Below are 50905 nucleotides of genomic sequence, written 5' to 3' on the forward strand. Positions count from 1 at the left end.
CCCGTACCGGCCGTGGCGCCGCCCCCCCCCCCCCGGCCCCCCCCCCCCCCCCCCCCCCGCCCGGCGGCCCCCCCCCCCCCCCCCCCCCCCCCCGGGGGGCCGGGGGGGGCGGGGGGGCCCCCCCCCCCCCCCCCCCGCCACCGGATCACTCCACACTCACCCAGTCCAGGGTGCGCCGCACGGCCCGCTTCCAGTCCGCGTACCCCCGCGCCCGGTGCTCCTCGTCCCACTGAGGCTCCCAGCGCCTGGACTCCTGCCAGTGCTCCCGCAGTTCGTCCTGGTCCCGCCAGAACCCGGTGGCCAGCCCGGCGGCGTACGCGGCGCCCAGCGCCGTCGTCTCGGCGACCACCGGACGGCTGACCGGGACGCCCAGCACATCCGCCTGGATCTGCATGCAGAGGTCGTTGGCCGTCACCCCGCCGTCGACCTTGAGCACATCGAGATGGACGCCGGAGTCCTGCTCCATCGCCTCCACCACGTCCCGGCTCTGGTAGCAGATCGCCTCCAGGGTGGCCCGCGCCAGATGGGCGTTGGTGTGGTAGCGGGCCAGACCGACGATGGCGCCCCGGGCGTCCGAGCGCCAGTACGGGGCGAACAGCCCGGAGAAGGCCGGGACGAAGTACATCCCGCCGTTGTCGTCCACCGTCCGGGCGAGCCGCTCGCTCTCGCTCGCCTCGCTGATCACCTTCATCTGGTCCCGCAGCCACTGCACCGCCGAACCGGTCACCGCGATGGAGCCCTCCAGGGCGTAGACCGCCGGGGCCGTACCGAACCGGTAGGCGACGGTGGTCAGCAGGCCGTGCCGCGAGCGGACCGGCGTCGTACCGGTGTTGAGCAGCAGGAAGTTGCCGGTGCCGTAGGTGTTCTTCGCCTCGCCGGGCGCGAAGCACACCTGCCCCACCGTCGCCGCCTGCTGGTCGCCGAGGACCCCGGCGATCGGGACCGCGGCCCGCAACGGGCGGGACGTGCGGGTCCGCCCGTACGCCTCGGCGTCGGAGGACGGCCGGATGGCCGGGAGCATCGCCCGGGGGACACCGAAGATCTCCAGCAGCTCGTCGTCCCAGTCCAGCGTCTCCAGGTCCATCAGCATCGTCCGGCTGGCGTTGGTCACATCGGTGGCGTGGACACCGCCCTCGGGACCGCCGGTGAGGTTCCACAGCACCCACGCGTCCGTGTTCCCGAACACCGCGTGCCCCCGCTCCGCCGCCGCCCGGACGCCGTCGACGTGGTCGAGGATCCACTTGATCTTCCCGCCGGAGAAGTACGTCGCCGGGGGCAGCCCCGCCTTGCGCCGGATCACCTCCCCGTGCCCGGAGTCCTCCAGCGACTTGGCGATCGAGTCGGTACGGGTGTCCTGCCACACGATCGCGTTGCAGTACGGCCGCCCGTTGCGCGGGTCCCACACCACGGTCGTCTCACGCTGGTTGGTGATCCCGAGGGCGTGCAGATCCGTGCCGCTCAGCCCGCCGGTGCGCAGCGCGGTCTGCATCACCGAGTTGGTGCGCTCCCAGATCTCCACCGGGTCGTGCTCCACCCAGCCGGGGCGGGGCATGATCTGCTCGTGCTCCAGCTGGTGCCGGGCCACCTCGTTGCCGCCGTGATCGAAGATCATGAAGCGGCTGCTGGTGGTGCCCTGGTCCACCGCGCCGATGAAGTCCGCCATGGCATGCCGCCTCTCCTGGCCCCGGTCCGCCGTGCGGACCGGGGCTCACTTCTCGGGCAGTACGGGGATCCTGCCCTCCGGCTCCTCCTCGGGCGAGGGCAGGAAGGTGCTGATGAGGACCTTGTAGACGAACGCCCCCACCGGGCCGCCGACCAGCGGGCCGATGATGGGCACCCAGAAGTAGAGCTCCCCGTACTGGTCGCGCCAGGCGCCGCCGTATCCGGTGAGGAAGCTCGCGAGCCGGGGGCCGAGGTCACGGGCCGGGTTGATGGCGTATCCGGCGTTGGTGCCGAACGCCATGCCGATGGCCACCACGATGAGCCCCACGACGAACGGGCCGAGGTTGGCGCCCGGCGGGGTGTTGAGGAGATCGGTCACCGCGAAGATCAGCAGGACGAGGATCGCGGTCCCGATGACCTGGTCGCGGAAGGCCCCCCACTCGTGGATCGGCAGCGCGTGGTTCCCGTTGGCGGGCAGGGTGGAGAACACCGCCTGTGTCTTGATCGTGTGCCCCGGGTCGACCTTGGCCAGCGCCTCCGAGTAGTTCCACCGCACCAGCAGCGCCGCCACGAACGCACCCGCCACCTGGGCGAGCGAGTAGGGGGCGACCTTCTTCCAGGGGAAGCCCTTGAACGCGGCCAGGGAGACCGTCACCGCCGGATTGAGGTGGGCGCCGCTGAGGCGGCCCGCCACGTAGACACCGAGGGTGACGCCGAGCCCCCAGGCCCAGGCGACGCTGTCGTGGTTGCCGAGACCCCCCGGCGGATCGGTGAGCGCGCCGCCCGCCGCGACCTGCGCCACGACCCCGCAACCGAAGAGGATGAGGATCAGGGTGCCGAGGAACTCCGCGGAGAGCTCCCCGGCGAGTCCCGAGTTCCTGAGTCGCCCCATGGGGAACTCGCTTCCTGTCGGTCCGCGGGGATAGGGGTCGTTGATCCGGATTTGAGCCTAAAGGGAGGTATGTGATTCCGCATGCGGTTCACAGCCCTCCCGGACCGGGGGCGCCACCGGGCGGGACACCCGGTGGGGGTATCGTCGGGCCCGTACCGCAGGACTCGTACGACCCAGGATTCGAGGCAGCCGTGGATCGCGGACGGACACGCGCACCGGGAGTGTCCCGGTTGCTCGTGCTCTGCGCCGCCCTGTTCGGGCTGTTCCTCATGCACGGAGCACCGGCCGGCGCTGCGGCGGGCTGCCATGACGCGGGGGCGGCGATCGCCGCCGCGCCGGGTGCGGCGACGGCCGGTGGCCACGCCGCCATGGCCGAGGGGCACAGATCCGAGCGGGTGGCCGTCGCGGCGCCCGCGGCGGACGGCGAGTCCTGCGTCTTCACCCAGTCCCGGGACCGGGTGCTGCCCCTGCTGATGGCGCTGGGGCTGCTGGTGCCGGTCACGGGTGTGACCTCCGGTGCCCGCACCGCCGTACGCGGACCGGCGCGGCGAGGACCGCCGTTCGCCGGCCGGGGGCTGCTGCTCCAGGTGTGCGTCGCGCGGACGTGACAGGGATCCGCCGGTCCACGGCCTTCGGGCCGGACCGGCCGGACCCCCTGCCCTTCCGCGCCACGGATGTGGCGCACCAGTGCACACACCTGGAAAGAGAATCGCGATGTCCGCTTTCGCGCCCTTCACCGCCCGCCGCCGTACGCTCGCGGCGGTCGGCACCGCCGCCGTGCTCGCCCTGGCCCTGACGGCCTGCGGCTCCTCCGACGACTCCTCGGGCGGTTCGTCCATGCCGGGCATGGACCACGGCTCGCCCAAGGCCTCCGCCCCGGCCGCCGCCGGTACGTTCAACGACGCGGACGTGGAGTTCGCGCAGCAGATGATCCCGCACCACCAGCAGGCCATCGAGATGGCGCGGCTGGCCGACGGCCGGGCCGCCGACGCCGAGATCAAGAAGCTGGCCGCCGCGATCGAGGACGCGCAGGACCCCGAGATCAACACGATGAAGGGGTGGCTGACCTCCTGGGGCAAGCCGCTGCCCGACGCCTCGATGGGTGACATGCCCGGGATGGACCACGGCTCGGACGGCGCGGGCATGCCCGGAATGATGTCCGACAAGGAGATGGGCGGCCTCGAGGCGGCCGAGGGCAAGGACTTCGACAAGAAGTTCGCCCGGCTCATGATCGGCCACCACGAGGGCGCGGTCACCATGGCCGAGAAGGAGAAGAAGGACGGCAGGAACGCCGACGCGAAGAAGCTCGCGGAGGCCGTCGTCACGGCCCAGACCGCCGAGATCGAGCAGATGAACAAGATCCTCGACCGGCTCTGACCCCGAACGGGGCGCGGGTTCCCGTACGCCCTTCGTACGGGAACCCACGCCCCTCGGGCGCTCAGACGGAGTCCGCCGGAGCGGCGAGCAGCTCGGCCACCTCCTCGGGGGTGGTCTCCCGCAGCTCCTCGTCGACCAGCAGCCACCGGGTGACGGAGACCGCTTCGAGGAACGGCAGATCGTGGCTGGCGATGAGCAGCGCGCCCTCGTAGGACTCCAGGGCGCTGGTCAGCTGCCGCACGCTGGCGATGTCGAGATTGTTGGTCGGCTCGTCCATCATCAGGAGCTGCGGGGCCGGTGCGGCGAGCATCGTGGCCGCGAGCGCGGCACGGAACCGCTCACCGCCCGAGAGGGTGCCCGCCGGCTGCTCGGCGCGCTTTCCCTGGAAGAGGAAGCGGGCGAGCTGGGAACGGATCTGGTTGTCGGTGACCCCGGGGGCCAGCCGGGCCGTGTTCGCCGCGACGCTCAGCTCCGGGTCCAGCACATCGAGCCGCTGCGGGAGGAACCGCGTCGGGACGAAGGTCCTGGCCTCGCCTGACAACGGGGCCAGCTCACCGGTGAGCGTGCGCAGCAGTGTCGTCTTCCCCGCGCCGTTGCGGCCGACCAGCGCGATCCGCTCCGGGCCGTTGACCTGGAGGGTTCCTTCGCGCAACCGGCCGAACCGCGGCCGCAGTTCCTCCAGGGTCAGTACGGTCCGCCCGGCGGGCACCGCCGTGTGCGGCAGCCTCACCCGGATCTCGGCGTCGTCGCGGATCGCGTCCGCGGCCTCCTCGCGCCGCTCGCGCGCCTCGTTGAGCCGGTCCTCGTGGAGACCGCGGAGCTTGCCCGCCGACTCCTGGGCGGACCGCTTGCGGCGGCCGGCCAGGATCTTCGGCAGGCCACCGTCCAACTCGGCCTTCTTTCCGGTCCGTTGACGCCGGGCCAGCTTCGTCCGGGTCTCCTCCAGTTCGCGCTTCTGGCGGCGTACGTCGGCCTCGGCGGCGCGCAGCGTCCGCCCGGCCGCCTCCTGCTCGGTGGCCACGGCCTCCTGGTACGCGGACCAGCCGCCGCCGTACCAGTTCACCGAGCCGGCGCGCAGTTCGGCGATGCGGTCCACGCGTTCCAGCAGTTCGCGGTCGTGGCTGACCACGATCAGTACGCCCGAGTGCCAGGAGTCGACGGCTTCGTACAGCCGTCGGCGCGCGAACAGGTCCAGGTTGTTGGTGGGTTCGTCCAGGAGCAGGACGTCGGGGCGTTCCAGCAGCAGTGCCGCGAGACGCAGCAGCACGGTCTCCCCGCCGGACAACTCGCCGACGGTGCGGTCGAGTCCGATGTCGCCGAGGCCGAGCGAGCCCAGGGTCGCCAGGGCCCGTTCCTCCACGTCCCAGTCGTCGCCGATCGTCTCGAAGTGCTTCTCGTCGACGTCTCCGGACTCGATGGCGCGCAGCGCCTCGCGCCGTTCGGCGATGCCGAGCGCGTGGTCCACCCGCAGGGTGGTGTCGAGGGTGATGTTCTGCGGCAGGTGGGCGAGGCTGCCGCCGATGGTCACCGTGCCCTCGGTCGGGCGCAGTTCGCCGGTGAGCAGTCGCATCAGGGTGGACTTGCCCGCGCCGTTGTTGCCGACGAGCCCGATCCGGCCGCGGCCGACGCTCAGCGAGAGCCCGTCGAAGACCGTGGTGCCGTCCGGCCACCGGAAGGTCAGGGCCGAGCAGGTGAGGGAGGCGCTGGGGGCGGTGGGTGTCGCCATGGATTTCCTCGCAGTCGTGATCGCAATGAAGGGGGGATTCGTATGCGAGCACCACGCGGCGACCGAGCAGCGGAGAAGGATGCGGCTGTCCTGGAAACGAGGGACGGCTCATGCATCGAGGTCGCATCCACGCGGGGGTCACGGGCAGTGCGGAAACACTGCGACGACGTGACAGGCATACGGCGAAAGCCGTACGGCGTGGTGTTCGCGGACCTCAGATGCGCAACGTCCACCTCTATCGGAGACAACAGGACACGAAAACCATAGCGGCAGAGGGGAGTGGTTGGCAATGCTCCCCGCCCGTCGGGGCGCCGGACGGGCGAAGCGCGGAAAGTCGCCTCCCTCTCCCCGTGGTGCGAGTCACATCCCGCCCCCGACCGCCGTGCCGCATGCCGCGGATCCCTTTGCCCGCACGGGTCGTCACCGGGTCGGTGTGAGGTGGATTACCGGAAATGAAGTGACTTGATCTTGTTGGGCAATTGCATGCGGAAAAAGGGTCTTGTCCCCTTCGGATTCTCTCGTCTACGGTCTCCGTCAATCCGGACGGAACGCCGAATCCTGCCGCTGTCCGGAGCATTCCGACCACTTGTGCACGGCAGGAGCGGGGAACCCAGGTACACCGCCGGTCCGGACGTCCGGACGGCTCGGGGTGAAGCCGCGCCGACGCGCGGCCGGGCAGCTCCAGCCCGAACCCGACAGCTCACCTCGCAGGCGACGGAGAGGAACCACCATGTCCTTCACCGGTACGCGCCACCGTCGCGCCGCCACCCCGTTGACCAGGGGATTCATAGCCGTGGGTACGGGAGCGGCCGCCCTGCTCCTGCCACTGCTCGGAGCCCAGGCCGCTTCGGCGGCGCCGACCCCGGCCGCCGCCACCGCACCCGCCGCGCGGACCGCGGCGTACACCGACGACCTGGACGGCTGGATCAAGGAGTCGCTGGCCGTCATGGCCGAGCACGGCATCCCCGGCAGCTACGAGGGCATCCACCGCAACGTCATGCGCGAGTCGTCCGGCAACCCGCTCGCCGTCAACAACTGGGACTCCAACGCCGCCGCAGGGACCCCTTCCAAGGGCCTGCTCCAGATCATCGATCCGACGTTCCTCGCCTACCACGTGCCCGGCACGTCGACGGACAGCTTCGACCCCGTCGCCAACATCACCGCCGCGTGCAACTACGCCGCCGACCGGTACGGCTCCATCGACAACGTCAACGGGGCCTACTGAACCGTCACTCCGGGGCGGACCCGGCCGCCTGTTCCGGAGCGGTGTGGGGCGGAACGGGCACCGTGGCCGCCGCCCCGTTCCGTACCGCCTGCACGGCCGCGTCGTGCAGGCGGCGGCTGTCCTCCTCCGAACAGCACGCTACGGGGCTGCCCACCATGGTGAACCAGTCGATCGCCCCCGAGTACTGCACGGTGATCTGGGCCGTGTCCTCGGCCCAGGTCGTGTGCACGGTCAGGTCCCCGGACAGGACACCGACCTCCTCCGTCAGCACGCCGCCGTGCCCGGAGAACACACCACACGTAGTCCATGACGCCCAAGCCATGCATCCAGGCTGGCACCGAGGCGGCGAATGCGCGACCCATGGGCCACACGTACGCGCCCGATGCCGACCGGGGGGAAAATTTCCCAGGGTCCGGCCTTCGGTTCCCGCACTCCCCGATCCTTCGGCGTCCTCTGCTCAGTTAGCGCAAAATCGTCGAAATTGATCACTGGAACAACGAATTCCGAAGGTGAACGCCTCTTGACCTGCGGAACACGTCGGGATTGCATAGCGCGCTGGGAGCGACGAAACCACTCACCACGTCCTCGTCTGGAGGCGATACCGCTCCCGCGCTCAAACACCGCACTTTTGATCGGAACCGCACGATGACCGACACGCTCAGCGCACCTCAGGCGCTCGCCCCGGCGACCGGCCCCACCCCCCAGAAGCTCAAGCGCTCCATCGGCGTCGTGGGCGGCACACTGCTCACGCTGTCCTGCGTGACCCCCGCCTCGACCCTCTTCGTGGTCGTGCCGGACCTCTTCTCCAGCCTCGGCACGTACACCGCCCTGACCATCGCCATCGGCTCGCTGCTCTGCATCGCGGTCGCCTTCTGCTACTCGGAACTGGGCACCCTCATCCCCAGCGCCGGCGGCGAGTACGCCATGGTGTCGACCATGGCGGGACGGCTCGCCGGATGGCTCGTCTTCGTACTGTCGCTGCTCGTCGTGATGATCGTGCCCCCGGTGATCTCCATGGGGACGGCGGACTACCTGGCGCCCATCGTGCACATCCCCGCCCCCCTCGCGGGCGCCGGGGTCATGCTGCTCGCCACCCTCGCCGGCCTGCTGGACCTGCGCGCCAACGCGTGGATCACCGGAATCTTCCTGGTCCTCGAAGTGATCGCGGCGGGCGTCGTCGCCGTACTGGGCTTCGCCCACACCGAGCGCGGCGCGTCGTCGCTGGTGCACGGCACGGTCGCCTCGGCCGGCGGTTCCCACTCCACCGTCACCGCGATGATGGTGGTCTCCGGGCTCGCCATCGCGCTCTTCATCACCCAGGGCTTCTCCACCGCGGTCTACCTCTCCGAGGAGCTGGAGAACCCGCGCCGCAACGTGGCCCGCACCGTGCTCGCCACCCTGGCCATCTCCACCGCCGTCATCCTGATCCCGGTCATCGCCATCACCATGGGCGCCCCGGACCTGGCTGCCCTGACCTCCGGCGACCTCAGCACCATGGTCACCGCCTGGTCCAACTCGGCGGTCGGCACCTTCGTCAGCCTCTGTGTCGCCCTCGCGATCATCAACGCGGGCATCGTCATGGTCATCCAGAACTCCCGGGTGCTCTTCGCCTCGGCCCGTGACAAGGCGTGGCCGGCACCGGTCAACAACGCCCTGTCCCGGCTCGGCCGGTTCGGCTCGCCGTGGGTCGCGACCCTCCTCGTCGGCGTCCCCGGCGCGGCGCTCTGCTTCGTCAACCTCGACACCCTGTACGGCGTCACCGGCGTCTCCGTCACCGCCATGTACCTGCTGGTCGCCGTCGCGGCCCTGCTCTGCCGCCGCGGCGCGCACCGCGAGGCGCAGGCCTGGCGGATGCCGCTCTGGCCCGCCGTCCCCGTACTGCTGATCGCCGTGCTGGCGTACATCCTGACCCAGCAGGAGGTCGAGTACCTGCTGTGGACCGGCGGCATCACCGCGGTCGCCACGCTCTACTGGGCGTTCTACCTGCGGCCCCGCCGTGAGACCCGCTGGCTGGTCAGCATTCCGGAGGACGCCCGGTCCTGACCGGGGGCGCGTTCCGTGCGGTGCCCGGCCCGTCGGTGGAGATCCTCCACCGGCGGGCCGGCCCCGTTCGCGCCCGTCGCCCGACCGGGCGCAGCACCGTCCCGGCGACGGGCGGACCCGCCGCCCCTTGCCCACAGTGGGACGAGGAAGGTCGTCGGAGCACGGGGAGCGGTGGCGCCATGGGTGTCGAACGGGTCGGAGTCGTCGTGCACCAGGGCCGCCCCGAGGCCGTCGTCGCCGCGGGCGTCGTACGCGACTGGTGCGCCCGCGAAGGGGTTCCGTGCACGGACATCGACGTGTGGCGGGGCGACGGACGGCGGCGCGGCGGGCGCGAGGAGGCCGACGTCGCGGGCAACCCCGACCTGATCGTGACGCTCGGCGGCGACGGCACGTTCCTGCGCGGCGCCAGGATCGCCGCCAAGCACGACGGTGCCGTGCTCGGGATCGACCTGGGCCGCGTCGGCTTCCTCACCGAGGTGCCGGCCCATGACGTCGTGCGCGCGCTCGACGCCGTCCACCGGGGCCGGGCGGAGTTCGAGGAGCGCATGACGCTGACCATGCGGGCCTCCCGGGTGCTCGAAGTGCCCCCGGACATCGACGCCCTGATGGGCTACGGGCGGCGCCCGATGCTGCCGCCGCCCCAGCTCGCCCCGGACGCGGAGGCCGCGGCGGAGGACTGGGGCGTGGCGCTGGACGTCACCGCCCTCAACGATGTCGTCGTGGAGAAGCTCGCCCGCGACCGCCAGGTGAGCCTCGGCGTCTACATCGGCGGCCGGCTCCTCGCCTCGTACTCGGCCGACGCGGTCGTGATGGCGACGCCCACCGGCTCGACCGCGTACAGCTTCGCCGCCGGCGGGCCGGTGGTCTCGCCCCGGATGGACGCGGTCCTCTTCACCCCCGTGGCGGCGCACATGACCTTCGACCGCACCGTGGTCGCCGCCGCCGACGAACCGATCGCCGTACGGGTCCTGCCGCACTCCGGGCAGGCCGCGGTGACCATCGACGGCCAGCTGCGCGGCGTACTGGACGCCGGGGACTGGCTCGGCGTCTACGCGGCACCGCGCCGCCTGCGGATCGTCCGGCTCGGCCCGCACGACTTCTACGGGCGGCTGCGTACCAGGATGCGCCTCACGGACGCCCCCGCCACGGCCGCGGACGGTGAGAGCGCGCCGCTCTTCCGCCACGACGGCCCGGTCCCGCACGACCTCGCACACCTCCACCTCGCCCCGTGAGCCACCTGGTCCGACGGCCCCTGCCACCGGGCCGGCCGGCGCCGATATAGTCGGCCGCTGCGGGAGAGCGGCCATGGGGAGGAACGGGGTGTCGCGCTCCGGACCCTCGCCGATGCCCACTGCCCCGTCCCGTCCCCGGCCGAGCCGCCGACGGTGCCCCGGAAAGGCTCGCCACCCACGGAAGGGGCCACGCGATGCCGGCCGTCCTCGTTCTGCTGCTCTCCGGCACCTGGCTGCTGTCCGGTGCCCTGGTGACCGGGACCGATCCGCTGATCGTCGCCGTGGGCCGCACCGCGGTGTGCTGCGCGGTGCTCACCGCCGTCGCCGCCTCCCGCGCGGACGGCCGGGCCGATCTGCGCAGGGCCGCCGCCCGGCCGGGCACCGTATGGCTGCTGGGCCTGCTCGGCTTCGCCGGATATGCGGCGGGCACCCTGCTGGCCATCTCCCGGATCGGGACCTCGCTGGCCAATGTCGTCGTCGCACTGCTGCCGTGCGCCACGGTGGCGGTCGGCGCGCTGTTCTTCGGCGAACGCTCCGGGGCCCGTCGGACGGCCGGAGCGGTGCTCGCCTGCGCGGCCGCGGTCGGGTACGCGGCGCTCGGCACCGGGGCGGGCGACGCGGACGCGCTCGGACTGCTGCTGGTCGCGGCGGCGACCGTGGCCTTCGCGGTGTACGGCTTCCTCTACCGGAGGCGGATGCCGGGGCTGCCGCCGCTCACCGTGTTGCCCGTCCTGCTCGCGGCCGCCACCTGCCTGCTGCTGCCGATGGCCCTGCCCGCGCTGGTCTCGCACCCGCCCACGCCCGCCGCGATCGGCGGCATCGTGCTCCTGGGCGGGGCCGTGTACGCCCCCGCCTACCTCGTGCAGCACCGGCTCATCCTGCTGCGCGGGCCGGTCTTCACGGCGGCCGTGCAACTGGCCGTCCCGTTCACGGTGCGGCTCGGTGACTGGGCCCTGGGCACCGGGGCCGTGCCCTCCGCGGCGGAACTGCTGCTGCTCGCGGTGTGCTGCGGCGGCATCGCGCTCGTCACCGTGGAGCCCGGTCGGCAGCGGCTCGCCGGCGCGGAGGCGGAATGACGTCGGGGCCGAGGTGGCGGCCCGTCGCCGGACGACCGTCCGTCCGGCGACGGGCCGGGTGTCTCCGGACTCAGAAGGTGACGTCCGAGCAGGCGTAGAACGCGTTGCCGGTGTCGGCGATCGTCCAGACGCCGAGGATCAGGTGCTTGCCCGTCTTCTGCGGCAGCACCCCGGAGTGGGTCACGGTGGACCCGGGCAGACGCCCGCCGAAGGGCACGGTCAGGAACGGCTGGGGATCCAGGTCGGCCCTGGTCAGCGGCTTGGTGGGGTCGTAGCCGTCCTTGGTGATGTAGTAGCGGAAGTCGGTCGTGGCGTGCCGCGCCTCGATCCGCCAGCGGAACGTGTAGCTCTGCCCCGCCGTGACCTGTGTGGCGGGCCATGTGCCGCCGCGCGGGTCGTCGAGCTCGGAGAACCGGCCGATGCCGCCGGCGCAGATGGTGCCGTCGACCGGCCCGCGGGCGGGGAAGCCCTTGGGTCCTTCCACGCTCGGCGGCTCCCACTGGACCTGGCCGCAGTTGCGTACGGTGCCGAGGCCGCAGAGCTGCTGACGGCTGATGGGGGCGTCGGTGTAGCCGTGGGCCTGGGCGCTGCCGGTCGTGGCGAGCAAGGAAGCTCCGGCCATTCCGAGACCCAGGACGAATGAAGTGATCCTTCTGCGCATGCTTCGCTCCTGAGGGAGGTGTGGGGGCGCTGCGAGACGAGTGAGGGAAGAGGCGTCCCACCCTCACTAGGTCTAGACCAACTCCGAGACTAGTCAGAGGAATTGGTCATGTCCATACCATTGGCGCCCGATCGTGCGAGGGGGCCCGTGTGGTGCTGGAGTTCGTCCGCCCGGCGGATGTCAAGGACCTCGAACAGGTCAACGTCGATCGGATCTGGACACGCGGACGAGTGGCGTCACCCCCTGTCCGTGGGCCGATCGACGCCCTTTCGTGGACCTTTTCGCCGTCCAGCCGTTCCGGCTGCGGGAGTTGGTGAATCCCTGCCGACAACTCCGGGGAATTCCCCAGGCAATGGACTAATCGCCCCTGGTCAATCGGGTCGGTGGGGGCGACTACCGGACATCCGTGATCACGGTCGTCGGGGAAGTGGGCGGTGGAGGCGGATGCCGGCTCTCCTGAGTGCTGAGGCCGCGTCAGGCGGCCCTCGCTGCAGCAGGGTTGGTCACGAATGCGCTTCCGGGAAACGGCCCGGGGGGTGAGGGTGGCAATTTCCGATATGAAAAGTAATTAATATGCATGGCAATTTGGGGTGGCTTGTGGGGCGCTCTTGATTTTGTCGCGCCCATCGCAAAGTGGCGCCATGCGGCTTGAATTCGACGGTTGAGTCAGCTCATCAGGGAAAAATTACTAGGGCGAACCCCGGTGACGACGCCCAGGCTCGCGGAGCCCATGAAGGCGCTCCTCCCGCACTTCGATCCAATTTCCCGCGCGTGACAAGTGGCGAACATTCGTCCGGTCGCGTGCATTCGCAGGTATCCGATCAGATTTTCATTCATGGCTCGCGCACTCTTCCGTGCGCCGCGCCGTGCTGCTTCCTTCCGAAAAGGTGCTGAGAGTGGAAAGTCGCGAACCGCTGCCCGGCGGTGGCCCGGAGGTGACTTACGGTCGGGCCCGGGGGCACGATACTCCGGAGTTCTCCGTACGCGCGGTACTGCGCGTGTCGGCGTACCCGCTCCTCCTGGTGAGTACGGTCTCGGTGGGTGCCGCGGCACTCCAGCTCGACTGGGACCCCGGCCTGGTGAGCCCACTCTTCCTGGTCGGGGTGATCGTCTACCTGACCGCACTCGAACGCCTGATTCCGTACCAGCGGTCCTGGCACCCGGACGCCCGCGAATGGCGTTGGTACGGGGCCTACTTCCTGCTGACGATGGTGTCCAGCGCGGTCGCGCAGTATCTGGTCACCGCGATGGTCGCGATGCTCTCGCCGAGCGAGCCCGCGCTCAATCTCTGGGCGGAGATCCCGGCAGCACTGCTGACCGGCTCGCTGGCCAGCTACCTGGTGCACCGGCTGGGGCACACCAATGCCACGCTCTGGCGGCTGCACGGTGTGCACCACGTGCCGGAGAAGGTGAACGTCGCGAACAACGGTGTCAACCACGTCCTCGACATCGTCCTCGCCCAGGGCGTCGTGCAGCTGGCGCTCTCGCTCATCGGGTTCTCCCGCGAATCCGTGCTGGTCGTCGGCCTGTTCGTGGCCGCCCAGGGATATTTCGTCCACGCCAACATCAATGTGCGCATCGGCCCGCTCAACCATGTGCTCGCCAGCCCGGAGCAGCACCGGCTGCACCACAGCACCGACCTGTCCGAAGCCGGCCACTACGGCTCGGACCTGTCGATCTGGGACCACTTCTTCGGAAGCTACACCTGGCGGCCCGGCCGTGAACCGGTCGCGGTCGGCCTGGGTGATCCCACGTCCTTCCCGCCCACCGGGGAGATCGTGTCCAGCCTTCTCCACCCCCTGCGCCGTGCGAAGACGCCCGGAACCGGCCCCGCCTGAACTTGCATGTCCACGCCGTGCCGCGTGGCGTCACGACCTAGGAGTACGACCTTGCCCGACGTGAACAGCGCCTCTGTGAGCGACAAGGTAGCGATCATCGGCATTGGGTGCCGACTGCCCGGCGGTGCGTCGGACCATCGCTCTTACTGGCAGAACCTCATGGCGGGCAAGGACTGCATCACCCCGACGCCCGCCGACCGCTACGACGTCGGCAGCCTCGGCAGCAGACGAAAGGACAAGCCGGGCCGGCTGGTCGGCGGTCGCGGTGGATACATCGACGGATTCGACGAGTTCGACCCCGCCTTCTTCGGGATCAGCCCGCGCGAGGCCGACCACATGGACCCGCAGCAGCGGAAGCTCCTCGAAGTCGCCTGGGAGGCCCTGGAGGACGGCGGCCAGCGGCCCGCGGAGCTCGCCGGCAGCAACACGGCCGTCTTCGTCGGGGCGTTCACGCTGGACTACAAGATCCTGCAATTCTCCGACCTGGGCTTCTCGTCGCTCGCCGCGCACACCGCCACCGGCACGATGATGACGATGGTCTCGAACCGCCTCTCTTACTGCTTCGACTTCCGCGGGCCCAGTCTCTCGATCGACACCGCGTGCAGTTCCTCGCTGGTGGCGGTGCACCTCGCGTGCCAGAGCCTCAACAACCGGGAGACCGACCTCGCGCTGGCCGGCGGGGTGCTGCTGCACATGGCCCCGCAGTACACCATCGCCGAGACCAAGGGCGGCTTCCTCTCGCCCGACGGGCGCTCGCGCGCCTTCGACGCAAGGGCCAACGGCTACGTCCGGGCCGAGGGGGTCGGCCTGGTCGCACTCAAGCGGCTCGACGACGCCCTGCGCGACGGCGACCCGATCCACGCCGTGGTCCTCGGCGCGGGCGTCAACCAGGACGGCCGGACCAACGGCATCACCGTGCCCAACGCGGACGCCCAGGTCTCCCTCATCCGGCGTGTCTGCGGCGAGGCCGGGATCACCCCCGGCGACCTCCAGTACGTCGAGGCGCACGGCACCTCCACGCCCGTCGGCGACCCGATCGAGGCGAACGCGCTGAGCCGGGCCCTGTCCGTCGGCCGCCGCCCCGACGCGCCCTGCTACGTGGGCTCCGTCAAGACGAACATCGGGCACACCGAGTCGGCGGCGGGCATCGCCGGACTGATCAAGACCGTGCTGTGCCTCAAGCACCGCATGATCCCGCCGCACATCAACCTGGAACAGCTCAACACCGCCATCGACCAGGCCGCCTCCCCGTTCCGCATCCCGACCGAGCCGACCCCCTGGCCCGCGCACGAGGGACCGGCCCGGGCCGGGGTGAACTCCTTCGGCTTCGGCGGCACCAACGCCCACGTCGTAGTGGAGCAGGCACCGGACCGCACCACGGCCGGGCCCGCACCCGAGGAGCGCGCCTGGAACATCCTGCCGCTGACGGCCCGGGTCCCGGAGGCGCTGCCCGAACTGGCGGCCGGAATCCGCCGCGAGCTGGCGGGCACCGACGGCCCCGCGGTCGAACTGCCCGACCTCGGACACACCCTGGCCCACCGCCGCCAGCACCTGGAGTCACGGCTCTCGGTCGTGTACTCCTCGCGGGCCGGACTCGACGAGGCGCTCGCCGCCCACGTCCGGGGCGAGCCGCACCCTGCCGTCGTCGAGGGCAAGCAGCTGGAGGCCGACCAGCGCGGCCTGGTCTGGGTCTTCACCGGCATGGGGCCGCAGTGGTGGGGCATGGGCCGTCAGCTGCTCGACGGCGACGCCGTGTTCCGCGAGGCCGTCACCCGCTGCGACGAAGCCATCCGGGCGCTCGCGGGCTGGTCCCTGATCGAGGAGATGCGGGCCGACGAGGCGGAATCGCGGATGGCCGAGACCTGGCTCGCGCAGACCGCCAACTTCGCCGTCCAGGTGGGCCTCGCCGCCATGTGGCGCCACTACGGCGTACGGCCCGACGCCGTCGTCGGCCACAGCACCGGGGAGGTGGCCGCCTTCTACGAAGCGGGCGTCTACACCCTGGAGGACGCGGTCAAGGTGGTGATCCACCGCAGCCGGCTCCAGCAGAAGCTGACCGGCACCGGCACCATGCTCGCCGTCAGCCTGCCCGAGGCGGAGGCACAGGCCAGGGTCGCCCCCTTCGGAGACCGCGTCTCGGTCGCCGCCGTCAACAGCCCCTCCGCGGTCACCCTGGCCGGGGACCGGGACGCGCTGGCCGAACTGGCCGACCAGCTCCGGGCCGAGCAGGTCTTCGCCAAGTTCCTCACGGTCCAGGTCCCCTACCACAGCGCCGGGATGGAGGCGATCAAGGACGAACTGCTGGCCTCGCTGGAGGGCATCGACCCCCGGCCGGCAACGGTCCCGCTGTACCTGACCGGTCAGGAAGGCACGGCCCACGGCACCGAACTCGACGGACACTACTGGTGGAAGAACGTCCGAGACCGCGTCCGCTTCCGCTCGGCCGTCGACCGGCTCGCCGACGACGGTTTCGGCCTCTTCCTGGAGATCGGCCCGCACCCGGTGCTCGGCCACTCCATCCGCGAATGCCTCGACGACCGGGCCACGGCCGCACGGACCCTTCCGTCGATCCGGCGCCAGGAGAACGAGGCCGAGCGTTTCGCCACCTCGCTCGCGGAACTGCACACCCTCGGCATCCCCCTCGACTGGAACGCCCTGCACCCCACGGGCAGCCCGGTCGTCCTGCCCCGCTACCCCTGGCGGCGCGACCGCTACTGGACGGAGCCCGCCCCCGTCGCCCAGGTCCGCCTCGGCCACATCGACCACCCCCTGCTGGGCCGCCGCACCACGGACACCGAACCGACCTGGCACGCCACCCTGGACACCGAGCGGCTGCCGTACCTAGACGACCACCGCATCCAGTCCACCGTGGTCTTCCCGGCCGCTGGATACCTGGAGATGGCCACGCAGGCGGTCCGCTCCCTCACCGGCGGCACCCACGCCGTCCTGACGGACATCGAGTTCCGCAAGGCGCTGTTCCTGCCCGAGGGCGAGGACCGGGGCGTGACACTGACCCTCTCCTCGCAGAACGCCGCCTTCACCATCGCGTCGGCCACCGGGGAGGAGAGCGGCCGCGCGGTGCACGCCACCGGTGTGGTCCGCTCCGGACAGCCCCGCCCGGCCGGCCCCCGCGCCGACACCGGGGCGCTCCGGGCACGTACCCGGCGCCGGCTCGACGGCGCGGACTGCTACACGGCCCTCGCCGAGCAGGGCTACCACTACGGCCCGGCGTTCCGGGCCATCGACGAAGTGTGGATCGGCCACGGGGAAGTCCTCGCCCGGCTCCGGCCCCCCGCCGTGATCGGTGACGACGCCGCCGGACACCACATCCACCCGGTGCTCCTCGACGCTTGCTTCCAGTCCCTGCTGGCCACCCAACTGCCCGAAGCGGGAGCCCCCGCCGGTCCGGACCCGCAGGGCACCGGAATCCGCCTCCCCCTGTCGATCGAGGAGCTGTGCCTCGCCCCGGTCGGCGACCGCCCGATCTGGGTGCACGCGCGCGTGACCCGCGACAACGGGGACGAGCTCGTCGGCGACATGGAGCTCTACACCGAGGACGGCGAGCCGCTCGGCGGCATCCACGGCTTCCGCGCCGCCGACGTGGAGAAGGCGTCCACGACGGTCGGCCTCGGCACGATCGACGCCTGGCTGGCCGAGACCGTATGGACCGACAGCCCCTCCACCGACGACACCACCACCACCCCCCTGCCCACCGCCGGCTCCTGGCTACTGTTCGCGGATCGCCAGGGCGTGGCCGACACCCTGGGCGCCCTGCTCACCGAGCGAGGCCAGCGCTGCCACCTGGTTCGCCCGGGGGAGCGCTACAGAAGAAGCGACGACGGCCGTGTGTTCACCATCGACCCCGGGGCCGACGCCGACCTGGACCGCCTCTTCACCGAACTCGGCGCGGACGGCCCCGTCGGCACCATCGTCCACCTCTGGAGCCTCGACCTGCCGCAGCTCGCCGAAGCCGCCCCGCAGGACCTGGTACGCCACGACGGCAACGGCTCCTACTCGCTGATCGCGCTCGCCCGCGCCCTGCTGCGCCGCGAGGCGACCGGTCGGCTGCACATCGTCACCCGGGGCGCGCAGCACACCGGACCGGGCGACACCGTGGAGCCACTGGGAGCACCCGCCTGGGGCGTGGGCCGGGTCCTCCGGCACCAGGAACTGCTCTCCCACCCCGGGAAGCTGATCGACCTGGGCCCGGCCCCCCGGAGCGAGGAGGGCCGGCTGGCCGAGGCCGGTACGCTGCTCCGCGAGTTCCTCACCGACGACGAGGAGGAAGTCGCGCTGCGCGGCGGGGCACGCCTCACCAGCCGGATCCGCCAGGCGCGGGAGCTCACCCGGCCGCTGCCCCTGAGCCTGCGCACCGACGCGAACTACCTGGTCACCGGCGCCTTCGGCGCACTCGGCCGACTGCTCTGCCGCACCCTCGTACGGCGCGGTGCGCGCAGCCTGATCCTGATCGGGCGCACCACGCTGCCCGAGCGCTCCTCCTGGCGGACCCTCGACCCCGACACCGCCGTGGGGCGTGCCACCGCCTTCGTCAAGGAGCTGGAGGCACTCGGGGCCCGGGTCGTCCTGGCACCGCTCGACATCACCGACGAAGCAGCGCTCACCGCCTGGCTCGACGCCCACCGCCGCACCGACCCGCTCCCGGTGCGCGGGGTGTTCCACCTCGCCGGGCAGGTCCGCGACACCCTCGTCGAGGACATGGACCGCCGGACGTTCGCCGCCGCCCACGACCCCAAGGTCGTCGGCGCCCATCTGCTCCACCGCCATCTGCGGGACGAACCGCTGGACCACTTCGTCCTGTTCGCCTCCATCGCCTCACTGCTGACCACGGCCGGCCAGACCAACTACGCCGCCGGCAACGCGTTCCTGGACGCGCTGGCACAGCACCGCCGGACCCTCGGACTGCCGGGACTGAGCGTGGACTGGGGGCCGTGGGCCACCGGCATGATCGAGGAGCTGGGGCTCGTCGACCACTACCTCCACAACCGAGGGATGAGCTCCCTCGCACCGGACGTCGGCATGGCCGTACTGGAACGCGTCATCGGACAGGACCGCGCCCAGCTGCTCGTCGCCACGGTCGTCGACTGGCCGGTCTTCCTCGCCTGGTACGCGACACCGCCCGCACTGGTCTCCGAGCTGGCCGAGGCGGCCCCCGCCGGGGCGGCCGGCGGACCCGGCGAGGGCGTCCTCGACGCCTTCCGCCACGCCGACCCCGCCGAGCGGGTGACCCTGGTGACCGGACGGTTCATCGAGCTGACCGCGGCCGTGCTGCGGACGAGCCCCGAACGGATCGACCCGCTGGCCGGGCTGAACGCACTCGGACTGGACTCGCTCCTGGCCATGGAGCTGCGCGCCCGGCTCAGCTCCGAGCTCGGTGTCGCCCCGCCCGTGGTGGCCCTGCTGAGCGGTACCCCCGTGGCCGATCTGATCAACCAACTCCACGACGCACTGGCCGAGTTGGTCGCCCACCAGGCCGGAGGCGCCGACCAGGACGCCGTCGAGGTGTTCGAGGACGAGCTCCGTCACCCGCTGACGCAGAACCAGAAGGCCCTGTGGTTCCTCCGGCAGCTCAACCCCGAGGGCTACGCCTACAACATCGGCGGTGCCGTCGAGGTCCGGGTCGCCCTCGATCCCGACCTCATGTTCGAGGCTGTGCGCTGCATGGTGGCACGGCACCCCGCGCTGCGGACCAACTTCCTCACGGTCGACGGCGTCCCGCTCCAGCAGATCTCGCCGGAGGCCGACGCCGACGTGGCCTTCTTCGACGTGCGGGACCAGGAATGGGAGGAGATCCACCGCACCATCGTCGCCGAGTACCGCAAGCCGTACGACCTGGAACGCGACCCGCTCTTCCGCTTCCGGCTCTTCAAGCGCGGTGAGGACCGCTGGGTGATCATGAAGGCGGTGCACCACATCGTCTCCGACGCGATCTCCACCTTCACCTTCATCGAGGAGCTCCTCGCGGTCTACGAAGGGCTGCGCCAGGGGCAGGCCCCCTCGCTGCCGCCGGTCACCGCCCGCTACCTGGACTTCCTCAACGCGCAGAACCGCTTCCTGGCCGGACCCGCCGCACCGCGCATGTTCGACTACTGGCGCACCCATCTGCCGGCCGAGGTCCCCACCCTGGAACTCCCCGTCGACAAGCCCCGCCCCGCCGTGCAGACGCACAACGGCGCCTCGGAGTTCTTCGTCCTCGACACCGGACTCACCGCCCGGGTGCACACCCTGGCCCGTGAGCACGACGTGACCCCGTTCATGGTGCTCCTCAGCGCCTACTACGTGCTGCTCCAGCGCTACTCGGGCCAGGACCAGGTGATCGTCGGAAGCCCGGTGACGGGCCGCACCGAGCAGGAGTTCGCCTCCGTCTACGGCTACTTCGTCAACCCGCTGCCGCTCCACGCCGACCTGTCCGACGACCCCTCCGTCGGCCGGCTGCTGCAGGAGGTCCGGGCGACCGTGCTGGGCGGCCTGGACAACCAGGAGTACCCGTTCGTCCTGCTGGTCGACAAGCTGGGACTCCAGCACGACCCCAGCCGCTCCGCGGTATTCCAGGCCATGTTCATCCTGCTCACCCACAAGGTCGCCACCGAGAAGTACGGCTACCGCCTGGAGTACATCGAACTCCCCGAGGAAGAGGGCCAGTTCGATGTGACCCTGTCCGTGTACGAGGACGAGGCCGACCACCGCTTCCACTGCGTCCTGAAGTACAACACCGACCTGTTCCTGCCCGAGACCATGCGGCGGATGGCGCGCCACTACACCGCGCTGCTCGACAGCATGACCGGATCCCCGGCGGAGCTGCCGGTCTCCCGGCTGTCGATGCTGGGCGGCGAGGAACGCGAGCGGCTGATCGGCGAGTGGAGCGGTGCCGGGCAGCTCGCCCTGCCGTCGGCCCGGAAGGGCAGTGCGGACGGATTCCGCCCCGTGCACCAGCTGATCGCCGAGACCGCCGCCCGCCGCCCCGACGCCGTGGCGATCACCGCCCCGGCACCCCGGGGCGCGGCCCGACGGATGACGTACGCGGAGCTGGACCGCAGGTCCGAGGCGTCAGCCCGGCGGCTGCGCGGGCTCGGGGTCGGTGCCGGATCGGTCGTGGCGCTCTGCCTCGACAAGTCGCCCGAGCTCCTCGTCGAGCTCCTCGCGATCCTCAGGGCCGGCGGCGCCTACCTTCCGATCCCGGCCGACCACCCGGCCGACCGCGTCGCCCACGCGGTGCGGACCGCGGAAGCGGTCCTGGTGCTCACCGCCGACGACGCCGGCCGCGACCGGCTGGCGGGGCTCCCGGCCCGGACGCTGACCCTGCGGGAGCTGCACGAGGCGGCCCCGGCGGACGGCCCCGGCGGCCCGGTGGACCCCGACGCACCCGCGTACGTCATCCACACCTCCGGCTCGACCGGCCTCCCCAAGGCCGTGCGGGTCAGCCACCGCAACCTCGCCTCGGCGTACGGGGCCTGGCTCCAGGAGTACCGGCTGGACCGCGACGTCCGCGTCCACCTCCAGATGGCCGCCCCGTCGTTCGACGTCTTCACCGGGGACGTGGTGCGCGCGCTGTGCTCCGGCGGCAACCTGGTCCTCGTCGACCGCGACCTGCTCTTCGACACCGAGCGCCTGTACGCCACGATGCGCGAGGAGCGCGTCGACTGCGCGGAGTTCGTGCCCGCCGTCGTACGCGGTCTCATGGAGCATTGCGAACGCCGTTCGCTGCGGCTGGACTTCATGCGCCTGCTGGTCGTCGGCTCCGACGTGTGGAAGGTGGCGGAGTACCGCAGGCTCCACGAACTGTGCGGTCCCGGCACCCGCCTGATCAACTCCTACGGTGTCACCGAGGCGACCATCGACAGCGCCTGCTTCGAAGGGCCGCTCGACGACCTGGAGCCCGGCCGGATGGTGCCGATCGGGCGGCCGCTCAGCAACAGCACGCTCCATGTGCTCGACGCGCACGGCGAACCGGTCCCGCCCGGCGTCCCCGGCGAGCTGTGGATCGGCGGCGAAGGCGTGGCCCTCGGCTACGCGGGCGACCCCGAGCTGACCGACAGCCGCTTCGTCACCCGCACCCTGAGCCGGGAACCGGGCGCGAGCCCCGTACGCCTCTACCGCAGCGGCGACGCGGCGCGGTGGGACGCGGACGGGCGGATCCACCTGCTCGGCCGGGCCGACGACCAGATCAAGCTGCGCGGACACCGGATCGAGCTGGGCGAGATCGAGGCACACCTCGCGCAGCGGCCCGAACTGGCCCGCGCGGTCGTCACCGTACGCCCCGACGCCCGCGGCGAGGACGTGCTCTGCGCCTACTGCGTACCGGTCGAGGGCGAGACCCCGGACCGGCGCGCGCTCCGGCGCCACCTCGCGGACCGGCTCCCCGGCTACATGGTCCCGGCACACTTCGTCACCGTGCCGCGGCTGCCGCTCACCGCCAACGGCAAGGTCGACCCCACCGCCCTGCCGATGCCCCGGTTCGACCTGGAGGACCAGCCCGAGGAGAAGCCGCGCACACCCTTCGAGGTGAGCATGGCCCGGCACTGGAAGGAACTCCTCGTCCTCGAACGGGTCGGCCTCACCCATGAGTTCTTCGAATCCGGCGGCAGCTCCATCAAGCTGATCGAACTGATCCACCGGCTCCGCAAGGAGTACGGCGTCGGCATCCCCGTCAGCCTGCTCTACCGCGTGACGACCCTGCACGGAATGGCCGCCTCCGTGGAGCGCCTCGCCACCGGATCCGTCTTCGAGGACCTGCCCTACCTCGGCTTCAACAGCGACCAGGAACGGACCGTGTTCTGCTTCCCGCCGGCCGGTGGCCACGGCCTCGTCTACCGGGAGTTCTCCACGAGAATGCCGGAGTACCGGCTGATCGCGTTCAACTACGTCCCCGGCACGGACAAGGTCGCCCGCTACGCCGACCTGGTGGAGGCGGACCAGCCCACCGGCAGGTGCCTGCTCCTCGGCTACTCGCTCGGCGGCAACCTCGCCTTCGAGGTGGCCAAGGAGCTGGAAGACCGGGGTCGCGACGTCGCCCATGTGGTCGTCCTGGACTCGCACCGCATCCTCGAAGCGTACGTACCCGGACCGGAGCACCTCGAGTTCTTCGAGGCGGAACTCTCCGAGCACCTGCGCAAGCACACCGGATCGGATGCCGTGGCCCGCGAAACCATGGACCACGCCACCGAGTACCTGGCCTTCTGCGGACGCACCCCGAACCTGGGAACGGTGTCCGCGACGGTCAGTGTGATCACCGACCAGGAGAAGACGGCACTGTACGCGGCGGACGAGACCGGCACCTGGCACGGCAGTTCCACCACGGGCACGGCCGTACTGCGCGGCTCCGGCGTCCACGCCGACATGCTCGACCCCAAGCACGTGGCGCGCAACGCCGACCTGGTGCGCGACATCCTCCGGGAGGGCGGCGCGGATGCCCGCTGAGGTGGAGGACGAGTGGAGCACCCGGGACCGGGCGGCGGACGGAAGGCCCCGGGTCATCGTGATCGGCGCCGGCGTCGCGGGCATGTCCACCGGGTGCTACGCCCAGATGAACGGGATGAACTCCCGCATCTTCGAGAAGCACGTACTGCCCGGCGGCTGCTGCACCGCCTGGTCGCGCGAGGGCTACATCTTCGACTACTGCATCGAATGGCTGATCGGTACCGCCGAGGGCAACGAGGCCAACCAGGTGTGGCGCGAGCTGGGGGCGCTCGACGGCAAGACCATCACCAACTTCGAGATGTTCAACCGGGTCGTCGACGAGACCGGACGCTCCGTGACGTTCTACAACGACCCGGACCGCCTCGAACGTCACCTGATGGAGCTCTCGCCCGATGACGCCCGGCTGATCCGGACCTTCTGCCGGGACCTGCGCCGGTTCACCCGCATCGAGCTCTACCCCTTCCTCACGGCCCCCGCGCTGCGGACCGTACGGGAGCGGGCGGCGCTGATGCGGACCGTCCTGCCCGCGTTCCGGCTCTTCTGGCGCACGGCGGCGACCCCGATGCACACCTTCGCCGACCGGTTCCAGGACCCGCTGCTCCGCCGGGCGTTCCGCAACATCTTCTTCCAGGACCCGGAGGGCTTCCCGCTCCTGCCGTACCTGTTCAACATGGCGGGCGCCCACCACCTCAACGCCGGCTTCCCCCAAGGGGGTTCACTGGGCCTGTCCCGGTCCATCGAGGAGCGCTACACCTCGCTCGGCGGCCGGATCGACTACCGGGCGCGCGTCGAGCGCGTCCTCGTCGAGGACGGCCGCGCCATCGGGATCGAGCTGCGCAACGGCCGGCGCTACTTCGCCGACCACGTCGTCTCCGCCTGCGACGGCCACACCACGATCCACGGGCTGCTGGAGGGCCGGTTCACCGGCCCCCGGATCGACAAGCTCTACGACGAACTGCTCGACCGCCCCGGAACCCTGTTCCCCGCCGTGGTCTCCGCCTTCGTCGGCATCCGGGGCGAACTGGACGGCGACCGGGCCCACAGCACCACCTACCTGCTCCAGCCCGAGGACGCCGAGCGGCTGCCCGGTGCCCTGCAGAACAGCATCGTCGTCCAGCTCCGCTCCCACTACTCCGACGGCTTCGCCCCACCGGGAAAGTCGGTGATCCACTGCACCTACTTCAGCGACTTCGGGTACTGGAAGGCACTGCGTTCCGCGGACCGCAAGGCGTACCGCGCGAAGAAGCAACAGGTCGCACGGTTCGTCGAGGAGTTCCTGGAACGCACGATGCCGGGGATGGGCGAGCGCGTCGACCTGGTCGACGTCGCCTCCCCGGCCACGACCCGGCGCTACACCGGCAACCACGACGGTTCCATCCTGGCCTGGAAGGCGTTCTCCGAGGCCGACGACATCTCGGCCAAGCTGGTCGGCAAGGACCGCATGCGCCTGCCCGGGCTGAGCGGATTCTCGATGGCCGGACAGTGGGTCGGCATGGGCGGTCTGATCCGCGCCGCATCCACCGGACGCTTCGTCGTCCAGTACCTCTGCGACGAACTGGGGGTCGGGTTCACCGCGTCCGAGAGCCGGGGCACCGAGCCCTGGCACCCCGGGAAGCTGGGCCGACTGCCTCAGCTCGACAAATGGTCCATGCGTGGTGACACCCGAACATGAAAACCGAGGAGAGCACGAACGTGCCGCGTTCCGAACGACAGTCGATGATCATCATCGGCGCAGGTCTGGGGGGTCTTTCCACCGGCTGCTACGCCCGGATGAACGGGTACCGGACCCATGTGCTGGAGATGCACGAGCTGCCCGGCGGCTGCTGCACGGCCTGGGACCGCGGCGACTTCCGGCTGGACCCCTGCGTCAGCTGGCTGCTGGGCAGCGGCCCCGGCAACGAGATGCACCAGATCTGGCTGGAGCTCGGCGCGCTCCAGGGCAAGGAGATCCGGCACTTCGACGTGTTCAACGTCGTCCGCGGCACGTGCGGGCGGGCGGTGTACTTCTACTCCGACCCGGACCGGCTCCAGGCCCACCTCACCGAGCTCTCACCCGCGGACTCCGCGCTGATCAAGAACTTCTGCAAGCAGCTGCGGGCCTTCAGGCGCTGTCTCGCCGTCTATCCGTTCCTCAGGCCGGTCGGGCTGATGCCCCCGATGGAGCGCTGGCGCATGCTGGCCTCCTTCATCCCGTACTTCAACGTCGTACGCAAATCCATCAGCGTCCTGATGACCGACTACTCGGCGCGGTTCAAGGACCCCCTGCTGCGTGAGGCGTTCAACTTCATCCTGTACGAGAAGCACCCGGCCTTTCCCGTCCTGCCGTTCCACTTCCAGCTCGCCTCGCACGCAAACCTCTCCGCCGGCGTCCCCGAAGGCGGCTCGCTGGGACTGGCCGAGTCGATCGAGCAGCGCTACCGGCGGCTCGGCGGCGAGGTCACGTACAACGTCAAGGTCGAGGAGATCCTGGTCGAGGACGACCGGGCGGTCGGGGTGCGGCTCAGCGACGGACGCGAACTGCGTGCCGACATCATCGTGTCGGCCTGCGACGGGCGCACCACGATGATGGACCTGCTGAAGGGCCGATACCTCAACGAGGACTACCACCGCCTCTACACCCGCACCATCGAACAGCCCGGCATGGTGTTCCCCGGGTACTTCACGCTCTTCCTCGGCCTGCGCCGCGAGTTCCCCGACGCCGACCCCTGCACCACCTATCTCCTCGACGAGAAGGAGGCGGCGGGACTCACCGGCATACGGCATCCCAGCATCAACGTCCAGTTCCGCAACCGGCACTACCCGGAACTCTCCCCGGCCGGGACGAGCGTCGCCTACGTCACCTACTTCTGCGACATCGCCCCCTGGCGGGCCCTGGACGAGGGCCCGGAGCAGGCGACCCGCAAGCGGGGCGGCCAGGAACTGCACACCCTTCCGGTTCGCCACGGCAAGGGCTACTACGCGGCCAAGCGCCGGGCCCGCGAGACGCTCGTGGCCTTCCTGGAGCGACAGCACCCGGGGATCTCGGAAGCGATCGCCGTACGCGACGTTTCCAGCCCGCTCACCCAGGTCCGCTACACCGGCAACTACGACGGCACGGTGCTCGGCTGGCAGCCCTTCGTCGAGAGCGGGGAAACGCTGGAGACCCTCATCAAGAAGCACGGCCCCGGCCTGCCGGGTCTGCGCAACTTCTACCAGTCCGGCGTCTGGGCCACCACCGGCGGTCTGATCCGCGCGGCGGCGGCCGGCCGGCACGTCATGCAGTTCATCTGCCGCGACGACGGACGCGCCTTCACCGCGTCCGTCGACGACAACGGTCCACCGCCGACCCACCGGATCATCGAGGTGGGTCCCCGGCCGGTGCCACGGCCCGTCACAGAGGGCCGACCGGCCCTCGTCGAGCGAAGGGGAACGGGATGAAGGCCAGGAAATGGGTGGTTCGCGAGCACGTCGAGGGCGTGCCCGACGTAGCGAGGATCTACGGACAGGTCGAGGAGGAGCTGGACACCAGACTGGCTCCGGACGAGATGCTCCTGCGGACGCGCTACGTGTCGGTGGATCCCTATCTCCAGGGCATCGCGCTTGACACTCCGCTCGGCGGGCACATGGGAGCCGACTCGATCATGGAAGTGCTGGACGCGGGCCCGGACGCGCTCCACCGGCCCGGGGACCTGGTCCAGGGATTCGGCGGCTGGCGCACCCATCTCGTCAGCAACGGGGCGGCCACGCCCTGGCAGACCGGGACGTTCCCGATGGTCTTCCCCGCCTTCCGCCGTCTGGACCCGGACTGGTACGACGACGTGCTGCCGTTGCCGACCGCGCTCAGTGCCATGGGCGGACCGGGGATGACCGCGTGGGGCACCCTGACCAAGTTCCTGTCGGTCAGCCCCGGGGACACCGTCGTGGTCAGCGGCGCCTCCGGCCCGGTCGGCTCGCTCGTCGGCCAACTGGCCAAGCGGGCCGGTGCCCGGGTGGTCGGCACCACCTCGTCGACGGCGAAGGCGGACTACCTCGACGAGCTGGGCTTCGACGCGGTCGTCCTCTACCGCCACGGCGACCACCCCGACGCGGTCCGGGACGCCCTGCAGTGGGCCGCCCCGGACGGCGTCGACAAGTACTTCGACAACCTGGGCGGCACCGTCACCGACGCCGTGTTCTCCATGCTCAACGTGGACAGCCAGGTCGCCGTCTGCTGGCAGTGGTCCACCCAGGTGGGCCGTGAGGCCACCGGCCCGCGGCTGCTGCCGTACATCATGTTCCCGCGCGCCCATGTGCGGGGGATCTTCTCGCTGGAGTGGTTCACCGAGGAGAACTGGCGCTCGCTCCACCACGAGCTGGGCGGCCTGATCCGGCAGGGCGAGGTGCGCTGCGGGCACACCCTCCACCAGGGCTTCGAAAGCATCCCGGACGCCTACCGGAGCCTCTACCAGGGCACGGGCGCCGGCCGGGGCAAAGTCCTGGTCGAGCTCTGAACCCGCCACCGCACCACCACGCCCGAACCACCCCCGTACAGCAGTCCGTCGTATCCGTGCAGACCAGGAGGCCCCGTGTCCTGCCCCGCCGACGCCCGCGTCCGCCCCGGCCCGTCCGCCCCGCCGATGCACCGGCTGAGGTTCGAACCGGTCGGACCGCCCCGGACCGTCGCACTGCCGGACGGCGGCGAGGCGTGGCTGGTGACCCGCTACGCCGACGTCCGCAAGGTGCTGACCGACAGCAGGTTCGGCCGCGCCGCGCTGCACGCACCGGACGCCCCGTCCCGATCCGGCGAATCCGGCCTGGTGAGCAGCCTCGACCTGATCTTCAACCAGGACGGGGAGGACCACCTCCGGCTCCGTCGCACCATGCGCCGTGCCTTCACACCGCGCGCCGTCGCCCGCTGGCGGCCCTGGATCGAGACGATCGTCGAGCAGTGCCTGGACGATCTGGAGGCCGGTGAGCGCCCTGCCGACCTGGTGTCCGGCTTCACCCTGCCGCTTCCCGTCGCGGTGATCAGCCGGCTGATGGGGCTCGACGACGAGGCCCGGGACCGGCTGCGCCACTGGAGCCGGTACGCCTTCTCCGACGGGTCCCACCCCGAGGAGGAAATGGCCGCCGTACTCGCCGAGTTCTCCGCCTTCGGCGCGGAGCTGCTGGCCCGGCGGCGGAAGGAGCCGGGCGAGGACCTGACCAGTGTGCTGGTCATGGCCGCCGACGAGGAGGAGGGCGGCGTTCCGGAGGGCCAACTCATCGATCTAGTCTGCGGGTTGGTGGTGGGTGGCCATGACAGCACCATGACGATGCTCAGCAACTCGCTGCTCTACCTGCTCGGTGAGCGACAGGACGTCTGGCCCAAGCTCGGGGCGGACGAGGAGGCCACCGGGGCCGTGGCGGAGCGGCTGCTGCATCTGATCCCGCTCGGCGACGACCAGGGGTCGCCGCGCCACGCCGTCGTCGACACGGAGGTGGGCGGGGTGGTGATTCCGGCCGGGGCGGTGGTGCTCGCCGACTGCCAGGCGGCCAACCGCGACCCCGAGGTGTTCGCCCCCCGGCCGCTGGACGACCTCTTCGCCCCGCTCCCGGCGCCCACCCTGTCGTTCGGGGCCGGTGTGCACTACTGCATGGGGGCCTGGCTGGCCCGGCTGGAGCTCCAGCTCGCCCTGCACCGGCTCGCCGCCCGCCTGCCGGGGCTGCGGTTGGCGCAGCCGGCCGACACCGTCGAATGGCACCTCGGCTCCACCTCCCGCAGCCCCCGGCGGCTCAAGGCCACCTGGTAGGGACACGGACCGCGGGGCGGGCGTCAGGCACCGGGCTTCGGCCACTCCTGGGCGCCCGCCCACGCGGCGTAGGAGGTCCAGGGCACGTCCGGGAAGCGTTTCCGCAGTGCCGGGATGTCGATCCCGTAGCCACCGTTCTCGAAGAAGCGGTACATGGCGAACATGTCGGGGTTGACGTCCCGGAGGTCCTCCAGCGGTGACTGGAGGAAGGTGACCGTGCCGCCCGCCGCCCGCCCGATCTCCTCGGCCATCCGGACCGGGGTCGGATCGTCGCCCGCCACCTCGATCCGCTCGCCGATCCAGCGCTCCGGGTCGGCGACGACCGCGGCCACGACCCGGCCCAGGTCCTGCCGGGCCACCTGCTGGAGCGGGGTGTCCCCGGGGAGTGGCATGGTGAGCAGACCGGCGGCCACCTGGTCCCTGCCGCCCAGGGCGTTGTCGTAGAAGTAGGCGGGAGCGACCACCGTCGCGGGCAGGCCCGAGGCGGCGAGCAGCTTCTCGGTCTTCGCCTTGGTCTCGAAGTGCGGTACGCCCGTGTCGCGGTCCGCGCTCGCGACGGACGCCATCACCAGGTGCGGCAGAGCGGCGTCCGCCGCGGCCCGAACGATCGCCGCTCCCTGGGCGACCTCGGCGTCCAGCCCGTCCTGGAACGGGGTGGTGACGGCGAACGCGGCCGACGCGCCCCGGAAGGCGGCGGCCAGCGACGCCGGGTCGGACAGGTCTCCCGGTACGAGCTCGGCCCCCGCCTCGGCCAGCGCCCGGGCCCGTGCGCCGGCGGGGTCGCGCACCACGGCACGTACCGGCCGTCCCGCCTCCAGCAGGGCGGCGGCGACCGCGCCGCCCTGGCCACCGGTCGCACCGAGCACGGCTACGGGCATGAGGTCTCCTTGATCGAGTGGCATGCGTCCATGCTGACCGCAGTCCGCCGCGTCCGCCACTGTGCGGCGGTCCGTTCCGCGGGGGTGTCACACGGCCCGGGGGAGTCTGCGCGCGGCGTAGGTGCCCGCGCCCGCCGCCAGCAGCATCACGCACCCGGCGAAGATCAGTCCGGCCGGCCGGAGCCCGAGCCCGGTGGCCAGGGCGCCGACCCCGATCACCGGTACGGAGATCCCGGCGTAGGCGACGACGAAGAACGCCGAGATGGTGCCGCCGCGGTGCCGGGCCGGGGCGGCGTCGCTGACCAGGGCGAGGGCGGCCCGGAAGGCCAGCCCCTGGCCGGTGCCGCCGGTCAGGGCGCCCAGGACCAGCAGCGGCAGCGAGGCTGCGAGCAGCGACGCCGCGACCAGCAGCAGGCCGGCGAAGAGGACGCCGCAGCCGGCCGGGAGCGCGCGCCGAGCGCCGATCCTGCGGGTCAGGGACTGACCGGCGGTGGAGGCGAGGAACACGGAGAAGACCACGGCACCCGCCACGGCCAGGTTGTGCACCTCCAGGGTGTGCGCGACGAAGCTCGGCGCGACCGCGGTGAACAGGCCGAGCAGCGCGAAACCCGCGAAGGCCGCCAGCGAGGCGGGCAGGAAGACCCCCTTGACCTCGGGAGGAACGGAGAGCCCCTGCGGCCGGGGCGGCGGGCGGTGCCGGGGCCGGTCGACGGTCTCCGGCAGCAGCCAGGTGATCCCGCAGGCGATCGCCACCAGCCCGAGGTGGACCAAGAACGGCAGGGTCAGCGGCCAGGGCGAGTACTGCGCGAGCACCCCGGAGAGCAACGGGCCGAAGCCCAGGCCTCCCATGTTCGCCGCGGTGGCGGCGAAGCCCGCGCGGGCCCGGCGCCCGGGGCCGGCCAGTTCGATGACGGCGGCCGTCGCCGCGCCGCTCAGCAGCCCGGCCGAGCAGCCGGAGAGCAGCCGTCCGGCGAAGAGGAGCGGCAGCCCGTGCTCCAGCAGGAAGCATCCGGAGCTCGCCGCGGACAGGCCCATGGCGCACAGGAGCACCGGGCGGCGCCCGACGACGTCGGAGCGGTTTCCCGCGAGGAGGAGAACCGTGATGACCGCGACGGCGTACACGGCGAACACCACGGTCACCATCAGCTCGGAGAACCCGATGCGCTGCTGGTAGAGGCCGTAGAGCGGGGTGGGCAGGGTGGTCCCGGCCATCCCGATGGCGAAGACCGCAGCCGCCGCCGGATAGCCGGGGCGCCACCGGCCCCGGGCGCTCGACGCGGACTCGCGGACGCTCACCTGTCCCACCTCACGGCCGGGGCGGGCGGCGCCGTGGATCCGGCGCCGCCCGGTCCGGGGTCAGTCCCAGAGCTGCTGCGTCGTGACCCGTCCGGTGAGAGCGGGCGCGCCGTCGGTGTAGACGAGCGTGATCCGCGTGAACCGCTGCACGTCGGGACGGGCCCGGGAGGACTCCGGGCCGTCCAGCCGCACGATGACGGGGTACGTGTGGAACGTGCCCGCCGCGCAGTACGGCTGACAGTCGTTCACGTTGTCGAGCGCCGTGCCCAGGGCGGAGGACGGTCCCCAGTGCGACCAGTGGATGTTGGTGAGGCGGTTGTTGCCGTCCCCGCAGGCGAGCAGGAAGTCTCCCGGACGCACCTGCGGGTTCGAGGAGCAGTCGATGGCCACTACACGGGCCGTCTCGTGCGAGGGGGCCGCCGCCACGGATGGGGGAGCGGCGGCGGAAGCGGATGCCGGAAGGGAAATCGCCGCGGCGAGCGCTGCGGTGGCGCACAGCGTGAAAGCGGTCCTGAGCTGGTGTTTTTGCATGTCGGCTCCTCGGCTGCCTGGCGCCGGGCCGACGCCGCCCGAGGCGGTCGTCGGGCGCGTCGCCCTTCTTCCAGCCGTTGTTCCTGCATCGACAATATGGCCACACCCAGTGATACACCACCCGTACGGGTGAGAACAGTGTAAAAATGGTGCGAAAGGTATTCGAGTTGTCGCCCGACGTTCGCCGCCGGGCGGCGGTCGGCGAACGTCGGGCGACGGGCGGTCCGAGGTCAGGCGGTGGGGGCCGGACGGTGGGTGACCGTCTCCCATTCCGTGCGGGTCGGGCCGTCGAACGAGGGCGTGAAGCCGGGGTGTTGGTCCAGCCAGTGCGCCAGCCGGGCGCGTACCTCCTCGGTGCCGTACGCCTGATCGGCGGTCAGGACGAGATGGCGGACCTGGGCCCGCGCCCGCATGACCAGCGGGTCCTCCAGCGCGCAGGCGGCCAGGGCGGCGCGTTCGCGGGCGGCCGGGGTGGCGGGGCCGGACGGAGTGCGAGCCGGATCGGCGAGCCGGTCGGCCTCGGCCCGGTCCGCCGCGACCTGGCGGTCGAACCACGGGCGCAGCGTCCGTCGGGTCCAGCGGTGGTGAGCGGCGGTGAACGAGGCCGGGTTGCCCGCCCCGTCGGCGTGGCGGGCCACCCACTGCGCCGCCCACAGCGCCATGGACACGCCCTGTCCCATCGTGGGATTGGTGTACGCGACCGAGTCCCCGACGCCCGCCAGGCCGGTGACCACGGGGCCGTCGGCGTCGGTCAGTGAGGTCCAGCGGTTGTGCAGGCCGCCCATGGCGAGGACCCCGGAGACCGGCTCGGGCGTCAGCGCCAGCCAGGCCGCGATGGCCGGGAACGTGCGGGCGGCCCGCTCGAACACCTCGGGGTCGCGCAGCGCGGTACGGGTCGGGTCGGCGGTGGAGACCGTCAGGGAGGCGGCGAAGACACCGTTGTCCGACGGGAAGACCCCGCCGACCGCGAAGGGCGTGACCGACCCGGCCCGGACGCGTCCGGGGTCGCGCGGGCCGTCCGGGCGCAGCCGGTACCAGCGGCAGAAGTACGCGATGCCCACGCGGTGGTTCTCCACGACCGCGTCCCGGCACCCCGCCCCGGCGAGCCACCCGGGCACCGGCGACCGCCGCCCGGCGGCGTCGAGCACCAGCTCGGCCGGATACTCCCGAACCCCGGACCGTACCCCCGTGGCCTGCGGGACCTTGCCCCTCCGGTCGAGGAGCAGCCCCTCGGCCGCCTCCCCGAGCCGTACATCGATACCCGGCTCGCGGTCCACCGCGTCGTGCAGGGCGGCCTCCAGGACGATCCGCCGGGACCGCAGCGTCACCAGGTCGTCGTCGCCGGGGCGGGCGGGCGGACGCGTGTCGAACCAGTCGAGCTCGTTGTGCTCGCGGGCCCCTCGCCGCAGTGCCGTGCGGTAGACGTCCGGGGCCTCCGCGCGCAGCACGGTCCGTACCGGCGCCAGGAGTCCGTGCGGCTGGACCGCGTGCGGAACACCGGGGCGGTTCCAGTGGAAGAAGTCCCTGTCGAGATCGTGTCCCGGCCGATGGCCGTCCCGTTCGAACAGCGTGACCCGATGGCCCCGGCGTCCCAGGAACAGTGCGGCGGCCAGGCCGCCCATGCCGCCGCCGACAATCGCAACCCGTGTCAATGCGGTCCTCTCCACGCCGTGTTGCGGACTCACCTTATCCCCGGGGCGTGCGGCGTGAAGTCGCCGGTCCCTCAGGTCCGTTCGATCAGCCGTTCGGCCGCCGACCGTGCCATGTGCAGCGCTTTGGCCCGGTCCGATCCCCGCTGGCCGAGCACCACCCGGGTGCTCAATCCGTCGAGCAGGGCGAGGAGTTCGTCGGCACGCGCCGCCGGATCGAGGTCCGCGGCGAAGCGGCCCTGCCGTACGCCCTGGGCGAGGAGTGTTTCGAGGTCCTCCTGCCAGCCCCGGTCGATCTCGGCCTGGGCCTGCCGCAGCGGTTCGTTCGACGCGGTGCGTGCCCACAGTTCGATCCAGAGCGTCCAGCGCGGATCGCGCGGTCCGCGCGGGAGGTACAGCTCAAGGAAGAGGTCGAGCTTGCGCCCGGCGCCCGCCCGGCCGGCCAGCAGCGTCCGGCGCTCCTCGGCGAGGGTGTTCTCGCTCCAGCTCAGCACCTCCAGGAGCAGCCGGTCCTTGCTCCCGAAGTAGTAGAGGATGTGGCCGCCGCTGGTGCCGAGCCGCTTGGCCAGCGCCGACATGGTGAGGGAGGCCAGGCCGTCCTCGGCGATGGCCGTCATCGCCTCCTCCAGCATCCGCTCCCGGGCCAGGTGCCCGTCGCGCCGTCGCGCCGTCACTGCCACGCCACCCTCCGTCACTGCTCCGCGATGAATCCCGCTGTCGACCTTAGGCCATCGGTTTTCCCACAGGTCTTGACGGGCGCCCGGAACGCATCTTGAATGCCGTTCTAATTCCTAGAACGGCATTCAAAGTCTTGATCCGGTGCTCCCGGACCACGCACGGATGAGGGGCAGGTCGCATGGCACAACAGGAGACAGCCGCGAGAGCACCGGGTGGGGGAGTCGCCGTCGACCAGGCGTTCCAGGTCGAGACGCACGGCATCGAGCCGGTCCCCGACGCGGACCGCCACGGCAGCGCGAAGGACCTGTTCTGGCTCTGGTTCGGCTCCAATCTGACCTTCACCTACGTCATCAACGGTGCCCTGGCCGTCGCCTTCGGGCTCTCCTTCTGGCAGGCGACGGGGGTCGTCGTCATCGGCGGTCTGGCGTTCTTCGCCATCAGCGCCGCCGGGCTGAGTGGGGTGCGCACCGGCACCGCCACCCTGGTCGTCTCCCGTGCCCCCTTCGGGATCCGCGGCAACTGGCCGGCCGGGATGCTCAACTGGGTGGTCAGCATCGGCTACACCATCCTCAACACCGTCGTCGGCACGCTCGCCCTGGAGGCGTTCCTCGCCGATCTGGGGTGGGCCTCGGGGAACACCGGCCGGGCCCTCGCCCTGCTGACCACGCTGGCGCTCACCTTCGTCGTCGCGCTCTGGGGGCACGCCACCGTCCAGCTCGCCGAGCGCTGGATCGCGTACGTCCTCGCCGCCGGGTTCGCCGTGATGCTGGTGCTCCTGCTGCCGGGTGCCCACACAGGAGGCGCGGCGGGCCACCCGGGCGCCTCCGGGTGGAGCCTGGCCTTCGTCGTGATGCTGGCCGGGCCGTTCTCGTACGTGCCGATGCCGGCCGACTACACGCGCTACCTGCCGAGGACCACCTCGATGCGGTCACTGACCTGGTACGGAGCGCTCGGCGGCTTCGTCTCCTCGGTCGCCCTGGGCGTGGCCGGGGTGGCCGCGGCCACGCAGACGGACATGACCGACGCCGTGGCGGGTGCGGAGAAGCTGCTGCCCGGCTGGTTCCAGTCGGTCTTCCTGGCCCTGGTGCTCGGCGGCTCGGTCACCAACTCGATCGTCACGCTCTACTCGTCGAGCCTGAACCTCCAGGTGCTCGGAGTGCCCTGGAGCCGATCCCGGGCCATCGTCATCAGCGCCGCCGTGACCGCGGGCGGCTCGCTGTGCGCGCTCTTCCTCACCGACTTCACCAGCTCGCTGCTGTCCTTCCTGTCCCTGCTCATCATCGTGTTCGCGCCCTGGGGCGGTGTGTTCCTCGCGGACATGCTGATGCGCCGCTGCCGCTACGACGCGGACGCCCTGCACACCGGCCGGGACGGCGCCTACTGGTACCGCTCCGGCTACCACCCCGCCGGAATGGCCGCACTGCTCACCGGGATGCTCTTCGCCGCTCTTACCTGCGACTCCGAGCTGTGGACCGGGCCGCTGGTCGCCCCGCTCGGCGGCGCCGACCTGACGCTGCTCGGCTCCGTGGTCTCCGGACTCGTCTACTGGGCGCTCGCCCGGCGGACCGTTGTACCCCACCACGGAACCGCCTGACCGGAGCGGCACACCGGCCCGCACCGGTTCGCATCACCTGCACAACTCGCACCACTCGCACCACGAGGAGTCACCCCAGATGCCCAGCCCCGCCCAGCTCGTCCTGCGCAACGCCCGCATCCACACCGTCGACCCGGAGCTTCCCGAGGCGCAGGCCATGGCGGTGGTCGACGGCCGTATCGCCTGGCTCGGCCCCGACGAGGAGGCGCCGGCGTGGACGGGCCCGGACACCCGGCTGATCGACGCCGGCGGAAGGCTCGTGCTCCCCGGCTTCATCGACGCCCACAACCATGTCCGGCTCGGCTCCGACGACGCCTGCGTCCAGCTCTCCGGCGCCGGCACCCTCGACGAGGTGCACGCCCGCATCCGCGCCTGGCACACGGCCCACCCCGACGCGGAGTGGATCGAGGCGGAGGCCTTCGACTACTCGGCCGTCCCGGACGGCCGGATGCCCACCGCCGCCGACCTCGACCCGGCCACCGGCGACGTACCGGCCTTCGTGCTCAGCTACGACGTGCACACCGCCTGGGTGAACACGGCGGGCCTGCGCCGCCTCGGCATCGACAGGGACCACACCGACCTTCCCTTCGGCCGGGCCGCCACCGACCCGGCCACCGGTGAACCCACCGGCTTCATCAAGGACTTCGCGGTCAAGGGCCTCTCCCGCGACGGCCACCGGGCGCTGCGGGAGCTGGGCCTGCCGTGGGCCTCCCCGGACCGGCAGTACGGGCGGCTCGCCACGTCCCTCGACGCCGCCATCGGCTTCGGGATCACCACGGTCGTCGAGCCGCAGAACTCGCTGGACGACCTGCCGCTCTTCGAACGCGCCCGTGCCGAGGGCCGGCTCCGGTCCCGTATCGTCGCCGCGCTCTTCCACCCGAGCGGCACCACCGACGCCGACCTCGACGACTTCGCGGCCGCCGCCGAACGCTACGCCGACGACCGGATCCGGGTCGCCCCGCTCAAGCTGTACATCGACGACGTGGTGGAGCCGCGGACCGCGGCCCTGCTGGAGCCGTACGCGGGCTGCCGCCACCACCGGGGCGACACCTTCTACCCGCCCGAGGAGTTCGCCGGGCTGCTGGCCAAGCTGGACGCCCGCGGCTTCCAGTGCTTCGTCCACGCCACGGGGGACCGGGGCATCCGCACCGTGCTGGACGCCGTGGCGCACGCCCGCGCGGTGAACGGGGAACGGGACGCCCGTCACCAGATCGTCCACGTCGAATGCCTCGACCCGGAGGACACCCCCCGCTTCGCCGAGCTGGGCGTGGTCGCCTGCATGCAGCCCCGGCACAGCGCGCCGGAGGTCGCGGGCCCGGGCAAGGACTGGGCGGAGAACGTCGGCGCCGAGCGCTGGCACAAGGCATGGCCGATGCGCAGCCTGCACCGCGCCGGTGCGGTGCTCGCCCTGTCCAGCGACTGGAACGTCGCCGAGATGGACCCGATGATCGGAATCCACACCGCCGTCACCCGGCGCCCGCTCGACGGGGGAGAGCCCTGGATGCCGCAGGAGACGATCAGCGTGGAGACCGCCGTGCACGGCTACACCATGGGTTCGGCGTACGCCAACTTCCTGGAGGCCGAGCGCGGTTCGCTGACGGTCGGCAAGGCCGCCGACTTCGTGGTGCTCTCCCGCGACATCCTCCGCGTCGCTCCCGAGGAGATTCCCGGCACGGTGGCGGAGACCGTCGTGGTCGGCGGTGTCGTCGAGCACTCCGTGTGACCGGCCCGGGGCGTCCCGGGCGCGTTCACAGCGGGCCCGGGGCGTCACCGCGGAGGCGGGCGTGCAGATGCTGGTCGTGCCATCCGTCCGCGTGCAGCAGCGCGCCGCGCATGACGCCCTCCGGGGCGAATCCGGCCTTCGACGCCACCCGGCAGGAGGCCGGATTGGCCGTCGAGTGGCACAGCCGGAGGCGGTGCAGCCCCAGTTCGTCCAGGGCCCACCGGCCGACCCGCTCGACCGCCCCGACCGCCGCGCCGCGACCGCGTGCCGCCGGCAGCAGCCAGTAGATGATCTCGGCGCTGCCGCCCCTGAGGTCGACGTCGTTCAGCCCGACGAGACCCGTGGCCGTGCCGCCCGGCCGGGCCAGGGCCCAGATCGCGCCCGTCTCGGCCCGCCAGCGCTCCCGCATCCGCGTGATCCGGTCATCGGCCTCCCGCGCCGATGCCACGGTGAAGAGGTTCCACCGGCGAATGGCCGGGTCCTGGCCCGCCGCCATCAGCGCTTCGGCGTCCTCGGGACGCCAGGGGCGCAGCTCCGACCCGTCGGGAAGGCCGAGCACGGGTTGCACGGCACACTCCATCCGGCCCGCGGGGACGACCGGGGGTATGGGTGTTTCGATGATCATCCGGGCATCGTGCCACAGCGCCCCGGGCGGGTGACGGCCACGGGTGCGGCCGTCCGGCGACATGCGAAGGGCGCCCCGGCGAGCAACCGCTCGCCGGGGCGCCCTCGTCGGCGCGGGGCCCGGGATCAGACCGCCGGGGCGGGGAACGTCGGGTACTCCACGCCGGAGACGTGCTGGACCACGCGGATCACCTGGCACGAGTAGCCGAACTCGTTGTCGTACCAGAGGTAGAGGATCGCGTTGTCGCCGTCGACCTTGGTGGCACCGGCGTCGACGATCGAGGCGTGACGCGAGCCGATGAAGTCGCTCGACACGGCGTCGGGGGCGGTGACGAAGTCGATCTGGCGCTTCAGCGGCGAGGTCAGCGACACGTTGCGGAGGTAGTCGAGGACCTCCTCGCGGCTCGCCTCGCGGCCGAGCCGCAGGCTGAGGATCGCGATCGAGACGTCCGGCACCGGGACCCGGATCGAGCTGCCGGTGATCGGCGCCTTCAGCTCGGGCAGCGCCTTGGCGACCGCGGAGGCGGCACCGGTCTCGGTGATGACCATGTTCAGCGGCGCGGAACGGCCGCGGCGGTCGGCCTTGTGGTAGTTGTCCAGCAGGTTCTGGTCGTTGGTGAACGAGTGGACGGTCTCCACGTGGCCGCGGAGCACGCCGTACTCGTCGGCCATCGCCTTCAGCGGCGGCACGATCGCGTTGGTGGTGCAGGAGGCGCAGGACAGGATCCGCTCGTCCGGCTTGATCGTGTCGTGGTTGACGCCGTGCACGATGTTGGGCACGTCGCCCTTGCCCGGGGCGGTCAGGACGACCTTGTCGATACCGGGGCGCAGGTGGTGGGAGAGCCCCTCGCGGTCGCGCCACTTACCGGTGTTGTCGATGAGGATGGCGTCCTTGATGCCGTACGCCGTGTAGTCGATCTCGGAGGGGTCGTTGGCGTAGATCACCTTGATCTCGTTGCCGTTGGCGACGATGGTGTTCTTCGTCTCGTCGACGGTGATCGTGCCCTGGAACTGGCCGTGGATCGAGTCGCGGCGCAGCAGCGAGGCACGCTTCACGATGTCCTGGTCACCGCCGCCGCGGACGACGATGGCGCGCAGCCGCAGTCCGTTGCCGGAGCCGGCCTTCTCGATGAGCAGCCGGGCGACGAGGCGGCCGATGCGGCCGAAACCGTACAGGACGACGTCGCGTCCCTCGCCGCGCTCCAGCTTGTTGGCGCCCGTGGCCCCGGCGACGGCCTCGGCGGTGAACTCCTCCACCGACAGGCCGCGCTCGTCGGCGGCGTAGGTCGCGGCGAGCATCCCGATGTCGATCTGGGAGGGACCGAGGTCGAGCGTGGTGAGGGCCTGGAGGAACGGCAGCGTGTCGGTGACCGACAGCTCCTCGCCGGCGATCTGGCGGGCGAACCGGTGGGTCTTCAGGATGCTGACCACCGACTTGTTGACCAAGGACCGGCTGTGCAGCAGAACCGTTACGTCCCGCTCGCGGTGCAGTTTCCCGATGACCGGGATCATCGACTCCGCGATCTCCTCGCGGTTCTTCCAGCTGGTGAACGAGTCGTCATTGACAGTCACAGGTTTATCTTTCGAGCTAGGCGGCGCTCATATGGTAACCCGATGGTCCTGCGGGCATCCAAGGGGGCCGTGCGGGGATGGCCGGGATATGCCGTATGCCCCGAGGGGCCCGTTTCCTCGGACACCTTGGGCCCGCCCCGCGCGACCCGGGGCCCTCGTCGGATGGAACGCCCGGACGCGCCTCCGGCGGGGCGGCCGGATCCGCCCCCGGACGCGACGGGGCGGGGCCGGGCGGACGCCCCGTACGGCGGCCGGCCCGGTTGCGCGGGCGGCGTCCGCGACGGCGGCGCGCCGGGGAGGCGGCCCGCAGGGTCTCAGCCGGTACGCGGCCCGGTGACGTGCCGGATCCACACGTTGGGCTCGACGTAGACGGCGTGGCCGCGCGCGGTGTCGCAGTGGACCGGTGCCAGTGCGCCGGGTACGTCGACGGCACCGTCCTGGTCGAACGGCAGCCCGGTCCACCGCCGCCACTCGGCCAGTGAACCGGCCACCGTCATCGAGGCGGGCGCGACCTTCTCGACGGTGCCGCCCGCCTTGACGTGCACCCGCACCCACGGGTCGGCGGGCAGCCCGTCGTCCCGGCGGCGACGGAGGTATTCGGCCATGGGCACGCGCGGTTCCAGGTGTTTGGCCGTGGGGCGGACCGGTGCCAGCAGGGCGTCATGGCCCTGTCGGCCGACCGCCTCCCGCAGCGCCGCCAGCAGCCGGTAGGACAGGCCCCGGCCGAGGTGGCCGACGTCCAGGGTGATCTCCAGCGCGCTGGCCGCCGTCGGCGTGCGCCCGGCCTGCCGGTCCTGGAACGCCCAGACCAGTACCCGGTCCCAGCCCTGGTCGGGCATCTCCTCGCGGCCGTCGAGCCCGGCGGCGAACGGCACGGCGAACCCGCGCGCCACGATCCGGTCCCCGTCCGTCGCGACCACGCAGTACTCCGGGAACTCCACGGGCACCCGGCTCAGCAGGGCGTTCGCCACCGGCTCGTGATGGGTGAACACGGGCCAGGAGTCGTTGATCTCGTAGAGCCGCGAGGTCAGTGCGGGGCGCTCGGCCAGCCGGGTGATCCGGATGCCGTCGTCCGTCGTGGCCGTCGCGGTCCCGGTCGCTGTCTCTTTCTCTGTCACGGGGCAGGACCCTGCCATGGGCCGTGCCCCGCGCCAAGCGAAATATCCCAGGTCAGGTCAAGTCAGGTGCGGTCGCCCTGGAGCCACTGGAGGATCTCCGGGGTCACCGGATCGGTGATGTCGGCGAACCCGTCGTGCTTCTGGAGGTACTTGGCCACGTACGGGCAGACGGGCACGATGCGCATGCCGCTGTTCCGTACGTCCTCGAGGGCCGCCGTCACGAGCACCGATGCCAGGCCGCGGCCGGCGAAGGCGTCGTCGATCTCGGTGTGGTAGAAGACGCGCTGCTTGTCCCGGTCGCGGTAGACGGTGAAGCCCGCGGGCTCCCCGTCGACCTGGATGGTGTACCGGTGCCGTGCGTCGACACGCTCGACGACGGGGGCGGGGGATTCCTGGGTCATGGTGGTCCGTTCCTTGGACGCGGGGTGGGGGACGAGAAGCTGATCATCAGGGTAGCCCCGACCCTCGCCCGGGTGTTCGGGTACGTGCTCACAGCCGGTGTGCACGGGTCACGCGGGCGCGTCGTCCCCGCCTCCGGTACCGCTCTCCAGGATGGAGACGATGGAGAACAGCGAGAAGCAGATGGCGCCCAGGCCGACGAGGACACGGGCCGCGACGATCACGGCGGGATCGGCCGACTCGAAGAGGAACGCGGAGAGGAACAGGCAGAGCAGCGCGGTGCCGACCGGAATCAGCGGGACCCGGTTCGCCAGCGGGGCCTCGCGCCGCCAGACGAGCGCGAGCAGCAGCACCTTGCTGAGGATGCTCCAGCAGATCAGCCCCAACCCGATCAGGACGTAGGCGGCGGCCAACTGGGAGGGCCGGGTGTGTACGGCGAGGACGATCAGTGCCCAGACGATGCCGATGGCACCCAGGGCGGCGGCCGAGGCGGGCCACAGCACGCGCTCCCGACGGGTGTAGGTGTTCTGGATCTGCCGCAGAATGCTGGCCACGAGCCCGATGAGGCACGTGCAGACGAGCGCCAGACCGGCCATCACGTGCCCGGCGGTGAACCGCCCCGCCGCATGGCCGCCGCCCCCGCCGGCCAGCAGGGTGAGGGCCCAGGCCCAGGTGACCAGGGACGCGAGGACCGGAAGCGCGGACAGGGCCAGGACGGCGGGCCGCCCGAACGGTGCCGGCGAACGCGGCGCGGATCCCTCCGGAAGCGCCGAGTTCTCGGTGATCAGCACGAATCGGGTAGAGGCCGTGGCCACACACGACACGCACGCGCAGATCATTCCGACTCCGAAGATCACGTGTCCGGCGACGAAGTCGGGAGGCGGCCGCGGACTCTCGGTGAGCAGGGAGAGCCCGTATCCCACGGTGACCCCGCTGACCGCGAACCCGAAGACCGGGTAGAGCAGCCGGTCCAGAGCCGTGTACCGGCAGATGAGCTGCCTGATGATGGTCGCCGCGGTGGCGAACAGGCACAGGCAGATGGCCGCCAGAAAAATGAGGACCGGACCCGCGACGTGTGCGGCCGGTCCGGACGCGTGGGCGAGTACATATCCGCCGAGCGCGGCCGACACCGCGCCCATCAGCAGAGGGATGGCTCGGAACAGGACACTGACCTTGTAGTTCATCAGGCCTCCCGGCGACGGGCATCCCCACCATCCTCATGCGGGCCGCGCCGTGCTGCCACCGGGCACGTGAGGAGTGCTTCCCCGGGCGGACGCCTCTGGGCTCCGCCACCACGGGCCGGCATACGGGTCACGACCGGCCCGTATCCGCCCGGCCGTGCCGACCTGGCACCTGGGAGCTGCGCACCGTACCGCGTCGGAGGCAGGCTTGAAGGAGCGGGGCCGGAGCGGGTTCCGTGAACCGGCCCGTCCGTGGGCGAAGGCCCCGGGGCCCGTACACGAGGAGCAGGACGATGAGCGGTGCGAAGGTGGAACGCAGGCACAGCGTCTTCCCCGACTTCAACGACTGGTTCAGCAGGGAGTTTCCCGGGCTGCCCGGCTGGCGTCCCGACGCGGCGGCCCACTCGATTCCGGTGGAGGTCACCCGTGGCGACGGCGCGTACGTACTGCGGGCAGAGCTTCCCGGAATGGACCCGGAGAAGGACATCACGATCACGGTCGACGACGACCTGGTCACCGTGAGCGCCGAGCACGGCGGGAGCACCCGGGGGACGGAGCATTCGGAGTTCCGCTACGGGTCGTTCCGCCGGACCGTGCGTCTCCCCGACCCGGTGCCCGCCGAGGGCGTCGAGGCCTCCTACGCGGACGGCATCCTCACCGTCCGTGTTCCGATGCCCGAGCGGCGGGTCCGGGAAGCACGGACCATCCCGGTGAAGCGGGCCGGTACCAGCGGCGGGGGCGACCGGCCGTGAGCCGGGGGAACGGCCCGGACGCCGGCGGCCGGACCGGACGTGTGTGAGGGCCCGCCCGGAGGTGTGTGATGACCGTCCACGAGCAGCCGATCCGCCGTTCCGGCCCATCGGGCCGGGACGTCCACGGGCGCATCGCCGTGGTGGTGGTCCTGGTCGTCGCGCTGGTCTGCGGAGCGGTCACCGCCGGGCTCCTGTGGACCACCGGGGTACGGGCCGACCGGGCGTACACCGGGCGCCTGCACCGTGTGACGGCGACGACCACCGGACCGGCCGAGCCCTCCGTGCCCCAGGCGGGGCAGGACGGGTGGCCGGGGGCAGCCGCCCCCGCCGTGTGGGCCTACCCGAAGGGCGTCCACCGGTCCGGAACGGTCGAAGTCCCGCCCCGGACGCCCCAGGGGCACACGGTTCCGGTCTGGGTGGACGCCGCGGGTGCCCCGGCCCGGCCGCCGGACAACGGGACGGAACGCGTGCTGACCTCGTTCTGCGGCGGTGTCGCGGCGGCCGGCACCGCCGGGGCGGTCGCGGCCGGTGTCCTCCTCGTGATGCGGCGACGCACCGAGGCCCGTACCTTCGCGGCGCTCGACCGCGAATGGGCCCGGGTGGAACCCGTCTGGTCCGGCCGGCCCCGGAGCGGGACCGACAACGACTGAGCCGGGCCGGTCCCGGGGCACGGGCGTCACGTACCGGCGTCGGTGCCGTCCTCGTGGCGGAGCCGGTCGACGACGCCCACCACCCCGTCGGCGCTGTTGCAGAGCCTGAGGAGGACCGGGACGAGCCCGGGGCGACGCACGGTTCCGCTGAGGGTGACCAGGCCGTCGTCGACGTCCACGGAGAGGTCCGAGGGGCTCAGGCCGAGCGTGCGGGTGATCACGTCCTCGATGATCTCCTCCTGGATCGCCCGGTCCCTGCGGAGGAACAGCTGGATGAGATCGCTCCGGCTCAGTACGCCCACGAGCCGCCCGGAGTCGTCGGTCACGGGCAGCCGCTTCACCCGCTCCCGGTCCATCACACGAGCGGCCCGCACCACGCTCCACCCGGGCCGGGCGACCACCGCGGGGCTCGACATGAGGGCCCCGGCGGTCCCACGCCCGGAGCCGACGGCACGCCGACGCACGAGATCGGCCTCGGAGACGACACCCAGCGGGCGGTTCGCGTCGTCCACCACGCAGACCGCGGTGATGTCGAACTCGTCCAGGAGCCGGGCGATCTCCTTGAAGCCTGTCTCCGGTACGACGCTGACGACCGCCGGTGTCATCAGCTCGGCGACGCTTCGGTGCCTCATGGCCGGTTCCCTCCCGTGCTCGGTGCCCTGCTGCCACCTCTCAGGATCGCCGGTACCCGCCCCGTCCGGCGAGGGCCGTCCGGCCCCCGGCCCATGGAACCGCCCCGGCCGGCGGGTCGCGCGCTACCGCCCGCCGCCGGAATCCACGGACCGGGGCCGCGCACCGTCGGCTCGCGGCGCGGGCACGCCCTGCTGGTCGTACGTCCACACCGCCAGCTGCGTTCGGGACGTGAACCCCAGCTTGCCGAGGATGCGCTCGACATGGTTCTCCGCGGTGCGCTGCGCGATTGTCAGCCGCACCGCGATCTCCTTGTTCGTGAGCCCCGCGGCGACCAGCTCGGCGACCTGACTCTCCCGCCGCGTCAGCCCCGGCGCCCCGGCCGGATCGTCCAGTACGTACGCCATCGCCTCGTCCACCGTGGCCCGCGCCCCGCGCCGGAACTCCCGCTCGAAGACCGCCCCGGACAACGCCTCCCGCACCCCCGCGTCGAACCGCAGATGCTGCCCGCGCATGAACGGTGCCGCACCGAGCCGCCCGCCCAGCGACCCCCACAACTGATGCAGCACACCCAGCAGCCGGGCCGCGGCCCGCGGCGCGTCTCGCATGCTCCACGCGATCACCTCCACGCACATGGCCACGTCCCACCAGTCCTCGAAAGGCCGCAGCAGGCCGATGGCGGCCCGGGCATGCCCGATCGCGTCCCCGGGCGCACCCGCGCGCCGCGCCAGCAGGGCACGGGCGAGCAGCGCCATCCCGTGCAGCCACGACTCGCCCCGCGCCCGCGCGGCGTCCTCGACCTCGCCGCACGCCTCGGCGGCCGTCACGACGTCACCCCCGTAGGCGTGCGCGATGGCGAACTTGACCCGGCACTCAAGTGCCGCGTCGAGACATCCCCGCACACGGAATTCGGCGTACGCCCGGACGAACAGCCCGGCGGCGCCCGCGAAGTCCTCGCGCCAGACGGCGAGGATCCCGTGGTGGTGCCGGACCCATGCCGACTCCCACCGATGACCGCCGAGCCGTGCCGCCTCCTCGCACGCGGCGAGCGCGTCTGCCACCTCGTCGTCCGGAGCGCCCTGCAGGATGCCCAGATAGGTGTCGGTGACCAGCGCCCGGACCCGGACCTCCTCCGTGTCCGGGCCGCCCTGCGCCCGGTCGGCGGCGAGCAGCAGCGACAGCCAGCGGCGCCCCTCGGACAGCAGCCCCGCCGTGAGCCAGTAGTGCCGGGGCGACACGGCCAGCGCCAGACCGGCCCGCGCCCGACCGGGCCGCTCCAGGCAGAACTCCAGGGCCGCGCGCAGGTTCGGATGGTCCGTCCGTAGCCGTGTGAACCAGTCGACCTGCCGGGGACCGAACCACTCCTGCCCGGCCCGCGCGGTCAACTCCGCGTAGTGGTCCAGGTGGCGGGCGCGGAGCGCGTCGAGCGAGCCCGACGCGACCAGCCGCTCGTGCCCGTACTCCCGTACCGTTTCCAGCATGTGATAGGTGGAACGCCCTTTATTTCTACGACAGTTGACGATCGACTTCGCCACCAGTGCGTCGAGGGTGTCGAGCAGGAAGGCGGCCGGCAACCGGTCGTCCGCGCAGACCCGCGCCAGCCCTTCGAGGTCGAAGCCGCCCCGGAACACCGAGGCCCGCGCCCACAGCAGCCGCTCGTGCTCCGTGCACAGCTCGTGGCTCCAGTCGATCAGCGCGCGCAGGGTGCGCTGCCGGTCGACGGCGACGCGGCTGCCCCCGGTCAGCAGCGCGAACCGGTCCGTGAGCCGTTCCAGGATCTCCTGCGGCGTCAGGCTCCGGACCCGCGCCGCGGCCAGCTCGATCGCGAAGGGGAGCCCGTCCAGACGGCGCACCAGCTCCGCGACGGCGTCGGCGTCGGCCTCCGTCACCGTGAAGCCGGGCAGCACGGCGGCGGCCCGCTCGGCGAACAGCGCGACCGCCGGACTGCCGCTCGGAGTACGTACCCGGCGCCCCGCCCCCGCGGCGTCACCGGCCTCCGGCACCGGCAGCGGCTCCACCGGAAACACCTGCTCGCCCACGATTCCGAGCGGCTGCCGGCTCGTCGCCAGCACACGCAGTCCGGGGGCGGCCCGCAGCAGCGTGTCGACGAGCCGGGCACAGGCGTCGACCAGATGCTCGCAGTTGTCCAGGACGAGCAGGACGCGCCGCTCGCCCAGCCGGTCCACCAGCGCGGCCGTCGTCCCGGCCCCCGGACGCACCGGACGGGCCGCGTCGAGGGCGCCCAGGACACTTGCCGCCAGCAGCTCGGGATCCCGCAGATCGGCCAGCTCGGCGACGTGCACCCCGTCGGGGAACGACCCCGTCACATCCGAGGCCACCCGCAGCGCCACCCGCGTCTTGCCCACACCACCGACCCCGGTGAGCGTCACCAGACGGGTGCCGGAGAGCAACCCCGCGATCCGCGAGCACTCCGCCCGCCGCCCGATCAGCGACGTCAACTCGCCTGCCCCCGCCCTCATGGGCGGCCATCATACGGACGTGCGACGACCGGGACCGGCCGATCAGCGGGCACAGTTGAGTAGTTCTCCCGTATCCCCGCACGCACACCGGTCCGACACTCGACGACGTGGAATCGGACGATCATGCGAGGTGTACGTTGACGGCGGACGCGGCAACGGGGAACGGCGAACAGGGAAGGCGCCTGGGGGAGCGCGTGTGGACCTATCAGGGAGCGGTGTCCAGACGGGTCCTGAGCGTGTTCGTCGTGCTTGTCATCGTGTTCGTCGTGATGTGCTTCGTCGCCCGCGACCACGACATCGAGGGTTCCTTCCTCCTCGCCATGTGGGTGGTCCCCACGGTGGCCGCCGGGTGCGCCGCGCTCTGCGTCCGGCACACCCGGATCCGGCTCCGCGAGTACGAGCACGGCTTCGAGTTCCGCCGCCCCGGACGCCGGACGCTGCGCCGCACCTGGGACGAGATCGCCTCCGTCGAGTCGACCAGGGTGTCCGTCCGCATCAACTTCAGCCACTCCCACGACGTGGTCAAGACCGTCCTGCGCCCGTACGAGGGCGGCCTGGTCCGGCTGAAGGACCTGGACTACGTCAAGGTCCGCCAGGAGTCCGGCTTCTGGCGCCTGGCCACCCTGGGCCCGGTCGACAACGCCGGGCCGTTCACCACGCGCGCCACGAGGGAAGTAGCCGCAGCCGTCGCGGCACGGCACCTTGAAGAGTTGCGAGAGGGCGGCGAGTTCCGCTGGGGCGCCCTGACGTTCACTCGTGAAGGCCTGACCCTTGAGCCCTTCCCGGGCCCGCTGGAGTGGTCCCGCATCGCCTTCGTGTCCGGAGGCCCGGGCGACGGCGTCCGTCTCGACGTGCGCGGCCTGGCCGAACACGTCGGCAGCCGGGCCCTGAAGCCGCGCGCCACCAAGGCCGGCTACAGCACCGAAGGCGACCATCTGAAGGTCTTCGCGCCCCTCCACCGCCCCGGATCGGACTACGCGGCACTGGACATCGTCCTCGCCAACGGTGCCGCCCTGACCGACTCACAGCAGCAGGACTCCGACCGGTGACCGGCCCGGCGGAGAACACTCCTCGCGACCTCGGTCTGGTGATCGGCCGCCATCCGGTGAACCACCGGAAGCGATGGGTGAACGCGGGCTGGGCACTGCTCGTGGCCGTTGTGTCCGGCTGGCTCGGCACCTGGGGCCTGTCCGCGACCGGCGAAGGCACACCCGGCGGCAACAAGGCGGTCGGCCTCTTCCTCGGGCTCTCCCTGGGCGCGGTGATCGTCGCGGCGACCCAGATCGTCCGGGCCCTGCACGGCCAGCCGGGCGAGTACTTCGAGACACACGAGGAGGGCCTGGTCCACGGAACCCGTCGAGGCACCACGGGCTGGTCCTGGCACCGCGTCACCTCGCTCCATGTGGACGGCGACGCGCTGAACGGCCTTGCGACCCGGCTCGGCAACGGCTACCGCATAGAGATCGGCCTCGACGACGGCACCCGGCTGCGCACCGACGGACTCGCCGAACGCGCCGGCGACCTGGGACGGGTCCTGCTGGCACGGTGCCCGCACGTCGCCCTGAAGCCGAGGATCCCCTGGTACGGCCGAGCCGGCGCCTGGCCGCTGGTGGCGGCCGCGGCGTGCGTGGCGGCGATCCCCGCGATGATCCTCTACATCGTGGCCCACCCGGACGAGGAACACCGGATCACCACCGGGGAGGGCATGACCATGCTGCATACCGAACCCGGCATCAGCGAAGCGGGCTACGCCTTTCTGTCCGTCGGCATGCTGGTGTGCGCGATCACCGCGATCTCCCTCGTCATCGCCTACGTGCGCGGCAGGGCCTACCGCTGAACCGCCCTGGTGCAAGGCACGGAGGCCACCGGGCGGAACCGCGGAGGGGGCATCGGGGCCCTGTCCGCCATGCTTCCCGTCCGTTGCGTGCACGAGGAGGCGGTTGTCCAGCTCCGACGGGCTTGGCCGATGTACTTGTCGGACCGGCCCACTTGCGTGATTCGTATCCTTCCCACAGGTCAGAGGCACGGCGGACTATCTGCAGTTCGCCGGAAGAGTAGGAGCACCCCCGCACGCGCGGGGACCACTCCCCGGCGGCCGGGCCGGGCAGAACGAGATCGGGACCACCCCCGCACGCGCGGGGACCACCGTCTCACCAGGATCGACTTCGCCACCCGTTCTTTAGGCTCCTCTCCGTTGTCGGTTGAGACCGCCTTGGAAAGAGGCCCATGGACGTCCTGGAGCACTGGAGTGTCGACTTCTACGATTTCACCGTTCCACCTGAACCCAGCGACGATCCCGCTGTCTTGAAGTTCGGGAACCTGCACGCGAGAGCCGCCCGCAACGGCGCACGGCACGGCACCCCCGTGATCCTCTCGCCGTCGGGTCGACCGGACCACAGGATCAATCGCTTCTTCAGGGAAGGGAAGATGGCAGCCTCCCAGGCCGGGACGTGGAAGCGGTACGCCTACACGTTGATCGTCTGGCTCGACTTCCTGGCCGCCATCGACCGCTCATGGGACAGCGCGACGGTACGGGACGTCGAAGCGTTCAAGGACTGGAGACTCACAGATCTGCGCAACGAAGAGCGGATCAGGTCGACATCCTTCGACACCGACCGGGCTGGCCTCAACTCCTTCTATTCATGGGCGAGCAAGCGCTACGGGATCTTCAACCCCGTCCCGACCGTGCACGCCGGCGCCGCGGATGAGAGCGACGCCGCATTCGGGCGTGGATACGCTCGCAAGCGACGGGATCCGCTCCGCCCTGGCGGATCGACACGGCGCCAGGTGAAGTGGCTGCTGCGATCGGCCTTGGAACAGTGGCGGAACATCGGGCTGTGCGGCTACGGGTTCGACGGGGTGCGCGGGGCAGGCTGGCGGGGCTTCAGCGAGGACCGGGACTGCGCCTTCGTCGACGGGCTGTACGGGACCGGGCTGCGCGTCCGTGAGTGGGCCAGCGTCCTGGACGTCGAGCTCCCGGCATCGGGGAGCGAGCGGATGGGGGAAGCGTGGCTGGCGGCGAAGTGTGTCAAGGGGGCTGAGGAGGGGCGGACGTACTGGATACCGAGGCGGGTGCTGCAGTCGGTGGAGGGTTACGCGGATCCACTTGAGGGGTCGCGGGCCGAGGCGATCCGCCGTGCCCAGCGTGCGGGCCGTTACGAGCGACTGCGTGGGGTGCGCATCGTCACGGGCCACACTCCTCGGACCGGAGAACTGCACGTCGAGGGGGTTGACGGGTCCGCGACGCTGGCGCTGGACGTGCTGGCCCCGGACGAGCGGCGGCTTCTCTTCCGCCGTACGCCCCGCGGTCTGGAGCCGCTGTGGCTGTGGCTGTCGGTGAGCGGGCTGCCAAAGAAGGTCTACAGCTGGGAGGACACGTTCGACGCGGCGAACAAGCGCATCGCAGATGCGTGGGTGCGAGCAGCCGACCCGGACGGCAGCCTCAATGAGGAGGAGCGAGATCGGATCCACGGCGAGTGCCCCCTGTGGGCCACGCCCCACATGTGCCGGCACAGCTTTGCCCTGAAATGGTTCTGCATCCTCTCTCTGGTGGAAGAACGCCGTCTCGAAGGTTTCTCCGCCGAGGAAATCGAGGACTTCCGCGACCAGCTCGGCGACATCTGGCTTCAGATGTCGATTCTGCTGGGCCACAAGCACCCGGACACGTCCCGGGAGCACTACCTGGAGCCCTTCACCTGCTTGCAGCTGTCCTATCTGATGGCGATGCTCGACGCCGACGAGCAGGCTGGGGTCGACGCGCTGGTGCGCGTGTTCGCCCGCCACGGCGGCTCCACCATCGCCCCCGTCGCGGCATCTGCAGCAGGCCGCAACGTTCGCGGCGGCCGCGGAGCTTCTCGATGAGCAGGAGCGGCGGAGGTGGACAGCGAGCGTCTCAGCCCGGACCAGGCTGGCACCCGCCCGACCGGCTCCCGGCCGAGAGGGGCGGGACGACGGTGGTCTTCTTCGAGGAACAGAGCGGGACGAGCCGGGTCTTCGACCTCTCTCGTTTCCCGGTCGGGACCGAGATGCAGCGGTGGATGGCACAGGGGCTGGCGATTCGCTGCGGGCCACGGGGCGGCAGTAACTGATCATTTCAAAATGAGGTTCGGAGTCTTCGCAAGCAGATGATGCTGCAGGTGAGTTGGAGTGGTCCGAGGTGGAGATCGGCTCGTATCTCGTAGCGGATCCGCAGGCGTTTGAACTGGTGGAGCCAGGCGAAGGTGCGCTCGACGA

At 71.5% G+C, this 50905-nt stretch carries 36 protein-coding genes, 1 pseudogene and 1 riboswitch; of the genes and pseudogenes, 19 read left to right on the plus strand and 18 right to left on the minus strand.

Annotation, left to right across the window (positions count from 1 at the left end; genetic code table 11):
• Nucleotides 1-145: 145 nt before the first annotated feature.
• The gene (gene glpK, locus ACIQGQ_RS35660) at nucleotides 146-1663 is read right to left on the minus strand and encodes a glycerol kinase GlpK (protein WP_402404359.1); all 1518 of its coding nucleotides are present in this window, start codon (nucleotides 1661-1663) and stop codon (nucleotides 146-148) included.
• Nucleotides 1664-1708: 45 nt separating this feature from the next.
• Nucleotides 1709-2554 (minus strand): MIP/aquaporin family protein, encoded by an 846-nt coding sequence (locus ACIQGQ_RS35665; protein ID WP_402404361.1) that lies wholly within the window; start codon nucleotides 2552-2554, stop codon nucleotides 1709-1711.
• 236 nt (nucleotides 2555-2790) lie between these two features.
• Between ACIQGQ_RS35665 and ACIQGQ_RS35670 the strand changes: the two genes are divergently transcribed.
• Nucleotides 2791-3162: a hypothetical protein gene (locus ACIQGQ_RS35670; protein WP_402404448.1), complete on the plus strand. Its 372-nt coding sequence runs from the start codon at nucleotides 2791-2793 to the stop codon at nucleotides 3160-3162.
• 106 nt (nucleotides 3163-3268) lie between these two features.
• Entirely contained in the window at nucleotides 3269-3931 is a 663-nt protein-coding gene (locus ACIQGQ_RS35675; RefSeq protein ID WP_402404364.1) for a DUF305 domain-containing protein, read from the plus strand.
• A 61-nt stretch (nucleotides 3932-3992) separates the two neighbouring features.
• Here ACIQGQ_RS35675 and ACIQGQ_RS35680 read toward each other — a convergent pair whose 3' ends face one another.
• Nucleotides 3993-5657, minus strand: a complete 1665-nt coding sequence (locus tag ACIQGQ_RS35680) for an ABC-F family ATP-binding cassette domain-containing protein (protein WP_402404367.1) — start codon at nucleotides 5655-5657, stop codon at nucleotides 3993-3995.
• 539 nt (nucleotides 5658-6196) lie between these two features.
• Nucleotides 6197-6384, plus strand: a riboswitch (cyclic di-AMP (ydaO/yuaA leader).
• Between the two features lie 3 nt (nucleotides 6385-6387).
• Between ACIQGQ_RS35680 and ACIQGQ_RS35685 the strand changes: the two genes are divergently transcribed.
• Nucleotides 6388-6882, plus strand: coding sequence for a transglycosylase SLT domain-containing protein (locus ACIQGQ_RS35685; RefSeq protein WP_402404369.1), 495 nt, complete (start codon nucleotides 6388-6390; stop codon nucleotides 6880-6882).
• Nucleotides 6883-6886: 4 nt separating this feature from the next.
• Here the strand turns inward: ACIQGQ_RS35685 and ACIQGQ_RS35690 are convergent, their stop codons facing one another.
• Nucleotides 6887-7204 carry a hypothetical protein gene (locus ACIQGQ_RS35690; protein WP_402404372.1) on the minus strand — a complete coding sequence of 106 codons (318 nt, stop codon included), beginning with the start codon at nucleotides 7202-7204 and terminating at the stop codon, nucleotides 6887-6889.
• Nucleotides 7205-7527: 323 nt separating this feature from the next.
• Between ACIQGQ_RS35690 and ACIQGQ_RS35695 the strand changes: the two genes are divergently transcribed.
• From ACIQGQ_RS35695 to ACIQGQ_RS35705, 3 genes are all read left to right on the plus strand, one after another.
• Nucleotides 7528-8925 carry an APC family permease gene (locus ACIQGQ_RS35695; protein WP_402404375.1) on the plus strand — a complete coding sequence of 466 codons (1398 nt, stop codon included), beginning with the start codon at nucleotides 7528-7530 and terminating at the stop codon, nucleotides 8923-8925.
• Between the two features lie 179 nt (nucleotides 8926-9104).
• Nucleotides 9105-10157, plus strand: a complete 1053-nt coding sequence (locus ACIQGQ_RS35700) for an NAD(+)/NADH kinase (RefSeq protein WP_402404378.1) — start codon at nucleotides 9105-9107, stop codon at nucleotides 10155-10157.
• A 194-nt stretch (nucleotides 10158-10351) separates the two neighbouring features.
• Entirely contained in the window at nucleotides 10352-11233 is an 882-nt protein-coding gene (locus ACIQGQ_RS35705) for an EamA family transporter (protein ID WP_402404381.1), read from the plus strand.
• Nucleotides 11234-11303: 70 nt separating this feature from the next.
• Here ACIQGQ_RS35705 and ACIQGQ_RS35710 read toward each other — a convergent pair whose 3' ends face one another.
• Nucleotides 11304-11894, minus strand: coding sequence for a lytic polysaccharide monooxygenase (locus ACIQGQ_RS35710; RefSeq protein WP_402404384.1), 591 nt, complete (start codon nucleotides 11892-11894; stop codon nucleotides 11304-11306).
• Nucleotides 11895-12829: 935 nt separating this feature from the next.
• On the opposite strand from ACIQGQ_RS35710, the gene ACIQGQ_RS35715 reads away from it, so the two are divergent.
• The 6 genes from ACIQGQ_RS35715 (at nucleotide 12830) to ACIQGQ_RS35740 (ending at nucleotide 28917) form a co-directional block, all read left to right on the plus strand.
• A complete protein-coding gene (locus ACIQGQ_RS35715) occupies nucleotides 12830-13732 on the plus strand; it encodes a sterol desaturase family protein (protein ID WP_402404451.1) in 903 nt (300 codons plus the stop codon).
• Nucleotides 13733-13783: 51 nt separating this feature from the next.
• Nucleotides 13784-23167, plus strand: coding sequence for an amino acid adenylation domain-containing protein (locus ACIQGQ_RS35720; RefSeq protein ID WP_402404386.1), 9384 nt, complete (start codon nucleotides 13784-13786; stop codon nucleotides 23165-23167).
• The gene (locus tag ACIQGQ_RS35725) at nucleotides 23157-24839 is read left to right on the plus strand and encodes a phytoene desaturase family protein (RefSeq protein ID WP_402404389.1); all 1683 of its coding nucleotides are present in this window, start codon (nucleotides 23157-23159) and stop codon (nucleotides 24837-24839) included. Before ACIQGQ_RS35720 ends, ACIQGQ_RS35725 begins: the two co-directional genes overlap by 11 nt.
• Nucleotides 24836-26584 carry a phytoene desaturase family protein gene (locus ACIQGQ_RS35730; RefSeq protein ID WP_402404391.1) on the plus strand — a complete coding sequence of 583 codons (1749 nt, stop codon included), beginning with the start codon at nucleotides 24836-24838 and terminating at the stop codon, nucleotides 26582-26584. The genes ACIQGQ_RS35725 and ACIQGQ_RS35730 overlap by 4 nt, the downstream gene beginning before the upstream one ends.
• Nucleotides 26581-27636: an MDR family NADP-dependent oxidoreductase gene (locus ACIQGQ_RS35735; protein ID WP_402404394.1), complete on the plus strand. Its 1056-nt coding sequence runs from the start codon at nucleotides 26581-26583 to the stop codon at nucleotides 27634-27636. The genes ACIQGQ_RS35730 and ACIQGQ_RS35735 overlap by 4 nt, the downstream gene beginning before the upstream one ends.
• A 126-nt stretch (nucleotides 27637-27762) precedes the next feature.
• Nucleotides 27763-28917: a cytochrome P450 gene (locus ACIQGQ_RS35740; protein ID WP_402404454.1), complete on the plus strand. Its 1155-nt coding sequence runs from the start codon at nucleotides 27763-27765 to the stop codon at nucleotides 28915-28917.
• 23 nt (nucleotides 28918-28940) lie between these two features.
• On the opposite strand, the gene ACIQGQ_RS35745 is transcribed toward ACIQGQ_RS35740, so the two are convergent.
• From ACIQGQ_RS35745 to ACIQGQ_RS35765, 5 genes are all read right to left on the minus strand, one after another.
• Nucleotides 28941-29795 (minus strand): NmrA family NAD(P)-binding protein, encoded by an 855-nt coding sequence (locus ACIQGQ_RS35745; RefSeq protein ID WP_402404396.1) that lies wholly within the window; start codon nucleotides 29793-29795, stop codon nucleotides 28941-28943.
• An 87-nt stretch (nucleotides 29796-29882) separates the two neighbouring features.
• Nucleotides 29883-31091, minus strand: a complete 1209-nt coding sequence (locus ACIQGQ_RS35750) for an MFS transporter (protein ID WP_402404399.1) — start codon at nucleotides 31089-31091, stop codon at nucleotides 29883-29885.
• 60 nt (nucleotides 31092-31151) lie between these two features.
• A complete protein-coding gene (locus ACIQGQ_RS35755; protein ID WP_402404401.1) occupies nucleotides 31152-31622 on the minus strand; it encodes a hypothetical protein in 471 nt (156 codons plus the stop codon).
• A 230-nt stretch (nucleotides 31623-31852) separates the two neighbouring features.
• Entirely contained in the window at nucleotides 31853-33274 is a 1422-nt protein-coding gene (locus ACIQGQ_RS35760; protein ID WP_402404404.1) for an NAD(P)/FAD-dependent oxidoreductase, read from the minus strand.
• 71 nt (nucleotides 33275-33345) lie between these two features.
• Entirely contained in the window at nucleotides 33346-33951 is a 606-nt protein-coding gene (locus ACIQGQ_RS35765; RefSeq protein ID WP_402404407.1) for a TetR/AcrR family transcriptional regulator, read from the minus strand.
• A 176-nt stretch (nucleotides 33952-34127) separates the two neighbouring features.
• Between ACIQGQ_RS35765 and ACIQGQ_RS35770 the strand changes: the two genes are divergently transcribed.
• Complete coding sequence (locus tag ACIQGQ_RS35770; RefSeq protein ID WP_402404410.1) at nucleotides 34128-35543, plus strand: purine-cytosine permease family protein; 1416 nt, start codon at nucleotides 34128-34130, stop codon at nucleotides 35541-35543.
• 79 nt (nucleotides 35544-35622) lie between these two features.
• Nucleotides 35623-37266 carry an amidohydrolase gene (locus ACIQGQ_RS35775; RefSeq protein ID WP_402404413.1) on the plus strand — a complete coding sequence of 548 codons (1644 nt, stop codon included), beginning with the start codon at nucleotides 35623-35625 and terminating at the stop codon, nucleotides 37264-37266.
• A gap of 25 nt (nucleotides 37267-37291) precedes the next feature.
• On the opposite strand, the gene ACIQGQ_RS35780 is transcribed toward ACIQGQ_RS35775, so the two are convergent.
• From ACIQGQ_RS35780 to ACIQGQ_RS35800, 5 genes are all read right to left on the minus strand, one after another.
• On the minus strand, nucleotides 37292-37891 hold the full coding sequence (locus tag ACIQGQ_RS35780) for a GNAT family N-acetyltransferase (protein ID WP_402404416.1): 600 nt from the start codon (nucleotides 37889-37891) through the stop codon (nucleotides 37292-37294).
• 125 nt (nucleotides 37892-38016) lie between these two features.
• Nucleotides 38017-39462: a glyceraldehyde-3-phosphate dehydrogenase gene (locus ACIQGQ_RS35785; protein WP_366298476.1), complete on the minus strand. Its 1446-nt coding sequence runs from the start codon at nucleotides 39460-39462 to the stop codon at nucleotides 38017-38019.
• Nucleotides 39463-39776: 314 nt separating this feature from the next.
• Complete coding sequence (locus tag ACIQGQ_RS35790) at nucleotides 39777-40580, minus strand: N-acetyltransferase (RefSeq protein WP_402404419.1); 804 nt, start codon at nucleotides 40578-40580, stop codon at nucleotides 39777-39779.
• Nucleotides 40581-40642: 62 nt separating this feature from the next.
• Nucleotides 40643-40981, minus strand: a complete 339-nt coding sequence (locus ACIQGQ_RS35795; protein WP_402404422.1) for a GNAT family N-acetyltransferase — start codon at nucleotides 40979-40981, stop codon at nucleotides 40643-40645.
• 108 nt (nucleotides 40982-41089) lie between these two features.
• The gene (locus tag ACIQGQ_RS35800; RefSeq protein WP_402404425.1) at nucleotides 41090-42163 is read right to left on the minus strand and encodes a DUF2776 family protein; all 1074 of its coding nucleotides are present in this window, start codon (nucleotides 42161-42163) and stop codon (nucleotides 41090-41092) included.
• A 290-nt stretch (nucleotides 42164-42453) separates the two neighbouring features.
• Between ACIQGQ_RS35800 and ACIQGQ_RS35805 the strand changes: the two genes are divergently transcribed.
• Both ACIQGQ_RS35805 and ACIQGQ_RS35810 read left to right on the plus strand, forming a co-directional pair.
• On the plus strand, nucleotides 42454-42912 hold the full coding sequence (locus ACIQGQ_RS35805) for an Hsp20/alpha crystallin family protein (RefSeq protein ID WP_402404428.1): 459 nt from the start codon (nucleotides 42454-42456) through the stop codon (nucleotides 42910-42912).
• Nucleotides 42913-42980: 68 nt separating this feature from the next.
• Entirely contained in the window at nucleotides 42981-43562 is a 582-nt protein-coding gene (locus ACIQGQ_RS35810; protein ID WP_402404431.1) for a hypothetical protein, read from the plus strand.
• A 26-nt stretch (nucleotides 43563-43588) separates the two neighbouring features.
• On the opposite strand, the gene ACIQGQ_RS35815 is transcribed toward ACIQGQ_RS35810, so the two are convergent.
• Nucleotides 43589-44194 (minus strand): CBS domain-containing protein, encoded by a 606-nt coding sequence (locus ACIQGQ_RS35815; RefSeq protein ID WP_402404434.1) that lies wholly within the window; start codon nucleotides 44192-44194, stop codon nucleotides 43589-43591.
• Between the two features lie 123 nt (nucleotides 44195-44317).
• A complete protein-coding gene (locus tag ACIQGQ_RS35820; RefSeq protein WP_402404437.1) occupies nucleotides 44318-46672 on the minus strand; it encodes an ATP-binding protein in 2355 nt (784 codons plus the stop codon).
• 215 nt (nucleotides 46673-46887) lie between these two features.
• Here ACIQGQ_RS35820 and ACIQGQ_RS35825 point away from each other — a divergent pair, with 215 nt between their 5' ends.
• From ACIQGQ_RS35825 to ACIQGQ_RS35835, 3 genes are all read left to right on the plus strand, one after another.
• Nucleotides 46888-47721, plus strand: coding sequence for a hypothetical protein (locus tag ACIQGQ_RS35825; RefSeq protein ID WP_402404439.1), 834 nt, complete (start codon nucleotides 46888-46890; stop codon nucleotides 47719-47721).
• Nucleotides 47718-48509: a hypothetical protein gene (locus ACIQGQ_RS35830; RefSeq protein WP_402404442.1), complete on the plus strand. Its 792-nt coding sequence runs from the start codon at nucleotides 47718-47720 to the stop codon at nucleotides 48507-48509. The genes ACIQGQ_RS35825 and ACIQGQ_RS35830 overlap by 4 nt, the downstream gene beginning before the upstream one ends.
• 389 nt (nucleotides 48510-48898) lie before the next feature.
• Complete coding sequence (locus tag ACIQGQ_RS35835; protein ID WP_402404445.1) at nucleotides 48899-50533, plus strand: integrase; 1635 nt, start codon at nucleotides 48899-48901, stop codon at nucleotides 50531-50533.
• Nucleotides 50534-50765: 232 nt separating this feature from the next.
• Here ACIQGQ_RS35835 and ACIQGQ_RS35840 read toward each other — a convergent pair.
• Nucleotides 50766-50905, minus strand: a pseudogene (locus tag ACIQGQ_RS35840) (IS5/IS1182 family transposase); the annotation flags it as partial.

Origin of the sequence: Streptomyces sp. NPDC092952, assembly GCF_044754785.1 — a bacterium.
GTDB lineage: Bacteria > Actinomycetota > Actinomycetes > Streptomycetales > Streptomycetaceae > Streptomyces.

Coding starts and splice junctions, on each gene's coding strand:
- ACIQGQ_RS35700 (WP_402404378.1), top strand. CDS start 9,105: ATGGGTGTCGAACGGGTCGGAGTCGTCGTGCACCAGGGCCGCCCCGAG.
- ACIQGQ_RS35775 (WP_402404413.1), top strand. CDS start 35,623: ATGCCCAGCCCCGCCCAGCTCGTCCTGCGCAACGCCCGCATCCACACC.
- ACIQGQ_RS35745 (WP_402404396.1), bottom strand. CDS start 29,795: ATGCCCGTAGCCGTGCTCGGTGCGACCGGTGGCCAGGGCGGCGCGGTC.
- ACIQGQ_RS35815 (WP_402404434.1), bottom strand. CDS start 44,194: ATGAGGCACCGAAGCGTCGCCGAGCTGATGACACCGGCGGTCGTCAGC.
- ACIQGQ_RS35800 (WP_402404425.1), bottom strand. CDS start 42,163: ATGAACTACAAGGTCAGTGTCCTGTTCCGAGCCATCCCTCTGCTGATG.
- ACIQGQ_RS35770 (WP_402404410.1), top strand. CDS start 34,128: ATGGCACAACAGGAGACAGCCGCGAGAGCACCGGGTGGGGGAGTCGCC.
- ACIQGQ_RS35730 (WP_402404391.1), top strand. CDS start 24,836: ATGAAAACCGAGGAGAGCACGAACGTGCCGCGTTCCGAACGACAGTCG.
- ACIQGQ_RS35690 (WP_402404372.1), bottom strand. CDS start 7,204: ATGGCTTGGGCGTCATGGACTACGTGTGGTGTGTTCTCCGGGCACGGC.
- ACIQGQ_RS35810 (WP_402404431.1), top strand. CDS start 42,981: ATGACCGTCCACGAGCAGCCGATCCGCCGTTCCGGCCCATCGGGCCGG.
- ACIQGQ_RS35695 (WP_402404375.1), top strand. CDS start 7,528: ATGACCGACACGCTCAGCGCACCTCAGGCGCTCGCCCCGGCGACCGGC.
- ACIQGQ_RS35835 (WP_402404445.1), top strand. CDS start 48,899: ATGGACGTCCTGGAGCACTGGAGTGTCGACTTCTACGATTTCACCGTT.
- ACIQGQ_RS35820 (WP_402404437.1), bottom strand. CDS start 46,672: ATGAGGGCGGGGGCAGGCGAGTTGACGTCGCTGATCGGGCGGCGGGCG.
- ACIQGQ_RS35685 (WP_402404369.1), top strand. CDS start 6,388: ATGTCCTTCACCGGTACGCGCCACCGTCGCGCCGCCACCCCGTTGACC.
- ACIQGQ_RS35675 (WP_402404364.1), top strand. CDS start 3,269: ATGTCCGCTTTCGCGCCCTTCACCGCCCGCCGCCGTACGCTCGCGGCG.
- ACIQGQ_RS35740 (WP_402404454.1), top strand. CDS start 27,763: ATGCACCGGCTGAGGTTCGAACCGGTCGGACCGCCCCGGACCGTCGCA.
- ACIQGQ_RS35755 (WP_402404401.1), bottom strand. CDS start 31,622: ATGCAAAAACACCAGCTCAGGACCGCTTTCACGCTGTGCGCCACCGCA.
- ACIQGQ_RS35725 (WP_402404389.1), top strand. CDS start 23,157: ATGCCCGCTGAGGTGGAGGACGAGTGGAGCACCCGGGACCGGGCGGCG.
- glpK (WP_402404359.1), bottom strand. CDS start 1,663: ATGGCGGACTTCATCGGCGCGGTGGACCAGGGCACCACCAGCAGCCGC.
- ACIQGQ_RS35705 (WP_402404381.1), top strand. CDS start 10,352: ATGCCGGCCGTCCTCGTTCTGCTGCTCTCCGGCACCTGGCTGCTGTCC.
- ACIQGQ_RS35710 (WP_402404384.1), bottom strand. CDS start 11,894: ATGCGCAGAAGGATCACTTCATTCGTCCTGGGTCTCGGAATGGCCGGA.
- ACIQGQ_RS35780 (WP_402404416.1), bottom strand. CDS start 37,891: ATGATCATCGAAACACCCATACCCCCGGTCGTCCCCGCGGGCCGGATG.
- ACIQGQ_RS35680 (WP_402404367.1), bottom strand. CDS start 5,657: ATGGCGACACCCACCGCCCCCAGCGCCTCCCTCACCTGCTCGGCCCTG.
- ACIQGQ_RS35735 (WP_402404394.1), top strand. CDS start 26,581: ATGAAGGCCAGGAAATGGGTGGTTCGCGAGCACGTCGAGGGCGTGCCC.
- ACIQGQ_RS35805 (WP_402404428.1), top strand. CDS start 42,454: ATGAGCGGTGCGAAGGTGGAACGCAGGCACAGCGTCTTCCCCGACTTC.
- ACIQGQ_RS35665 (WP_402404361.1), bottom strand. CDS start 2,554: ATGGGGCGACTCAGGAACTCGGGACTCGCCGGGGAGCTCTCCGCGGAG.
- ACIQGQ_RS35795 (WP_402404422.1), bottom strand. CDS start 40,981: ATGACCCAGGAATCCCCCGCCCCCGTCGTCGAGCGTGTCGACGCACGG.